This window comes from Azospirillum sp. VT-I1, assembly GCF_055698305.1.
Genome location: NZ_CP168806.1, coordinates 497,672 through 554,926, shown reverse-complemented (window position 1 = coordinate 554,926; position 57,255 = coordinate 497,672). Strand labels below are relative to the sequence as shown.

The following is a 57,255-nucleotide window of genomic DNA, read 5'->3' as shown; positions in this document are numbered from 1 at the left end:
GACCAAGGCCTGCGTCGGCCGGGCCAAGGCGGTGATCGTCAGCACCGGGCGGGACGACACCACCATCCTGGTGGTCCTAACGGTGCGCCACCTGTCCGCCGCCACCAAGATCGTCGCCAGCATCAAGCAGGAGGAGAACATCAAGCTCGCCAACCTCAGCGGCGCCGATCTGGTGGTGTCGCCGCCCAAGATCGGCGGCTATCTGATGGCCGACGCGGTGGAGACGCACCACGCCACCCCCTTCCTGTGCGACCTGATGTCGGCCGGCGGAAAGATGGTGCTGAGCGAGCGCCGGGCGGAACCGGACGAGGTCGGCCGGACCATGGCGGAGGTTACCGCCGGCATGGTCGTCCAGGTCCACAGCCACGGCCGCGACATCCCCTTCACCGAACGCAACCGCTACATCATCCAGCCGCAGGACACGCTGCTGATCATCAGCCCGCCCGCCGAGGGAAAGATCCCCTCTTCCGCTCAACCCCTGTAATGCCGGCCGAAGCGGTTGTTCAGGAAGGCGTCCAGCGGCACCTGTTCCTGGCGGATGAAGCCCGCCTGCGGGATGGAGCCCTCGCGCAGCAGGTCAAGCACGGCGCAGATGCCGGCGGCGGTGGTGACCTGGATGGCGCTCCAGGTGCGGCCGGCAATGGGCTTGCTGTAGATCTTCGTGGCGAAGGTCTCCTGCCGCAACTCGCCGTCCTGCATGCCGGTGGCGGTCGCCAGCACCAGAACCACGTCCTGCAGGGTCAGCGGCACCGCCGTCTCCAGCACGTCCTTCAGCAGGTGGCGCCGCTCGCCCAGCCGCAGGTCGCGGATCAGCAGGCGGACGATGTCGCGGTGGCCGGGATAGCGCACCGTCTTGTAGTCGAGGTTCCGCACCTTGCCGGCCAGCGTCTCGCACAGCGAGCCCAGCCCACCCGAGGTGTTGAACGCCTCGTAATCGACGCCGTCCAGCGCGAAGCGCTCGTCACCCTCCAGCGGCATCACCTCGTGCGGGCGGCCGTCGACGATGGCCTCGCACGGGTTGCAGTATTCGTTGATGAGCCCGTCGGTGCTCCAGGTCAGGTTGTACTTCAGGGCATTGGTCGGGTATTGCGGCAGGGCGCCGACGCGGAGATGCAGGTTGTGCAGCTCGTCGAAACGGCGGGCGAGGTCATGGCCGACGATGGAGATGAAGCCCGGCGCCAGACCGCATTGCGGGATCAGCGCGGTGTTGGCGGTCTCCGCCAGCATCTTGACCTTGCGGGTGGCGGCGACATCCTCGGTCAGGTCGAGGTAATGGGCGCCGGCCGCGACGGCGGCGGTGGCGATGGCCGGGGTCAGGGTGAAGGGACAGGCGCTCAGCACCGCATGCTGGCCTTCCATGGCAGCGCGCAGAGAGGCGGGATCCTCCACATCGACGCGCATCACCCGCAGCCCGGAATGCTCGGCGCGGTACAGCAGCGCCTCGTCCCGGTCGCCGACGGTGACGGCGAAATCGTCGGTCTCGGACAGCAGCGTGCCGATCATCGACCCGATCTTGCCCGCACCCAGAACCAGAACCTTCATCCTTGCCATCTCTCCCGCTCCTCTGTTCGGCCATGTGTGTCTTGGCGATTGGCTCGCACACAAAAGGTGTCGGCGGACGCGGCCGGGCAGAACCGGGCAATGCGCCGGTCAGGCTCGAGTTTTCCGGCGGAATGACGGAAACGCCGTTGAAATGACGGATGCGCTTTATCGCTCGCGCCGCATCGGCACCGGCGCTAAGGTCGCAGCCGGTTTCCCCAAATCCGGCCCGCACCCATGACCACGCGCCAACTGACCGCCCCGCACGCCGTCCTGCTGGAGGAGCCGCAACAGGGCGTCCCACAGACCAGCGAGATGATCCGCGGCGAGCGCTTCCGCATCCTGGAGGAGCGGGGCGGCTGGCTGCGGGTGGAGAATGGCTTCGACGGCCATGTCGGCTGGCTGCCGCCGGGCACGGCGCATCGGGAGCCGGTCGCCCCCACCCACCGCGTGCGGGCATTCCGCGCCGACCTGCACCCCGGACCGACGCACAAGGCGCCGCCGGCGGCAACGCTCAGCTTCGGGTCGCTGGTGACGCTGGACGGCCGGGCGGAGAACGGCTGGGTCGGCACCGACGAGGGGCTGTGGCTGTTCGCGGGCTGGCTGGAGCCGGTGGACGCCGCACCCGCGGCCGACCACATCGCCACCGCGCTGCGCTTTCTGGAGACGCCCTATGTCTGGGGCGGGCGCAGCAGCTTCGGCATCGACTGCTCCGGACTGGTGCTGACCGCCATGGCGGCGGCGGGAGTGGTGTCCCACCACAGCAGCGGCATGCAGCGCAAGGACGAGCGGCTGGGCGCGTGGCTGTCCGAGGACGGTCGCGGCGTCGAGTATCAGCGCGGCGACATCGTCTTCTTCCCCGGCCATGTCGGCCTGATGGTGGACGGGACGAACCTGCTGCACGCCACCGTCTTCACCATGTCAGTCGTGATCGAACCCTTGAGCGAGGTTGCCAAGCGCGCGGAGATCAATGGAGTTCGCCGTCCCGGCTAAGGAGTCTGCTGTCCCGATCTGACGCGGGCGTAGCGCCTCCCCAACCAGCAGCAGGGTCGGCCCCTTGCCGGCGGCCACACCCTGCTCTGCCATCTCGCCGAGCGTCGTCCAGTAACGCCGCTCGTCGGGCCGGCAACCGTTCTCCACCGCCAGCACCGGCGTCGCGGCCGGCAGCCCGGCGCCGGTCAGCCCCTGGCCGACCGCGCGGGCCTGCTCCCGCCCCATATAGATCGCCAGCGTGCCCTGCGGATCGGCCAGCCGCGCCCAATCGGGCTCGAACCGCTCGCCCTCGCGGCCATGGGCGGTGACGAAGGTGACGGCGCGCGACACGCCGCGCTTGGTGAGTGACAGGCCGGTCGAGGCGGCGCAGCCCAGCGCCGCTGTGATCCCGGGGATGACGCGAACCGGAATGCCGAGGCTGTCGAGATGCTCGATCTCCTCGCCGGCCCGGCCGAACACCATCGGATCGCCGCCCTTCAGGCGGACGACGCGCTTGCCCCGCTGCGCATGGAAGGCGATCAGCGCGTTGATCTCCCCCTGCGGCAGCGAATGCCGGCCGGACCGCTTGCCGACGCAGATGCGCTCCGCCCCAGGGTGGGCGAGGTCGAGGATGCCGTCGCCGACCAGCGCGTCGTAGAGCACGACCTCGGCAGCGGCGAGCGCCTTGACCGCGGCGACGGTCAGCAGGTCGGGGTCGCCGGGGCCGGCGCCGACGAGCGTCACTTGCCCCCACCCTGACCCTCCCCCGCCCATATCCCCCTCTCCCCCCGGGGAGAGGGTTGGGGTGAGGGGGAAAACTTCTCCGAAAGACGAGCGAATACCGAGAATGGAGCGCGCACCCAATCCCAAAAGGCCCCGCCGCGCATCCCCCTCACCCCAACCCTCTCCCCGGGGGGAGAGGGAGAGTCTGGCCATCACGCCACTTCGCGCTGGTGAGCATGACGAAGCACCTCCTTGAGTTCTGGCACGCAGGAACCACAATTCGTGCCGGCCTTCAATGCCGCACCGATCTCCGCCACGCTGGTCAGCCGCCGGTCGCGGATGGCGCCGACCAGCCGGTTGATGCCGACGCTGAAGCAGGCGCAGACGATCCGCCCCTCATCCGCGGCAACACCCGGCGCCCGCCCGGCCAGCAGCCCGGCCCGCGCGCCGTCGTCCAGCCCATCGGCCTCCAGCAGGCCGGCGAGCCAACCGCGCGGCGGCAGACGCCCGTCGGCGGCGACGAACAGGCAGGCTTCCAGCCGCTCCCCATCCATCCAGGCCATCCGCAGGCCGCCGCGCGCGTTGTCGCGGAACTCCACCGCCGCCTCGGCGGGGTCGAGGCCGGGCAGCCACTCCGCCACCGCCGGGATCGCCCCCATGCCGGCCATCTCCACCAGATGCCCGCCGGCCACCGCGCGGCGCGCCCAATAGCCGCCATGGGCCGGCTCCACAGCCCGGCGGGTCAGCAGGAAGGCGGTCCAGTCCGGCCGCCAGGGCTGCACGGTCGCCGGCATCCGCTTCAGGTCCGGCTGGCCGGAGACGGGGTCCACCGCCTCGTCGTCGATCAGCCGGCCGATGACGCAGGCGCCGCTGAAGCGGTCGGTCCAATGCATCGGCAGGAAGATTGTGCCTTCGCTTTGGGCATCGGTGACGCGCACCCGCACCAATGCCTCCCCGGCGACGGTGGTGATGCGGGCGAGGCCACCGTCGGTTAGCCCGCGCGCCGCCGCATCGGCCGGGTTGATGTCCAGCCGCGGCTCCGGCGCATGGGCCGACAGCCGCGCCGACAGGCCGGTGCGGGTCATGGTGTGCCATTGGTCACGCAGCCGCCCCGTGTTCAGCAGCAGCGCCCCGTCCGCCACCGCGCGCGGCAGCGGACTCATTGTCACCGCCAGCATCCGGGCGCGCCCGTCCGCGGTGAAGAAGCGACCATCGCCGAACAGCCGCTTCTGCGGCTCGCTCCCCGCCCGCCAGGGCCAGGGGAAGGGCGCCAGCGCGTCATAGCCGGCATCGTCCAGACCGCTCAGTGCCCCGATGTCGAAGGCCCGCGTCCCGCCATTCTCGAACGCCGACAGCGCCGCATGCTCGCGGAACACCGCGGCGGCGCTCTCGTACGGGAATGCCTCGGCGAAGCCCATCCGCCGCGCGACCTGGGTCATGATCCACCAGTCGGCCCGCGCCTCCCCCGCGCCGGCCAGGAAGGCGCGCTGCCGCGAGATTGTGCGGTCGGAGTTGGTGACGGTGCCGTCCTTCTCGCTCCAGCCCTTGGCCGGCAGGCGGATATGGGCGAAGCGGCCTGTGTCGGTGTCGCGGATGCAGTCGGAGACCACCACCGTCCCGCACTTCGCCAGCGCCCGGCGAACCCGCCCGGCGTCGGGCATGCTGACCGCCGGATTGGTCGCCATGATCCACACCGCCTTGACGGCCCCGGCCTCGATGGCCCGGAACAGGTCCACCGCCTTCAGCCCCGGCTTGTCGGCCATGCGCGGCGCGGACCAGAAGCGGCCGACCCGCTCCACCTCCTCCGCCGTGAAGCCCATATGGGCGGCCAGCTGATTGGCCAGCCCACCGACCTCGCGCCCGCCCATGGCGTTCGGCTGCCCGGTGACGGAGAAGGGACCGCAGCCCGGCCGGCCGATGCGCCCGGTCAGGAAATGGACATTCAGGATGGCGTTGACGGTGTCGCTGCCCTGGGACGACTGGTTGACGCCTTGTGAATAGACGGTCACCACCCGCCCGGTCGCTGCGAATTCGCCATAGAAGGCGGCGACCTCCGCCTCCTCCAATCCGCAGCGTCGGGCCACCGTAGCGATGTCCGGCGCGTCGGCGCGGGCGGCTGCCAGCGCCTCCTCCACCCCCTCGGCATGGGCGGCGACGAAGCCGGCTTCGCGATGGCCGTTGCCGTCCAGATAGGCCAGCAGCCCGTTGAACAGCAGCGCGTCGGTGCCGGCCTTCAGCGCCAGATGGCGGTCGGCGGCATCGACGCAGTCGGTCCGCCGCGGATCGACCACGACGATGCGCGTGCCGCGCTCCGCCCGCGCCGCCAGCAGCCGCTGGTGCAAAACCGGGTGGCACCAGGCGAGATTCGACCCCACCAGTACCACCAGATCGGCGCACTCGAAATCCTCGTAGCTCCCCGGCACCGCGTCGGCACCCAGGCCCCGCTTGTGCCCGACCACCGACGACGCCATGCACAGCCGCGAGTTGGTGTCGATGTTCGCCGAGCCGATGAAGCCCTTCATCAGTTTGTTGGCGACATAGTAATCCTCGGTCAGCAGCTGGCCGGAGACATAGAAGGCGACCGAGTCCGGCCCATGCTTGGCAATGGTGTCGGAAAAGCGCCGGGCCACCTCGTCCAGCGCCTCGTCCCACGACACGCGCCGGTCATCGATCTCCGGATGAAGCAGCCGCCCCTCCGGCACCAGCGTGTCGGCCAGCGCCGATCCCTTGGAGCAGAGCCGGCCCCGGTTCGCCGGATGGTCGGCATCGCCGCGCACGCTGACGGCGCCATCGGCCGAAACGCGCGCGATCACCCCGCACCCGACCCCGCAATAGGGACAGGTGGTCTTCACCTCCCGTTGTCCGCCGGAGGCAAGCTCCGCTCCGTCAAACATGGCCGCAGGCCTTGCGGCAGCCGCCGCGCGACAGCTTGGCCTCGCCCAGCGCGATGGCGACGCTGCGCCCGTCCACCCGCACCGGAACATGGCCGGTGCTGCCCTCGTCCGGGGCGACGGCCTCGCCGGTCGCCAGTTCGATCACCCAGCTGTGCAGCGGGCAGGTAACGCGGCGGCCGTGGACGATGCCCTGGGACAGCGGCCCCTTCTTGTGCGGGCAGGCATCCTCCAACGCGAAGACCTCGTCGGCCGCCGTGCGGAACAGGGCGATGTCGCCGTCGGGGGTGCGGACGACGCGCGAGCCCAGCACGGGAATGTCGTCGATGCTGCCGACCTGGGTCCAGATGGTTTCCATAACGATGCTGTCCATGATCGGTTACCCCACTTCGGCGAGCAGATTGAATTCGTGACGGTCCACGCCCTTGGCGGCACGCTCCGCCCACGGGTCGTCCTGCGAGAAGGTCTGCGAGAACAGGAAGCGCGCGTGCAGCGCCCGCCGCCGTTCCGGATCCTCGACCAGCGCCGCCTTGATGTGGTCGAGCCCGACCCGCTCCACCCAGGGTGCCGTGCGCTCCAGATAGCGGGCCTCCTCGCGGTACAGCTGCATGAAGGCGCCGGTGTATTCCAGCACCTCCTCCTCGGTGCCGACGCGGACCAGCAGGTCGCAGGCCCGGACATGCAGGCCGCCGTTGCCGCCGACATGCAGCTCATAGCCGCTGTCGATGCACACCACGCCCAGATCCTTGATCGTCGCCTCGGCGCAGTTGCGCGGGCAGCCGGACACCGCCAACTTGACCTTGTGCGGTGTCCAGGTGCCCCAGGTCATCCGTTCCAGCTTCACGCCCAGGCCGGTCGAGTCCTGCGTGCCGAAGCGGCACCATTCCGAGCCGACGCAGGTCTTCACCGTGCGCAGCCCCTTGGCATAGGCATGGCCGGACACCATGCCGGCGGCGTTGAGGTCGGCCCAGACCGCCGGCAGATCCTCCTTCTTCACGCCGAACAGGTCGATGCGCTGGCCGCCGGTGACCTTCACGGTCGGGATGGCGAACTTGTCCACCACGTCGGCGATGGCGCGCAGTTCCGCAGCACTGGTCAACCCGCCCCACATGCGCGGCACGACCGAATAGGTGCCGTCCTTCTGGATGTTGGCGTGGGCGCGCTCGTTGATGTAGCGCGACTGGTAGTCGTCCCGGTACTCGCCCGGCCACGCGCACAGCAGGTAATAGTTCAGCGCCGGCCGGCAGGAGGCGCAGCCGTCGGGCGTCGCCCATTCCATCGCCTGGAACACCTCGGCCATGGTCTTCAGCCCGCGCTCGACGATTGCCGTCCGCACCGCGTCATGGGTGTGGTGGGTGCATTTGCACATCGGCTTGACCTTCGGCGCCGCGGTGAAGCCGTCGCCCAGCGTCACCGCCAGCAGCCGTTCCACCGTGCCGGAGCAGCCGCCGCAGGAGGCCGACGCCTTGGTGTGCGCCTTCACCTCGTCCAGGCTGGTCAGGCCCTTCTCGGTAATCGCCTTGACGATGGTGCCCTTGCAGACGCCGTTGCAGCCGCAGATTTCGGCGCTGTCGGGCAAGGCGGCGATGGCGGCGTTGGGGGCACCGGCATCGGCGCCGCCGAACCCCTGCCCGAAGATCATGGTGTCGCGTTCGGCCGAGACGTCGGCGCCGTCCTTCAGCAGCGAGAAGTACCAGGCGCCGTCCTTGGTGTCGCCATACAGCACGGCACCCAGCAGCTTGCCGTCCTTCAGCACCAGCCGCTTGTAGACGCCGCGCGCCGCATCGCGGAACACGATGTCCTCGGTCCCCGCCCCGCCGGAGAAATCGCCGGCGGAGAACACGTCGACGCCGGTGACCTTCAGCTTGGTCGAAGTGACGGAGCCGGTGTAGGCCGCACCCTCCCCGCCCGCGAGGTCGTGGGCCAGCACTTTCGCCATCTCGAACAGCGGGGCGACGAGGCCCCAGGTGACGCCGCGATGCTCGACGCACTCGCCGACCGCGTAGATCGACGGGTCGCTGGTGCGCATCTGGTCGTCCACCCGGATGCCGCGCCCGCACTCCAGCCCGGCCGCCTTGCCCAGCGCCATGTTGGGGCGGATGCCCACCGCCATGACGACGATGTCGGCCGGCAGCTCGCGCCCGTCCTTCAGCCGGACAGCGCTGACCCAGTCGTTGCCCACAATCTCCGCCGTGTCGGCGCCGGTCAGCACCTCGATGCCGCGGCGCTCCAGCTCACGCTGCAGCAGCATGCCGGCCGACGGGTCGAGCTGGCGTTCCATCAGCGTCGGCATCAGGTGGACGACGGTGACCTCCATCCCCTTGACGCGCAGGCCGTTGGCGGCCTCCAGACCCAGCAGTCCGCCGCCGATCACCACGGCGCGGCCGCCCTTCGCCGCCGCCGCCAGCATGGCATCGACGTCGGCCAGATCGCGGAAGCCGATGACGCCCGGCAGGGTCGATCCCGGCACCGGGATGATGAAGGGCATGGAGCCGGTGGCGATCAGCAGCCTGTCATAAGGAACGACGCGGCCGGACTGCGAGACCACCGTCTTGGCCTCGCGGTCGATGCCCTCCACCGGTTCGCCGGTCAGCAGGGTAATGCCGTTGGCGTCGTACCATTCGCGGCTGTTCAGCACGATCTGGTCGAAGGTCTTCTCCCCCGCCAGCACCGGCGACAGCATGATGCGGTTGTAGTTCGGATGCGGCTCGGCCCCGAAGACGGTGATGTCGAAACGGCCGGGCGCCTTGGCCAGCAGTTCCTCCACCGTCTTCATGCCGGCCATGCCGTTGCCGACCACCACCAGCCGTTCCCTGGCCGGTCCGGCGTTGCGCAGTTCGGCCTCGTTGGGTTCGACGGCATCGGATTCGACGGCGGGCCCGTTGTTCGATGAGAGATGCATGTCCATGGCGCGTCTGCCTCGTCTATCGTGTCCGGCCTGCCGCAAGGTCAGGCGCGGGGCCAAAAGAAAGGCGTCCGAACGGGCCTGCGCCCCTGCCCCGCGACCGGATCGCGAAGGCGGGCACACACCTGTTCGGACGCCGTTGTCCGGGCGGTTCGTCGTCGAACCAGAGCCAAGTCCGCGCGTCGTCGCGTGGGATCGGCCGATGTCGCGGGCACCGGCGACGTTGCCGGCGCCCGCTGCTGTCTGGCCAATCCCTTCGCAATCCGCGTGCCAGTCCCGTCGCAAACGGACGGGTCCGGGAAAACTCCAGGGATTCCGCGGGGTCCTGCCTGATTGAGTACCCAATACCTAGGTGCCTATTTTTGGACCATCCTTAGGTATTGCACAAAGCATGACCAGCGAGGCTTGTGTGCGCCGCAAAAATCAGCAGACGGCGCAGGAAGCCCGCCGGGCGCCTCATACCTTCCGCCGGGTCATAGCCAATGGAATCAAGCGCTCCGGCCCATTTTTCGGCAAAACCCATCCTTTGGCATGAGGCTTGCGAAGGAGACGGCCAGAGACGCGCCAACGACGGTGCGTGCATCCCAAGCGTCCAATGATGGGCCAGCCCCGGCAGTGTTGCCGACCCCGGTATCGACGGGCCTTAGACAAGGCTTTTCCGGTCGATCCCGCTGGACGCTTTCGACGGCCTTAATGCCCGAAAAACAGCCAGTCCGGGATTTGCCCAGAAAATCGACGCCCCAGAAAGTCGATACCGGTGTCGCACCACCCGACCGCTGGTCCGGATTTCAGAGATGGAGCAACCGACGTGGCCCAGACCTCCCGCACCACCCTCCGCCACCTTCTCGCATCCGCCGCCGCCGTCATCGCCCTGACGGCAAGCGTCTCCGCCGTTGCCGCCCCGCTCGACGTGGAGAAGGACCAGCTGAAGCTGGGCTTCATCAAGCTGACCGACATGGCGCCGCTCGCCATCGCCGCCGAAAAGGGTTTCTTCGAGGATGAAGGGCTGTCGGTGACGCTGGAGCCGCAGGCGAACTGGAAGGTTCTGCTCGACCGCGTCATCTCGGGCGAACTGGACGGCGCCCACATGCTGGCCGGCCAGCCGCTGGGTGCGACCATCGGCTTTGGCACCAAGGCGCACATCGTCACCGCCTTCTCGATGGACCTGAACGGCAACGGCATCACGCTGTCGAACGAGGTCTGGCAGAAGATGAAGGCCAACGTGCCGAAGGGTGCGGACGGCAAGCCGGTCCACCCGATCAAGGCCGACGCGCTGAAGCCGGTGATCGCCCAGTACAAGGCGGAGGGCAAGCCCTTCAACATGGGCATGGTCTTCCCGGTCTCGACCCACAATTACGAGCTGCGCTATTGGCTGGCGTCGGGCGGGATCAACCCCGGTTTCTACAGCCCGACCGACGTGTCGGGCCAGATCGGCGCCGACGCGTTGCTGTCGGTCACCCCGCCGCCGCAGATGCCGGCGACGCTGGAGGCCGGCACCATCTATGGCTACAGCGTCGGCGAGCCATGGAACCAGCAGGCGGTGATGAAGGGCATCGGCGTGCCGGTCATCACCGACACCGAGATCTGGAAGAACAACCCCGAGAAGGTCTTCGGCGTCACCGACGAGTGGGCCAAGAAGAACCCCAAGACCCATCTGGCCGTCGTCAAGGCGCTGATCCGCGCCGCCCAGTGGCTGGACGAGAACGAGAACGCCAACCGGGCCGAAGCGGTGAAGATCCTGGCAAAGCCGGAATATGTCGGCGCCGACGCCAAGGTCATCGCCAATTCGATGACCGGTACCTTCGAGTATGAGAAGGGCGACAAGCGCGACGTTCCCGACTTCAACGTCTTCTTCCGCTACAACGCGACCTACCCCTTCTATTCCGACGCCGTCTGGTACCTGACCCAGATGCGCCGCTGGGGCCAGATCGCCGAGGCCAAGCCCGACAGCTGGTACGACGAGACCGCGCGCAAGGTTTACAAGCCCGACGTCTATCTCCAGGCCGCCAAGCTGCTGGTCGAGGAAGGCAAGGTCAAGGAGGCCGACTTCCCGTGGAAGAGCGACGGCTACAAGCCGGTCGACAACAGCTTCATCGACGGCATCCCGTATGACGGCCGCAAGCCGAACGACTACCTCGCCAAGCAGCCCATCGGCCTGAAGGGCGACCAGAAGGTCGAGGGCGGTCAGGTGGTGGGGGGCTGAGCAGTATTGCCCCCTCCCTAACCCTCCCCCGCCCTCGGCGGTGGAGGGGACTGCCGCCGCCCTCCCGAAAGGCACCCTCTCCCGCCAAAGGCGGGGAGGGTTGGGGAGGGGGCCACACCTAGGCATCGCCCCACGCCCGCCGACAGCTCAGGACACCCCGCCATGACCAGCCTGACCGAAAGCACCGCCTCCGACCTCGCCCGCGCGCAGCGCAAGGCCCGCCGCGCCCATGCCCTCAACCGCGTCGCCGCCGCCCTGACCACAATCGGCCTCGGCTGGCTGGCGCCGCTGCTGCGGCTGGCATCCGGCGAGAATCCGCGCCAGCAGGGCGTGGAGCTGTGGCGCCAGATGGGCATCCCGCTGACCGCCATCCTGCTGTTCCTCGCCGCCTGGGGCTGGGCCGCCCCGCAGGTGCAGACCAGCCTGGGCGCCATCCCCGGCCCGGCCCAGGTGTGGGAGCAGGCGACGAACCTCTATGCCGACCACAAGGCCGAACGCGCCAAGGAAGCCGCCTTCTACGAGCGGCAGGCCAAGCGCAATGCCGAGATCCTGGCGAAGGACCCGAAGGCGGAGGTGAAGACCCGCCCCCACGCCGGCAAGCCGACCTACATCGACCAGATCTTCACCAGCCTGAAGACGGTCTTCACCGGCTTCCTGCTGGGCGCCCTGGTGGCGGTGCCGCTGGGGGTGGCGAGCGGCCTGTCGCCGACCGTCAACGCCGCGATCAACCCGCTGATCCAGATCTTCAAGCCGGTGTCGCCGCTGGCCTGGCTGCCGCTGGTCACCATGGTGGTCAGCGCCACCGTGTCGGGCAGCGACCCGCTGTTCGAGAAGTCCTTCCTCACCTCCGCCATCACCGTCACGCTGTGCTCGCTGTGGCCGACGCTGATCAACACGGCGGTCGGCGTGTCCTCCATCGACCGCGACCTGATGAATGTCGGCAAGGTGCTCCAGCTCTCTGGCTTCACCATGGTGCGCCGCCTCGTGCTGCCGTCGGCCCTGCCCTACATCTTCACCGGCCTGCGGCTGTCGCTGGGCGTGGGCTGGATGGTGCTGATCGCGGCGGAGATGCTGGCCCAGAACCCCGGCCTCGGCAAATTCGTCTGGGACGAGTTCCAGAACGGCTCCTCCAGCTCGCTCGCCAAGATCATGGTGGCGGTCTTCACCATCGGCCTGATCGGCTTCCTGCTCGACCGCGTGATGCTGGCGCTGCAGTCCGCCGTCAGCCACAGCCCCGCCCGCTAAGCCCTTCCGAGACGGAGACGACGACCATGGCGATCCTGGACCTGAAGGGCGTATCCAAGTCCTATGGCGGCACCACAGTGCTGCGCGACATCGACCTGTCGATCGAAGAGGGCGAGTTCGTCGCCATCGTCGGCTTCTCCGGCTCCGGCAAGTCGACGCTCATCAACCTGATCGCCGGGCTGGCGATGCCGGACGCCGGCGAGGTGCTCTACCGCGGCAAGCCGGTCACCGGACCCGGCCCGGAGCGCGGGCTGGTCTTCCAGTCCTATTCGCTGATGCCCTGGCTCAGCGTGAAGGAGAATGTCGCGCTGGCGGTGGACGCCGTCCACAAGGACAAGGGCGGCACCGAACGCGGCGTGCTGACCCGCCGGGCGGTGGAGACGGTGGGCCTGGGCCACGCCACCGACCGCCGGCCGAAGGAGCTGTCGGGCGGCATGCGCCAGCGCGTCGGCTTCGCCCGCGCGCTCGCCATGAGCCCGGAGATGCTGCTGCTGGACGAGCCGCTGTCGGCGCTCGACGCCCTGACCCGCGCCAAGCTGCAGGACGAGATCGAGGCGATCTGGCGCAAGGACCGCAAGACCGTCATCCTCATCACCAACGATGTGGACGAGGCGATCCTGCTGGCCGACCGCATCATCCCGCTGACCCCAGGCCCCAACGCCACGCTGGGCCCCGCCTTCACCGTCGATCTGCCGCGCCCGCGCGACCGCACCGCCGTCAACCATGACGAGGACTTCAAGCGCCTGCGCGCCGAGGTCACCGCCTACCTGATGGAGGTCGGTGTCGCCCGCGGCACCGGCGGCGATGACGAGCTTGTCCTGCCCGACGTGAAGCCGATCACCGCCGCCCCGCCTCCCAAGGCCTACATCGAGGCGATGGGCGGGCGCGGGATGGAGGACCGCTATCTGGAATTCACCCGCCTGACCAAGACCTTCGCCACGCCGAAGGGGCCGCTGACCGTGGTGGACGGCTTCGACCTGAAAATGCGCAAGGGGGAGTTCGTGTCGCTGATCGGCCATTCCGGCTGCGGCAAGTCCACCGTGCTGTCGATGGTGGCGGGCCTCGCCGACATCACCAGCGGCGGCATCATCCTGGACGGCAAGGAGGTGGACGGCGCCGGCCCAGACCGCGCCGTGGTGTTCCAGGCCCCCAGCCTGTTCCCCTGGCTGACGGCTTTCGAGAACGTCATGCTGGGCGTCGACCGCGTCTATCCCCACGCGAGCAAGGGAGAGCGCACCGACATCGCCCGCTATTACCTAGCCCGCGTGGGCTTGGGCGACAGCATGGACCGGAAGGCGTCGGAGCTGTCCAACGGCATGAAGCAGCGCGTCGGCATCGCCCGCGCCTTCGCCCTGTCGCCCAAGCTCCTGCTGCTGGACGAGCCCTTCGGCATGCTGGACAGCCTGACCCGCTGGGAGCTGCAGGAGGTGCTGATGGAGGTGTGGGCGCGCACCAAGGTCACGGCGGTCTGCGTCACCCACGACGTGGACGAGGCGCTGCTGCTGGCCGACCGGGTGGTGATGATGACCAACGGCCCGAATGCGAAGATCGGCCATGTCCTGACCGTCGACATCCCCCATCCCCGCACCCGTCAGGCCCTGCTGGAGCACCCGCGCTATTACGAGTATCGGGAGGAGCTGCTGAACTTCCTGGAAGGCGGCCACGCCGGCGCGCGGAAGAAGGCGGCGTGACCCGCTTCCGTCTTCCGGAATCCCACCGAATAGGCATTGGACAAGCTGGCCCCGCGGGGCCAGCTTGTTGTCTTTCGGGATGACGGACGAGGGATCGGAGATGAAGCGCGTGACCCTGCCGGACGGCACCGACGTTCCGGCTCTCGGCCAGGGCACCTGGATGATGGCGGAAGGGCGCGGCGACCGTGCCGCCGAGATCGCCGCCATCCGGGCCGGCATCGACCGCGGCATGACCCTGATCGACACCGCCGAGATGTATGGCGACGGCGCCTCGGAAGAGCTGGTGGGCGAGGCCGTCGCCGGCCGGCGCGACGGGTTGTTCATCGTCACCAAGGTTCTGCCCAGCAACGCGTCGCGCATCGGCACGGTGAAGGCCTGCGAGCGCAGCCTCAAGCGGCTGGGGATCGACCGCATCGACCTCTATCTGCTGCATTGGCGCGGCGGCGTGCCGCTGGAGGAGACGGTGGAGGCCTTCGAGCTGCTGCGCCAGTCCGGCAAGATCGCCCGCTGGGGCGTCTCCAACTTCGACGTGGACGACCTGGAGGAGTTGGGGGAGGTCGCCGACCTGCAGGGCTGCGCCGCCAATCAGGTGCTCTACAACCCCGAACACCGCGGCATCGAGTACGACCTGCTGCCGTTCCAGCACACCGCCCGCATGCCGGTGATGGCCTACTCCCCCATCGGCCAGGGCGGCCGCCTGCTGCGCTCCCCGGCATTGCTGGCGGTGGCGAAGCGCCACAACGCCACCCCGGCGCAGGTGGCGATTGCCTGGGCCTTGCGCCAGCAGGGCGTGATCGCCATTCCCAAGGCGGGAACGACGGCGCACGCCATCGAAAACGCCGAGGCCGTGAAGCTGACCCTGACCGGGGAAGATATCGCGGAGATCGACAAGGCCTTCCCGCCGCCCAAGCGAAAGCAGCCACTGGCGATGCTGTGAGGGAAGCCGACGGGAGGACGCCGGATTCCGCGACTGTCCGGCCCCCTACGCCAAGGCACGATCCGGACGTCACCGCAGCTTGAGGGTGACCATCTGGGAATCGGTGATCGAGGAAAGCTGTTCGCGCCGTTTCTGGCCGATCTGCTTGGCCTCGTTGATGGTGTTTTTCAATTTGCTCTGAAAGAGCTGTTTCATCACGTCGCCCGAAACATGTTTCAGGACTACCCCCGTAAGCTCCGACGCGCCGCCCGTATATTGGATCTTCCCCAGATTGACGCCCCCGTTTTCCGGCAAGTCGGCAGCGAGCCCGCCGTGAAGCTTCAGTCTTGCGAGCCTTGCCGCGGCGCCCGTCTTGGCCCGCGCATTGTCCGATTCGATGCGCAGCTTCTGCTCCAGCGGATCGACCTTAGCGAAGGTTTTGTTCCGTATGGCTTTGGAAAACTTCATTGTCTCTCTCCATGGGGTCTCCCGCTGTCGGCCAAACCGATAACCTGCGACAGCATGCTGGAGGCGAAACTGGCGAAATCGTCGTTCAGCACGCCTCTAACGTAGGACGCATCGCCGTTCCCGTCCAGAAGCAGCACCATGGCAGGCTGCGCCCGCCCATTGCCTCCTGACAGATATACAGGGATGGCAAGCTGCCACGTCATGTTGCTCCACAGCAGACGGCGGAGGCGACGATTAGCGTCTCCGTCCAGGCGATAGGTGAAAGGCGTGGCATCGAAGGTCGGCTTCCCGGTGCCAAAGACATATCCCGCCAGCGAGCCGTCGATTGGAACGGTCAAGGTCTCGTCGGAATGGTTGGAACGGTTATGGCCATGAAGATAGCGAAGGCTGCGGTGGGTGCCGGGTTCGGCCATGGCAAGACACACCCGAACCTCGCCCGCATTGCCGCCATGACCACCCGCTTTGAGCAGATCGACGACAATCTCATGCAGGTCGCGGCATGCCCGACGCAGCAGACGGGGGCGAGTATCCAATTCATAGATGACATTGGCCAAAGTCCATTGATAAGCCGCGCCAACCACCGTGGCCGCCTGATCCGCCTCAAGATCGAAATCCAGGACCCTGACGACGGTCCTTATCGGCAGGGCATACAGGCCGGCCGCCGCCCTCTTGTTCAGAACGGCTGCTCCGAAGAGGGCGGCCCGCGTCGCCGCGGCAAGGTTTTGGAACGGCTTCAGAAAGGCCATCGGACCGCCAGTCTTCCGGCGCTCGTTCTCGACGATTTCGATAGCGATGGTATGGGCGTCGGGATCGAGGGCGCGCTCCTCGTCGAACGTCCAGGCCGGCAGGTTGCTGACCAGCCCGCCATCGTAATAGGAGACGCCGGCAATGATCTTGGGACTGAAGATGACCGGAATGGCGATGGACGCGGCAACCGCATCGGCGACCGCCACCTGCGGCGTGTGCTCCTGCGAAAACAGCGTCAGTTCGCCGCTCTCCAGGTTGGTGGCGACGATCTTCAGCGGTCGGGGCAGATCCTTGAAACAGACCCGGCCTTCAGACCCGACGCTGCCGATCTTCCGGCGCAGCGCACGATTCATGTTAATGGTGAAGGTGTCCGTCGAGCACAACCCGGCGCATAACCAACGAAAAGCGAGGACCGCGACCGCCATCACCGCCAGCATGAACAGCGGTACGCCGAACGCCGGTGTAACGCCCCAGGTCTCCCGATCCAAATGCCACCCCACCCAGGCCGACAGCAGGATGAAAAAGCTCCCCAGCCCGGCGAGCAGCAGTTTCCAATGGTCCAGGCACCAGCGGAATCCGCGGATTATGCTCCAGGCGTCGCCGAAAAGTTCGGTGGCGCGGCCGAGGTGCAGATCCTGCAGGATCGTATGGGAGCCATCCAGCGCGAACAGCTCCTCCGCACGATAGCCGGCGGCAACGAGCGCCGCCAGTATGGCGCCGGCCGACGTGCCCGCCACGCCCAGTATGTGCGGTTCCAACTCTTCGATGGCATGCAAGGCACCGACATGCACCAGCCCCTTCGCCCCACCACCCTCGAAAACCAGAATGGCACGCTTGGACCGCATCTTCTTCGCAGCCAACACAGATCTCCCAACTTAACAGCCCGGCTCCAATCGGCTCAACGCTTCGACTTGTGTACCGCGTTTCCGAATTTCGGCCCACGTGAAAAGATGAGTTGGCCGCTGCTTTCTCTCCTTCCGGTTGCTTACGCCATACCGGTCGAGATGTGGGGCTAAAATGGCGAAGGCCGCCAACCCGTTCCGGTTGGCGGCCTTCAGAATGGTGGTCCCGACTGGGATTGAACCAGTGACCCCTACGATGTCAACGTAGTGCTCTCCCGCTGAGCTACGAGACCACGGGAACCCTGTAAACTGTCGCTCCAGTAATGGAGCGGGCGAAGGGATTCGAACCCTCGACCCCAACCTTGGCAAGGTTGTGCTCTACCCCTGAGCTACGCCCGCAAAGTGGCGCGAGTGACGGGACTTGAACCCGCGGCCTCCGGCGTGACAGGCCGGCGCTCTAACCAACTGAGCTACACCCGCGCTGAGGAGCGGCGCCTTTTACAAGACATCACCCCGATAGACAAGACCTAAACTCTACCCAAACCTTCAGAAGTGGTGGAGCCAAGGAGGATCGAACTCCTGACCTCTACAATGCCATTGTAGCGCTCTCCCAGCTGAGCTATGGCCCCACTATACTTCTGCTACCCTTCACCAACACTTAGAGTGTTGGTGCGCTTGGAGGGAGTCGAACCCCCACGGCCTTTCAGCCACTAGGACCTGAACCTAGCGCGTCTACCAGTTCCGCCACAAGCGCTTTCCCCGCACCGCGTTGGGCGCCGCGGGGAGCGCCTATGTAGCGGGATGGCCCGCGGCCCGCAAGCACAGAATTCACTCTCCGCGAAAATTTTTCCCAAGCCCCTTCCGGCCGGCCCACACGGCAAGGCCGAGCCCGATCGCGGCACCCGCGGCGACCCCGGCGGCGATGCGCAGCGTGGTGCGGTTCACGTCCCCGAACACCGTCGCGCCGCGAAGGATGATCTTCGCCATCGGCTCCGGCCGGTCGGGATCGAGCAGCCGTTCGTCGACCAGCGCCACCTCCGCCTCCGACAGCGGTTCCGGCTCCAGCGGGCGGAGCGACCGGCCGGACGGGCGCATCAGCCGGTCCACGGTGGCGACCAGCGACCCGGTCTCCTCCTCCGTCCGCTCCACCTCCTCCACCGCCACGCCCAGATGCTCCGCCATCAGCCGCGTTCGGACGGAGCGGATGGCGCGGCAATTCTCCGACTCCTCCTGCCCGCCGGGCGGGCATTCGATGGCGAGGTCGCATTCGGTGTCCAGCCCCTGGGACCGGTTGTTGATGTTGGACGACCCCACCCGCAGGAACCGGTCGTCCACCACCAGCACCTTGGCATGGACATAGATGCCCTGCCCGCCCTCGGTCACCGGGGCCAGGATGCGGAAGCGTCCGTTCGGATCGGCCTCGCGCACGCGTTGGACCAGCAACGAGCGGGCGCTGCCCATCGCCTCCTCCTCCACCCAGCCGGGGGTGCGTTCCGGGTTGACGACCACCACCTCCGGCCCGTCCGGCTCCGACAGACAGGCGGCGATGGCGGCGACGATCCGTTGCGAGGCGAAATACTGGCTTTCCAGATAGATGAACCGCCGGGCCGCGGCGATGGCGGCCAGATACAGCGCCTCAATCTCGCGCACGCCGGGCTTGCTCCCCTCTTCGGCCCTTACGGTATCGGCCATCGGGTCGGTGCGGGCGATGGCGACGGGGATGTCGCGGAAGTCGGGCTCCAGATCCTCCGGCCAATGGGCTTCGGTCGGCGGCGGCGGCAGCAGCACGTCGCCGGTGGCCCGGCGCCAGCGCTCCCGCGCCAGCTCGCCCAGCGCCCGCGCCGCCTCACCATCGACGGCTGTGGTTACGTCGTGGAAGGGGCCGTAGGGCTCGCCGCCGGGCCGCACGCGGCGGGGATCGTCGTCGCGGTGCTCGGGGGTGTCCCAGCGGTCGGTCGTCATGTCGATGCCGCCGCAGAAGGCCAGCGCGTCGTCGATGATGGCGATCTTCTGGTGGTGGCAGGCGCCGGGCGGATGGGCGGAGTCCAGGCGGAAGCGCAGGCGCCGGCTGCTCAGCCAGTCGAGCAGGACCAGCGGGGTCCGGCCGCGGAACGGCATCTTCAGGACCGCCAGATCCCATTTCAGCACATTGATGGTCAGCTCCGGCCGCACCCGGACGATCCAGGACAGGAAATCGCCCAACTCGTTCGGCACGTCCGGCATCGGATCGTCGGGTTCCAGCTTGATCCGGGTGTCGAAATCCCAGCCGATCAGCATCACCGTGTGGCGGGCGTTGAGGATGGCCTCCTTGATCCGGGCGAAATAGGCGGCGGCGTCGATGATGACCGCCATCCGGTCCGCCTTTGCCACGCGCCAGCAGGTCCGTCCGGGGACCAGGATCGCGCCGGCCTCGGAGTCCGGCCGGCCTGCAGCTGGACAGCCGGACTCTGGGCTGGCGGCACCCGGCGTTGCAGCCATGTCGATCTTCCCTTCCATCGTAGGTGCGGCAGCGGTCCCGCTGCCGTGCCTTCGATGAACCCGCGAGCCCGGCGGACGGTTCCCCGCCGCCGCTCAGCCCGTCCGGAAGCGCAGCTGCATACGGTGCTCATAACGCTGGCCGGGGTCCAGCCGCGCCGAGGGGAAATGGCCGATGTTGGGGCTGCCGGGAAATCGCTGGCTCTCCAGCGCCAGCCCGGCGAAGCGGCAATAAGGCCGCCCGCCCTTCCCCACGACCTTCTCGCTTAGGTACCCGCCGGTATAGACCTGCAGCCCCGGCTGGTCGGTCGCCAGCTCCATCCGCCGGCCCGATGCCGGATGCTCCAGCACCGCCACCGGGCGCAGCTCCCCCGCCGGCCCCTCCAGGCACCAATTGTGGTCGAAGCCGAAGCCGCCGACCGCGTCCAGCGCCTCGCCCAGCCCCAGCCCGCCGCGCAGGTCGAAGGGGGTGCCGTCCACCGGCCGCACCTCTCCCGTCGGGATCAGGTCGGCGCCGACCGGCGTGGTGAAGCCGCCGCGCACCGTCAGCCGGTGGTCGCGCAGGTCGCCCGACGCATGCCCCCCAAGGTTCCAATAGCTGTGATGGACGAGGTTGACGATGGTCGGCCGGTCGGTCGCCGCCGTCATGGTGATGTCCAGCACCCCGTCGTCGGTCAGCCGGTAGCGCGCGGTCGCCGTCAGCGTGCCGGGATAGCCCTGGTCGCCGTCGGGCGACACCAGCGTGAAGGTGACGGCATTGTCCGCCTCCTCCACCTCGGCGTCCCAGATCCGCCGGTCGAAGCCGTCCGGCCCGCCATGCAGCTGGTTCGGCGGCTCGTTGACGGCCAGTTCATGGCGCACGCCGTCCAGCGTAAAGGCCGCCCCGCCGATGCGGTTGCCGTAGCGGCCGCAGGTGGCACCGAAATAGGCGTCGCTCGCCAGATAGTCGGCCACCCGGTCGAAGCCCAGCACCACGTCGGCCTGCACTCCGTCGCGGCCGGGCACCATCATCCGCACCAGCCGGGCGCCATGGGCGATCACCGTCGCCTCCAGCCCGCCGGCGGACAGGGTGAAGCCCTCCACCGGACGGCCATCTACGGTGTCGAACAGGAAGCTCTCGATGGGCATCACGCCTCCGCCGGTTCGCCGCCGCGGCCGGCCCAGACCGTCAGCAGCCCCTTCTGCAACAGGATGAAGACGAACAGCAGAACACCGATGGCGATCTTGGTCCACCAGCTGCTGAGCGTGCCGTCGAAGGTGATGTAGGTCTGGATCAGCCCCTGGATCAGCACGCCGACGAAGGTGCCGACGACATAGCCGTAGCCGCCGGTCAGCTGCGTCCCGCCGATCACCACCGCGGTGATGGTGTCCAGCTCCACCCCCGTCGCCGCCAGCGAATAGCCGGCGCCGGTGTAGAGCGAGAAGACGATCCCCGCCAGCCCGGCCAGCAGGCCCGACAGCCCATAGACCGCCACCGTCGTCCGCCCCACCGGCACGCCCATCAGCTCCGCCGACTGCCGGTTGCCGCCCAGCGCATAGAGGTTGGCGCCGAAGCGCGTCCAGTGCGCCAGCACCACGGCCGCGACCACCACCCCCAGCATCAGCAGTGCCGGCAGGCTCAGCTTCAGACCGAAGTCGAAGCGCAGCGCCATGTCGTTCAGCTCGCCGTAGAGCGGGTGGTTGATCGGGATCGAATCGGTGGTCAGGACGAAGCCCAGGCCGCGGGCGATGAACATGCCGGCCAGCGTGACGATGAAGGGCGGCATCTGGAAGACATGGATCACCCCGCCCATCGCCGCCCCGAAGCCGCCGGCGGCGATCAGCGCCACGGCGAAGGCAGGCATGGGGTGCCAACCGCCATGCTCGATCAGCACGGCCAGCAGCACGGTGGTGAAGCCGATCACCGCGCCGACCGACAGGTCGATCCCGCCGGACAGGATGACGAAGGTCATGCCGACCGCGGTGATGCCGAGAAAGGCATTGTCGGTCAAAAGGTTGCCCACCACCCGCCAGGAGGCGAAATTGGGGAACTGCGCCGCGCAGATCAGGAAGCCGACCACCAGCACGGCGGTGGTGACGATCAGCGGAAGGAAGCGCTGGAGTGCACCGGTCATGGCTTTGCCCCTCCGCTGGTCGGCGCCACCGGCGGCTTGACCGCCCCGATCGGCCGTGCCCCCTTGGGCCGCGGCAGGAACAGGGTCAAGGTCGGCGATTGCAGCAGCAGGACGACCATCAAGACGCCCGCCTTGACGATCAGGTTGAATTCCGGCTTGAAGCCGCTCAGCAGGATGCCGGTGTTCATCGCCTGGATGATCAGCGCCCCCACCACCGACAGCACCAGCCCGAAGCGCCCGCCCAGCAGCGAGGTGCCGCCAACCACCACCGCCAGGATGGCGTCCAGCTCCAGCCACAGCCCGGCATTGTTGGCGTCGGCGCCGCGGATGTCGGCGGTGACGATCAGCCCGGCCACCGCTGCGCACAGCCCGCACCAGACATAGACGGCGACCAGCACCACCGGCGTGTTGACGCCGGCCCCGGCGCTGGACAGCCGGTTGACGCCGACCGCCTCGATCATCAGCCCCAGCGCGGTCGCCCGCACCAGCAGGGCCGTCACCGCCAGCGCCACGATGGTCAGCACCACCGGCATCGGCACGGTCAGGAAGGATCCGCTGCCGATGAAGGCCAGGGACGGGCTGGTGAAGGTGACGATCTGCCCCTCCGTCACCAGCTGGGCGATGCCGCGGCCGGCGACCATCAGGATCAGGGTGGCGATGATCGGCTGGATGCGCAGAACCGCCACCAGCAGCCCGTTCCACAGCCCGCACAGCAGGCCGGCGGCCAGCGACGCCGCCAGCACCGCCGGCAGTCCCCACCCCGCCCCGGTCATGGTGGCGGCGACCGCACCGGAAATCGCCATGACGGCGCCCACCGACAGGTCGACGCCGCGGGTGGCGATGACCATCGTCATGCCGATGGCGAGCAGCGCCACCGGGGCGCCGCGGTTCAGCACGTCGATCAGGCTGCCGAACAGCCGGCCGTCCTGCAGGCGGATCGCGAAGAAATCGGGAAACAGCAGCCAGTTGGCCAGCAGGACGGCGATCAGCGCGCCATATTGCGGCAGGTTGCGCGACGGACCGGGAGCGGACAGCGTCATTGCCGCACCTCGCCGATTCTAGATTCCGACGCGATGGCATTCGGCGTCTCCGACGCGATGGCGGCGACGATGCGCTCCACGCTGACCTCCTCCCCTCAGTTCCGCCACATGGCGGCGGTCGCGCAGCACGACGACGCGGCGGCTGTAGGCGACGATCTCCTCCAGCTCCGACGACACCACCAGCAGCGCCATGCCGTCGGCGCACAGCCGCTCGATCAGGCGGATGATCTCGGCATGGGCGCCGACGTCGATGCCGCGCGTCGGCTCGTCCAGGATCAGCAGCCGCGGCTCTGTCGCCAGCCAGCGCGCCAGCAGCGCCTTCTGCTGGTTGCCGCCGGACAGCAGCTGGATCGGGCGCTCGGCGTCCGGCGTGCGGATGTCGAGCAGGCGGATGAAGCGGTCGGCGATCTCCTCCTGCCGGCGGCGCGGGATCGGCTTCAGCCAGCCCTGCCGCGCCTGGAGCGCCAGGATGATGTTCTCGCGCACCGACAGCTCGCCGACGATGCCCTCCTTCTTGCGGTCCTCCGGACAGAAGCCGAAGCCGAGCCGCACGGCGTCGCGCGGCCCCTTCAGCCGCACGGTCTGCCCGTCCACCGTCGCCTCGCCCTGGTCGGCGCGGTCCATGCCGAAGACCAGCCGCACCGTCTCCGTCCGTCCCGATCCCAGCAGGCCCGCCAGCGCCACCACCTCGCCGGGGCGGATGTCGAGGTCGAAGGGCTCGACGCTGCGCGCCTTGCCGAATCCCTTGAAGCGGGCCAGCGGCGGGCGGGTGTCGATCTCCTCCGGGCCGAGGTCGATGCGGTGCGCCGCCGCCTCCAGCTCCCGCCCCAGCATCATGGCGACGAGGTCGAGGCGCGGCAGGTCGGCCGTCCGCCGCTCCCCCACCAGCCGGCCGTTGCGCAGCACGGTGATGCTGTCGCAGACCTCATAGACCTGATCGAGGAAATGGGTGACGAAGACGATGCCGATCCCGCGCGACCGCAGGGTGCGCATCACCTTGAACAGCACCGCCACCTCCTGCGCGTCCAGGCTGGCGGTCGGCTCGTCGAGGATCAGCACCTTGGCCGACATGTCCACCGCGCGGGCGATGGCGACAATCTGCTGCGTCGCCACCGAAAAGCGCCCGAGCGGCGCCGTCACGTCGATGGTCAGGCCGTAGGGCATCAGAATGGCCCGCGCCCGCCGCCGCATGGCGCCGCGGTCGACCAGCCCCCAGCGCATCGGCTGGCGCCCCAGGAACAGGTTCTCCGCCACCGACAGGTTGGGCAGCAGGTTCACCTCCTGATAGACGGTGCCGATGTGCAGGCGCTGCGCCTCCTCCACCCCGCGGGGCGCGATCTCCCGTCCCTCCAGCGCCACGGTGCCGCCGTCACGCTGGTAGACGCCGGTCAGCGTCTTGATGAGCGTCGATTTGCCGGCGCCGTTCTCGCCCAGCAGCGCATGGATCTCGCCATGGCGCAGGGTGAAATCGACGCCGTCCAGCGCCTGCACGCCGAGAAACGCCTTCGACAGCCCGCGGATCGCCAGCAGCGGCGCGGAGGGGGAGGAGCGGTGGACGCCGTCATGACGGACCTCGGCGGATGCGCGGAAAAACAACCAGGACGGCGAAGATGCCCTCTCCCGCCCCGGGAGAGGGAGGGGACCCACGAAGTGGGGAGGGTGAGGGGTGGAGCAAGAATCCCGAACCGCATGGTTCCTTGGATCACCCCTCACCCTTCCCACCGCTTCGCGGCGGGCCCTTCCCTCTCCCGGGACGGGAGAGGGACCCCTCCTGCGCCCCCAACCTCCGATCAATAAGCGTCCTTGCGGCGCTCATACTCGGCCTTGGCGGTCTCGGGCGTGAACAGGGCCGATTCCGTCTGGATCCACTTCGGCGGCGCCTTGCCGTCCTTCTTGAAGGCGATCAGCGCGTCATAGGCCGGACCCGCCATGTTCGGCGTCAGCTCCACCGTGGCGTTCGCCTCGCCCTCCGCCATCGCCTTGAAGATGTCGGGCACGCCGTCGATGGAGACGACCAGGATGTCCTTGCCCGGCTTCAGCCCGGCTTCCTTGATCGCCTGGATGGCGCCGACGGCCATGTCGTCGTTGTGGGCGTAGACCGCGCAGATGCCCTTGCCGCCATTCTCGGCCTTGATGAAGCTCTCCATCACCTCCTTGCCCTTGGCGCGGGTGAAGTCGCCGGACTGGGTGCGGACGATCTTCATCCCCGGATTCTTGGCGACGACCTCGTCGAAGCCCTTCTTGCGGTTGATGGCGGGCGAGGAGCCGACCGTGCCCTGCAGCTCGACCACGGCACACTTGCCGCCGGTCTGCTTGGCCAGCCATTCGCCGGCCACCCGGCCCTCATGCACGGTGTCGGAGGTGACGGCGGTCATGTAGAGGCTGGGGTCCTTGGTCTCGATCTGGCGGTCGAGCAGCACCACCGGGATCTTCGCCTCCTTGGCCTCCTTCAAAACCGAATCCCAGCCGGTCGCCACCACGGGCGCGATGAAGATCGCGTCCACGCCCTGGGCGACGAAGGAGCGCACGGCCTTGATTTGGTTCTCCTGCTTCTGCTGGGCGTCGGAGATCTTCAGGTCGATGCCGCGCTTTTCAGCCTCGGCCTTGGCCGTCTTGGTCTCCGCCGCGCGCCAGCCCGACTCCGACCCGATCTGCGAGAAGCCGACCACCAGCTTCTTGTCGGCGGCCTGCACCGCGCCAAGCCCGATGAAGAGCGCCGCGGCGGCGGTGGCGGCGGAAATCACCCATTTCCTGGACATCTGTTTCACTCCCTGAGGGTTTATTGCCGTGCTTGTCGGATGGGGGCGGGCGACGGGACGGGGTGCTGAAAGATCGTGATCGCGGCCCGGTCAAATTTGTTCGCAATGCCCACTTTAAGTACCCAAAACCATAACTGTCCAATACGATTCTCGACCGATGCGATGCTGAAAAGGATATGTCCGGTCGAAAGAACGGCCGGGCAGCGGAAGGCCGCCCGGCCGCAAGGTGACCCCGGTCCATAAGACACCGGGGCCGACGCACCCGAGGGAGAGCGCGCCGGGACGCAGCCGCCGCAATGGGATGGAGAGAATCACCGCGGCGGCGCGAAGCCGAAGGAAGGCCCGGACGTCAGCGGGCCCCGAGGTCAGAAGGCCCCGACATCAGAAGGCGAGGTTCGTCTGGACCAGGAACATGTCGCCCTTGTCGCTGTTGGCGGCGACGTCGGAGCTGAGCTTGAAGTGGTTGTACTCCGGCCCGATGCTGAAGCCGGGCGCGACGACATAGCGGGCGCCGACGGTGATCAGCTCGAACTTGGTCCGGCCGCGCACGGTCAGGTCGCCGGCGTCCTTTGCGTTCAGATAGCCGACGCCGAGCGTCGCCGGTCCGAAGGTGTATTGCGCGCCGGCCGTCCACACGTCCTGCTTCTCGCGGCTGACGATGCCGGCGGTGCCGGACCGGGCATAGCCGCTGTCGCCCGACCAGGCATAGCTGCCGCCGACCTTCAGCCCGCCATAGGCCACCGTCAGGCCGGCATGGGTGGAGGACAGATCGTCGAAGCGCGCCGCCGTCAGGCTGGAGTTCTTGGCCTTACCGCCCAGGTAGAACAGGCTGGCGTTGACCGCCACGCCGCCGAAGTTGTTGGTGTAGGTGCCGCCGACCTCGTAGACGTCACGATAGGCGCCGGCGCGGTTGGCCGACGGCAGCGCCAGCTTGGACCGGTTGACGTCGGTGTTGCTGCTGTCGGATGCCGGCTGGTAGGAGGCGCCGAGCTTGAAGCCGGCGATCTCCGGGGTCCAGTAGGTGGCGCGGGTGGCGCTGTTGCCGGAGATCAGCGCGCGGATGTTGCCGATGGTGACCGGGGCGTTGGCGGCGCTGTTGCCGAGCCAGGAGGGGAAGGAGCCGTCGACGCCGCCGGTGCCCCAATCGGACGGGGCGATGATGCCGCTGTCGTCGCTGGGGCCGTTCTCCACGCCCAGATGCAGGGTGCCGAACCCACCGTTGACGAAGATGAAGGCGCGGTCGTTGGTGGTGGTGCGGACGTTGCCGGTGCCGTTCTCCACCAGCAGGCGCAGGCGGGCGCCGTATTCCAGCCCGTTGTCGGCCTTGGCCTTGGGCGTCACCAGCAGGCGCAGGCGGTTGCGGAACTCGGTGGAGCGCTGGCCGGCGTCGCGGTCCTGGTCGATGTAGCCGGCTTCGAAATAGGCGTCGCCGCCAAGCACCACGTCGAACTTCGACTGGGCCGAGGCCGGGGCGACCCCCAGCGCGGAGACGAGCGAAAGGGTGGCTGCGCCAAGCAGCAGAGCTGATCTCACCATCTGCGTTTCCTCTTGATACGGTTTGTTTTTGCTTACAAAGCCAATGTCGGGAGCGGTCCTCCGGCGATGCGCGGGCGCACGCCGTGCCCGACCGTCGGGCCCGGCGCGCGGCCGGACCCGACGGCTTGTCCTGCGTCAGCGCTCCCCCTGACGCAGCCTTTGCGGGTTGCTGGTGTCGGTCAGTCCTCTCCGGCGGTCAATCCCGCCCAAGCGTTCCGTCGATCCGCCGCCACAGACCCAGCGGATTGCCGTCGCGCAAGCTCTCCGGCAGCAGGTCGGCGGGGATGTCCTGGTAGCAGACCGGGCGCAGGAAACGGCGGATCGCCAGCGTGCCGACCGAGGTGCTGCGGGCGTCGGAGGTCGCCGGGAAGGGGCCGCCATGCACCATGGCGTGGCAGACCTCCACCCCCGTCGGCCAGCCGTTCGCCAGGATGCGGCCGGCCTTGCGCTCCAGCGTCGGGATCAGCGCCGCCACCGCGGCCTTGTCCTCCGCTTCCATCTGCACCGTCGCGGTCAGCTGTCCTTCCAGCTTTTCGGCCACCGCCTTCATCGCCGCGACATCCCCGCAGCGGATCAGCAGGGAGGCGGCGCCGAACACCTCCTCCTGCAGCTCCGTGTCGGCGAGGAAGGCGTCCGCCGTGGTGGTGAAGAAGGCCGCCTGCGCCTGGTTCGGCCCGCTGCAGGCCATGCCGCGCGCCAGCGTGGTCACCTCGCCGCTGCCGGCCAGCTTGGCGACGCCGGCATCATAGGCGGCGTGGATGCCGGGCGTCAGCATGGTGGACGCAGCACTGCCGCCCAGCGCCTCCACCGCCGTCGCGACGAACCGGTCGAGATCCGGCCCCTCGACGCCCAGCAGGATGCCGGGATTGGTGCAGAACTGCCCCGCTCCCATGGTCAGCGAGGCGACGAAGCCCTTGCCCAGCGCATCGGCGCGCGAGGCCAGCGCCGCCGGCATCAGGAAGACCGGGTTGATGCTGCTCATCTCGGCATAGACCGGGATCGGCTCCGCCCGCCTGGACGCCACCTCCATCAGCGCCAGCCCGCCGCGACGGGAGCCGGTGAAGCCGACCGCCTTGATGCGCGGATCGGCGACCAGCGCCGTGCCGATCTCGTTGCCGGTGCCGAACAGCAGGGAGAACACCCCCTCCGGCAGCCCGCAGGAGGCGACCGCCGCCCGGATGGCCCGGCCGACCAGTTCCGAGGTGCCGGGATGGGCGCCATGGCCCTTCACCACCACTGGACAGCCGGCAGCGAAGGCCGAGGCGGTGTCGCCGCCGGCCACCGAGAAGGCGAGCGGGAAGTTCGACGCGCCGAACACCGCGACCGGCCCCAGCGGGATGTGGCGCTGGCGGATGTCGGGGCGGGGCAGCGGTGCGCGCGCCGGCATGGCCGGGTCGATGCGCGCCTCGATCCAGCTGCCTTCGCGCACGACTTGGGCGAACAGGCGAAGCTGACCAACGGTGCGTCCGCGCTCGCCCTCCAGCCGGGGGCGCGGCAGGCCGCTTTCCGCCATGGCGCGGACGATCAGGTCGTCGCCGATGTCGAGGATGTTCTGGGCGACGGCCTCCAGGAAGGCGGCGCGCTGCTCCGGGCCGGTCTCGCGGAAGGCGTCGAAGGCGGCCCAGGCGAGGGCGCAGGCGCGCTCCACCTCCGCCGCGCCGCCGCCGCCGAAGGCGGGCTCCAGCGCCTCGCCGGTGGCGGGGTCGACGGCGCGGAACTCGCCCTCGCCGCCGCGGTGGGCGCTGGCGCCGATCAGCATCTCGCCGGTGATGGTCATGTGGGTCTCCTTGTTGGGAGGGGGTCGGCTGGCGATGCCCCCACCCCGACCCTCCCCGCTCTCAGCGGACCTACGGTCCGCCTGCCGCGTCAGCACAAAGCGAAGCTTTGTGCGAGAGCTGGGCGGGAGGGGGTAAGTGCTTATGCGGAAAAGCGGCGGCAGTCCCTCCCCGCCCAGCGGGGGAGGGTTAGGGTGGGGGGTCTAGCGCCCCCAGCGCAGCACCAGCGGATCGAGCCGCCGCGCCGCGTCCAGCAACCCGTCGCGGCTCATCGGATGCGGGCTGGCCATCGGGTGACGCATCGCGTCGGATTTGATGACACCGCCCTCCTTCATCAGGATCTTCGCGGTGGCGATGCCGCACTGGCGGTTCTCGTGGTTGATCAGCGGCAGCCAGCGCCCATAGGCCGCCACCGCCGCCTCGCGGTCTCCCGCCAGATACGGATCGATGATCTGCCGGATGCCGTCGGGATAGCCGCCGCCGGTCATCGCCCCCGTCGCCCCGGCGTCGAGGTCGGCCAGCAGGGTGATCGCCTCCTCGCCGTCCCAAGGGCCTTCGATGGCGTCGCCGCCCAGCTCGATCAGCGTGCGCAGCTTGGCCGCCGCCTGCGGCACCTCGATCTTGAAGTAGGAGACCTGCGCGATCTCCCGCGCCATCCGCGCCAGCAGGGGTGCCGACAGCGGGGTGCCGCTGACCGGCGCGTCCTGGATCATGATCGGGATGTCGATGGCGTCCGACACCCGCTGGAAGAACTCGACGATGCCGGCCTCCGGCACGCGGATGGTGGCGCCGTGGTAGGGCGGCATCACCATCACCATCGCGGCGCCGAGATCCTGGGCGCGTCGGCTGCGCTCGGCACAGGCACGGGTGCTGAAATGGGTGGTGGTGACGATCACCGGCACCCGCCCGGCGACATGGGCCAGCATCGTCTCCATCAGCACCGTGCGCTCGTCGTCGGTCAGCACGAACTGTTCGGAGAAGTTGGCGAGGATGCACAGGCCGGTGGAGCCGGCGTCGATCATGAAGTCGACGCAGCGCTTCTGGCCGTCGAGGTCCAGCTCTCCCGATTCGGTGAAGATGGTGGGGACGACTGGGAAGACGCCGCGGTACGGGCGGGCGCTGGTCGGCATGGCGGTGGAATCCTTCATCGAAATATCTTCGAGGCTCAGCGCGGCGGGGAACCGAACCGTCCGGGCGGCAGGCCGCGGACGTCGGGGTCGCACTCGAACAGCGCCCCGGCCAGCGGCTCCTCGGGCCGGCCGTGCGCCGCGGTGGTGATGAACAGCCGGTCGAGATTCGGACCGGCGAAGACGCAGGAGGTGACGCGGGAGACCGGCAGCGCGATGGCGCGGTCCAGCGTGCCGTCAGGGCGGAAGCGGCTGACGCGGCCGCCGTCCCAGTGGGCGACCCACAGGCACCCCTCGGCATCGCAGGTCATGCCGTCGGGATAACCGTCGGCCTCGCCGAAGCGGATGTGGACGCGCTTGCCGGACAGACTGCCGTCGGCGCCGACGTCGAAGGCATGGATCGTCCGCGCCGCGCTGTCGGTGTGGTAGATCGTCCGCCCGTCAGGCGACAGCGCCGGCCCGTTGGCGACGGTGTAGCCCTCGTCAACCTTCGTGACGGCTCCGTCGGGATCGATGCGGTAGAAGCTGCCGGCCGGCGCCTCCTCCGCATCGTCCATGCTGCCGACCCACAGCCGGCCCCTGGCGTCGGCCTTGCCGTCGTTCAGCCGGTTGCCCGGCCGGTCCGGCTCGATCCACGCCAGCTCTTCGGCGATGACCGCTTGACCAGGCTCCAGCAGCAGGCGGACCACGCGGCGGGAACGCAGGCCGGCGATGAAGCCGTTGCCATCGGCGCTCTCCACCAGCCAACAGGCGGCGTCGTCAAGCTCCCACACCGCCTGCGCCCCGTCGGCCAAGCCGTGGCGCAGGATGCGGGATCCGCGGATGTCGACGAAGTAGACGGCATCCTGCCGCGGAGACCAGAGCGGCCCCTCCCCCAGCAGCGCCCGGGCCTGCCAGACGCAACGCGCTTCCTGCGCCATGCCGCTACACTCCCCCTCGCACCCGGTGGCTGCCCGTTTCAGCATGTGCGTCGGCAGCCATTTCAAAATTTGTTGACGACCCGAACGATAAGGGGCCTCTTGATAATCGTCCAATACGAAGATGGGCGTTTGCGATACCAAATGTCGTATCCCGGCATCCCATAGCCCGGTGACGGCGCCCGACCGGAGGCAACCACCCGTGACCCCCCAGCGCTTCCCCCCGAACTGGTTCCAGAAGGCCCGGCTGAAGCTGCGCCATCTCCAGCTGTTCGCGGCGCTCGACGAACACCGCAACCTGCACCGGGCCGCCGCCAGCCTGAACATGTCGCAGCCGGCGGCCTCCAAGCTGCTGGGCGACCTGGAGGAAACCCTGGGGATCGAGCTGTTCGACCGCCACGGCCGCGGGATCGAGCCGAACTGGTACGGCAGCCTCATGATCCGCCACGCCCGGATGATCCTCAGCGAACTGCAGGAGACGGGGGAGGAGCTGAACGCGCTGCTGGCCGGGCACAGCGGCCGGGTGTCGGTCGGCACGGTGATGGCCCCGGCGGTGGAACTGGTGGTGCCGGTCATCAGCAGCCTGACCCGCGAGCATCCCGGCCTGAAGATCGCCGTGGCGGTGGAGACCAGCGACGTGCTGGCCGAACGGGTGCATCAGGGGGTGATGGATTTCGCCATCGGCCGGCTGCCCGGCCATCTCGACCCCACCGCCTTCGAATACCAGGAGATCAGCAGCGAGGAGCTGTGCTTCGTCTGCCGCGCCGGCAACCCGCTAATGCAACTCAGCCGCCCGCTGACCGCCGCCGACCTGTCGGACGCCACCTGGATCCTGCAGCCCGTCGGCACGCTGCTGCGCGACCGGGTGGAGGCGCTGTTCCGCGCCGAGGGCGCCCGGCTGCCGCACAAGGTGATCGAAAGCGCGTCGCCGGTCATCTCGATGGCGATGGTGGCGGAGACCGACTCCATTACCGTCTTCGCCCGCGCGCTCGCCCAGGTGTTCACGCCCGGCGGCGGTTACGCCATCATGCCCTTCCACAAGCATTTCAGCGTGGAACCCTACGGCATCTTCTGGCTGAAGGACCGGCCGCTGTCCCCCGGCGCCCGCACCGTTCTGTCGGCGGTGCGTGCGGCGTCGGAACGCAAGATGCGCCAACTGGCGGAACCGCCCGCCGATATCGAAATGCATATCGGTTTGCTGAATAATCGTATTTGACAGTTATGGGAAAACGGAGGATTGCTAGGGACACAAACCATCGCGCCCCATGCCGTCCGCGATACCGAACGTGGGGACTGCGAAGCGCGTGCCGTATAAACGGGGAGGATTCCGGTCCATGTCGTCTCCTAAGCGTTCTTCCGTCACCTCGAAGCTCGCCGGCCTCGCCGTCGGCCTGCTGATCGCCACCGGTGCCGCCGCCCCGGCGATGGCGCAGGGCAAGCCGACCGTCGGCATCGCCATGCCGACCAAGTCGTCGGCGCGCTGGATCGACGACGGCAACAACATGGTCAAGTATTTCCAGGAAAAGGGATACAAGACCGACCTGCAATATGCCGAGGACGACATCCCCAACCAGCTCGCCCAGATCGAGAACATGGTCACCAAGAACAACAAGGTTCTGGTGATCGCCGCCATCGACGGGACGACGCTGACCGACGTTCTGCAGAAGGCGGCGGAACAGGGCGTGAAGGTCATCGCCTACGACCGCCTGATCCGCGGGTCCGCCAACGTCGACTACTATGCCACCTTCGACAATTTCCAGGTCGGCGTGCTGCAGGCCGCCTACATCGAAAAGGCCCTCGGCCTGAAGGAGGGCAAGGGCCCCTTCAACATCGAGCTGTTCGGCGGCTCTCCCGACGACAACAACGCCTATTTCTTCTACAACGGCGCCATGTCGGTGCTGCAGCCCTACATCGACAGCGGCAAGCTGAAGGTCGGCAGCGGCCAGGTCGGCATGGACAAGGTGTCGACCCTGCGCTGGGACGGCGCGGTCGCCCAGTCCCGCATGGACAATCTGCTGAGCGCCTATTACGGCAACAAGAAGCTGGACGCCGTGCTGTCGCCCTATGACGGCATCAGCATCGGCATCATCTCCTCGCTGAAGGGCGTCGGCTACGGCACCCCGCAGCAGCCGATGCCGGTCGTCACCGGCCAGGACGCCGAGATCCCGTCGGTCAAGTCCATCCTGGCGGGCGAGCAGCGCTCCACCGTCTTCAAGGACACCCGCGAACTGGCGAAGGTGACGGTGGGCATGGTCGACGACCTGCTGGCCGGGCGCACCCCGCAGGTCAACGACACCAAGACCTACGACAACGGCAAGAAGGTCGTCCCCTCCTATCTGCTGAAGCCGGTCAGCGTCGACGCCACGAACTGGAAGCAGGTCCTGGTCGACGGCGGCTACTACAAGGAATCGCAGATCAAGTGAGTGAACGGCGCCGGAGCGGATGCCCTCGGGCGTTCCGTTCCGGCGCTCCGCCGGACCATGCAGGCGGGCGATCGGGGGTTTTCCATGGACAGCATTCTTGAGATGCGCGGCATCACCAAGACGTTTCCGGGCGTCAAGGCGCTCGACGACGTCAACCTCTCGGTCCGCGAGGGGGAGATCCACGCGCTGATCGGCGAGAACGGCGCCGGCAAATCGACGCTGATGAAGGTGCTGAGCGGCGTCTACCCGCACGGGACCTATGACGGCGAGATCCGCTTCCGCGGCCAGCCCGTCGCCTTCCGCGGCATCGCCGACAGCGAGAAGCTGGGCATCATCATCATCCACCAGGAACTGGCGCTGGTCCCGCTGCTGTCGATCACCGAGAACCTGTTCCTCGGCAACGAGCAGGCGAAACGTGGTGTCATCGACTGGGTCGCCGCCACCGCCCGCGCCCGTGACCTGCTGCGCATGGTCGGGCTGACGGATTCGCCGGAGACCCTCATCACCGACATCGGCGTCGGCAAGCAGCAGCTGGTGGAGATCGCCAAGGCCCTGTCCAAGCAGGTCAAGCTGCTGATCCTGGACGAGCCGACGGCCAGCCTGAACGAAAGCGACAGCGACGCCCTGCTGGCCCTGCTGCTGCGCTTCAAGGAACAGGGCATCTCCTCCATCCTGATCTCGCACAAGCTGAACGAGATCGCCAAGGTCGCCGACCGCGTCACCATCCTGCGCGACGGCACCACGGTGGAGACGCTGGACTGCCACGACGGCCCGATCAGCCAGGATCGCATCATCAAGGGCATGGTCGGCCGCGACCTTGCCGACCGCTATCCGCGCCGCGCCAGCAACCCCGGCGACATCCTGTTCGAAGTGAAGGGCTGGAGCGCCGACCACCCCATCCATCCCGGCCGCCGCGTGGTGAAGGACGTCGACCTGCATGTCCGCCGGGGCGAGGTGGTGGGCATCGCCGGCCTGATGGGCGCCGGCCGCACCGAATTCGCCATGAGCCTGTTCGGCCGCAGCTATGGCCGCAACATCCGCGGGCAAGCCTTCCTCGGCGGGCGCGAGATCGACGTGTCGACCATCGCCAAGGCGATGGGCAACGGCCTCGCCTATGCCACGGAGGACCGCAAGCATTACGGGCTCGTGCTGGACAACGACATCCGCCACAACGTGACGCTGGCCAACCTGGACGGCGTCGCCAAGCGCGGCGTCATCCACCATGAGCGCGAGATCGAGGTCGCCAACGACTTCCGCCGCCGCCTGCGCATCCGCTGTTCGGACGTGTTCCAGCAGACGGTCAACCTGTCCGGCGGCAACCAGCAGAAGGTCGTGCTCAGCAAATGGCTGTTCGCCGACCCGCAGGTGCTGATCCTGGACGAGCCGACGCGCGGCATCGACGTCGGCGCCAAATATGAAATCTACACCATCGTCAACCAGCTGGTGGCCGAAGGCCGCGGCGTCATCCTGATCTCGTCGGAACTGCCGGAGCTGCTGGGCGTCGCCGACCGCATCTATGTGATGAACGAAGGCGCGCTGGTCGCCGAGATGCCGGCGGCCGAGGCCAGCCAGGAAAAGATCATGCACGCCATCATGTCGTCAGCCTCGAAGTCCACGGCAGCGCGCGCCGCCGTCGCCGCTGCCGCCCGGGAGTCCCTGCAATGAGCGCCGAACTGAACCTTCCGGCCGCCCCGCCGCGCCAGGCCTCCATGGCCAAGTTCCTGAAGAGCCACATGCGCGATTACGGCATGCTGATCTCGCTGCTGGCGATCGTGGCCTTCTTCCAGTTCATGACCGACGGCACGCTTCTGCAGCCGCTGAACCTGACCAACCTCGTCCTGCAGAACAGCTACATCGTCATCATGGCGCTGGGCATGCTGCTGGTGATCGTCGCCGGGCACATCGACCTGTCGGTGGGCTCCATCGTCGGCTTCATCGGCGCGCTGGCCGCCATCCTGATGGTGCAGTTCCAGCTGCATTTCATCCCCACCGCCATCCTCTGCCTGCTGGCCGGGGCCGCCATCGGCGCGGCACAAGGGTACTGGGTCGCCTATTTCCGCATCCCGTCCTTCATCGTGACGCTGGCCGGCATGCTGGTCTTCCGCGGCCTCAGCCTCGCCCTGCTCGCCGGCCAGTCGGTCGGCCCCTTCCCGGTGGAGTTCCAGCGCCTCAGCTCCGGCTTCATCCCGGACGTCTTCGGGACGGCCGGCTTCCACACCACCACGCTTCTGCTGTGCCTGGTGACGCCGGCGGTCATCATCGGCCTCAGCGTCGCCGCCCGCATCCGCCGCCAGCGCTTCGCCATCGAACAGGAGCCGCTGCCGCTGTTCCTGCTGAAGAGCGCCGGGCTGTTCGCGGCGGTCGCCTACATCGGCATGCTGCTGGCCTCCTACAAAGGGCTGCCGAACGTCCTCATCATCATGGCGCTGCTGATCGGCCTCTACGCCTTCGTCACCCGCGACACCACCATCGGCCGGCGCGTCTACGCGCTGGGCGGCAACGAGAAGGCCGCCAAGCTGTCGGGCATCGACACCCGCCGCCTGTCCTTCTACACCTTCGTCAACATGGGCGTGCTGGCCGCACTCGCCGGCCTGATCTTCGCCGCCCGCCTGAACACCGCCACGCCGAAGGCCGGCGTGTCCTTCGAGCTGGACGTGATCGCGGCCTGCTTCATCGGCGGCGCCTCGGCCTCCGGCGGTGTCGGCCGGGTGACCGGTGCGGTGATCGGCGCCTTCATCATGGGCGTGATGAACAACGGCATGTCGATCCTCGGCATCGGCATCGACTGGCAACAGGTCATCAAGGGTCTGGTGCTGCTCGCCGCCGTCTGCTTCGACGTCTACAACAAGGGCAAGGCCTGAGGCCTGCCGCCCCGACCGGACAACCGCCATGACGCTCCCCACCCTCGGCCTCGTCGGTCTGGGAAAGATCGCCCGCGACCAGCACATCCCGGCCATTGCCGCCACCGGCCTGTTCGAATTGGCCGCCGTGGTCAGCCCGGACGGCGCCACCGCGGACGGCGTGCCGACCTTCCGCTCCCAGGCTTCGATGCTGGCGGCCCTGCCCGGCCTCGACGCCGTGGCGCTCTGCACCCCGCCCGCCGTCCGCCACGGCCTGACGGTGGAGGCTCTGCGCGCCGGCTGCCATGTGCTGATCGAGAAGCCGCCCGCCGCCACCCTGTCGGAGCTTCACGATCTGGTGGCGGAGGCGGACTCCGCCCGCCGCACCCTGTTCACCGCCTGGCATTCGCAGTTCAATCCGGCGGTGGAGGAAACCCGCCGCCGCCTCACCGACGCCAACATCCGCAGCGTCGCCATCACCTGGAAGGAGGATGTCCGGCGCTGGCATCCGGGCCAGGACTGGATCTTCGCGGCCGGCGGCTTCGGCGTGTTCGATCCCGGCATCAACGCCCTGTCGATCCTGACCGATATCCTGCCGGCCCCGGTCTTCGTCCGCGCCGCCGACCTGCATGTCCCGGCCAACCGCGACACGCCGATCGCCGCAACGCTGGAGATGTCGGCCGCCCCCGGCTCCCGCATCGGCCGCGTCACCGCCGACTTCGACTTCCTCCAGCAGGGCGAGCAGACCTGGTCCATCGTGATCGAGACCGAGGACGGACGCCTCGACCTCACCCATGGCGGCACCCGCCTGACGGTGGACGGCGCGCATGTGCTGGCCGAGCCCGACACCGAATACCAGCGCATCTATCGCCATTTCCACCGGTTGATAGGCAAGGGGGCGAGCGACGTCGATGCCCGCCCGCTGTCGCTGGTCGCCGACGCCTGCATGGTCGGGCGCTGGCACCGCACCGACGCCTTCGACTGGTAAACGCCACCGCCGCGACGCACCCCCAACTCCGGCGCCGCCGATCCGGCCCGCGCCCCAACCTGAAACCGGTGTCGATATGACCGATACGAAGCCCCCTTCCCCCCAATTCCTCCGATACAGGGCGTCGGCTGCGGTCGCGCGCGTGGTTCGACAACCCCGCCAACCCCGACATGACCGCGCTCTACCTGGAGCGCTACCTGAATTTCGGCCTGACGCGGGAGGAACTGCAGTCCGGCGCCCCGATCATCGGCATCGCCCAGACCGGATCCGACCTCAGCCCCTGCAACCGCCACCATCTGGTGCTGGCCGAACGGCTGCGCGAGGGCATCCGCACCGCCGGCGGCATCGCCATCGAGTTCCCGGTCCACCCGATCCAGGAGACCGGCAAGCGCCCGACCGCCTCCATCGACCGCAACCTCGCCTATCTCGGCCTCGTCGAGGTGCTGCACGGCTATCCGCTGGACGGCGTGGTGCTGACCATCGGCTGCGACAAGACCACCCCGGCCTGCCTTATGGCCGCCGCTACCGTCAACATCCCGGCCATCGCCCTGTCGGTCGGCCCGATGCTGAACGGCTGGTTCCGCGGCGAGCGCACCGGTTCCGGCACCATCGTGTGGAAGGCCCGCCAGATGATGGCCGCCGGCGAGATCGACTATCAGGGCTTCATCGAGTTGGTGGCGTCTTCCGCCCCCTCGACCGGCTACTGCAACACGATGGGCACCGCCTCCACCATGAATTCTCTGGCGGAGGTGCTGGGCATGCAGCTTCCGGGCTCCGCCGCCATTCCCGCTCCCTACCGCGAGCGCCAGCAGGCCGCCTATGAGACCGGCAAGCGCATCGTCGAGATGGTGCGCCAGGACATCAAGCCGTCCGACATCCTGACCCGCGACGCCTTCCTCAACGCCATCGTGGTCAACTCCGCCATCGGCGGTTCGACCAACGCGCCGATCCACATCAACGCCATCGCCAAGCACATCGGCGTGCCGCTGACGGTGGACGATTGGCAGACCCACGGGCTGGGCGTGCCGCTGCTGGTCAACCTGCAGCCGGCCGGCGAATATCTGGGCGAGGACTTCCACCGCGCCGGCGGCGTGCCGGCGGTGGTGTCGCAGCTGATGCGCCAGGGCCTGATCCGCGAGGACGCGCCCAACGTCAACGGCCGGACCATCGGCGAGAACTGCCGCAACACCGAGATCCTCGATACCCGCGTCATCCACCCGATCGACGACCCGCTGAAGATCAACGCCGGTTTCGTCGTGCTGCGCGGCAATCTGTTCAACGCCGCCATCATGAAGACCAGCGTGATCTCCGACGAGTTCCGCGAGCGCTACCTGTCCAATCCCAGCGATCCGGAGGCGTTCGAGGGCAAGGTCGTCGTCTTCGACGGGCCGGAGGACTACCATCACCGCATCGACGACCCTGACCTGGGCATCGACGCCTACACCATCCTGGTCATCCGCGGCGCCGGCCCCATCGGCTATCCGGGTGCTGCGGAGGTGGTGAACATGCGTCCGCCCGCGAACCTGATCAAGCAGGGCGTCCATTCCCTGCCCTGCATCGGCGACGGGCGGCAGTCCGGCACCTCGGGGTCGCCGTCCATCCTCAACGCCTCGCCGGAGGCGGCGGCCGGCGGCAACCTCGGCCTTCTGCGCACCGGCGACCGGGTTCGGATCGACCTGCGCCGCGGCAGCGCCGACATCCTGATCTCCGAAGCAGAGCTTGCCGACCGCAAGGCATCCCTGGAAGCCGCTGGCGGCTACCCCGCCCCGCCGTCGCAGACGCCGTGGCAGGAAATCCAGCGCGGCATCGTCGACCAGCTGGACGAGGGCATGGTCCTGAAGCCGGCGGTCAAGTACCAGCGCGTCGCGCAGACGATGGGGATCCCGCGCGACAACCATTGACCGCCGCAATGCCGGGGTGCCCGCGGCAGCGTCGCGGGCTTCCGGTTTCCGCGCCGGTCATCGGCCGGGGTGGCCAGCAGCCCCCCGGCCAGCATCCGGAACGCCTCGACCGCCTTGGCCAGCACCTCCTGCGGCCGGTCGCTGGCCGCGACCCAGAGCGCGGCATTCAGCGCCGCACCGTTCAGAAGCCGGGCGGCCGCTTCGGCATCCACCGGCTTGACGATGCCTTGCGCGATCAGCCCCGTCACCGTGTCCAGGGTCGCCTGGAGGCAACTGTTCTGGCTCGGCCATTGCGACGGATCGCCCAGGACCGCCGGTCCGTCGAGCAGCACGATGCGCTGGACCTCGGGCTCCAGCGCCATCTCGATATAGGCGACACCCTCCGCCAGCAGCCCTTCCCAGCCGTCGCCCGCCCGGCTGCCGATCGCGCGCGCGCGGGTCGCCATCTCGCCGTCGATCTGGTCGACCACCGCCTGCAGAAGGCCCCGTTTGTCGCCGAAATTGTGGTAGAGCGCCCCGCGCGTCAGACCCGCCTCCGCCGTCAGTTCATCCATCGACGCGGCCGCATAGCCCTTCTCCGCAAAGGCCTTGCGCGCGGACCCGATCAGCTTGGCGCGGGTCTCCTCCATCATCTCGGCGCGTTTCTTTCCGGCCACGGTCTTTTCTCCTGACATACGTATCGTATGTGAGTTGACATACGGAGCGTATGTGTGCTGTCATTCACATACGAGGCGTATATCAAACCATGCCTCGATTGTGAAGCCCGACGCAGGGCGTGGCGGCTCGGCCCGAGATCGCCCGCCCATCAGCAAGAAGGAAGACTCCAATGGCTCGACGCGAGGCCATCGTTCCGGCAAGCCGGCACGCGCTCTATGAGAATCACCGCTACTCGGCGGCAATCCGCTCGGGCGACCTGCTGTTCGTTTCGGGGCAGGTCGGCAGCCGCGCGGACGGTTCGCCGGAACCCGATTTCGAGAAGCAGGTGCAGCTGGCTTTCGAAAACCTCATGAACGTCCTCAAGACCGCCGGCTGCACGCTCGACGATGTCGTGGACGTCACCACCTTCCACACCGACCCGGCCAACCAGATCGAGACCGTCATGGCCGTGCGCAACAAGGTCATCGGCGATCCGCCCTATCCCAACTGGACGGCGGTGGGAGTGACCTGGCTGGCCGGCTTCGATTTCGAGATCAAGGTCATCGCCCGTATTCCCGAAGCCGCCTGATCGGTCGACGGCCCGGTTCGGCCCTTGTCCGCTTCCGGGCCTCGCTTCCCGCCCGCGCATCCCAGCAATGCCCCACCATTTCGTGTGACTTTTTACGCGCGCCCTTGACGTCAGCCTCCCTTTGCCCACATAAGCCCTCACGAAACATTCGCACCCCAGCCGTCCGACGGCCGCCGCACGGCGCCTCCGGCCGGGTCCCTCCCACACCGAGATCCGCATCGACGAGCGATGCACGCCCGTCCGGCAGCGTCGAATGCCGGCTTATGTGAGACGTACGACAGAGGCATGACGTTTGATTCAAGGCGGCGCCGGATGGCGCCGAACAACCGCGCACGCAACCAGCGTCCGCGTGATGACTTCGACGGCTCCCGCCCGACGGCCAACACGGTCCATGGCGGCGGCCCCACCGGCCCGGTTCCGGGCAAGGACGAGATCCTGTTCCTTCCGCTGGGCGGCTGTTCCCGCATCGGCATGAACATGGCGCTCTACGGTCATGCCGGCAAATGGCTGATCGTGGACGCTGGCGTCGCCTTCGTCGGCGACGAATTGCCCGGCATCGACAGCCTGATGGCCGATCCGACCTTCATCGAGGAGCGGATGCAGGACGTCGTCGGGCTGGTGGTGACCCACGCGCACGAGGACCATATCGGCGCGATCCACCATCTGTGGCCGCGCCTGCGCTGCCCGATCTATGCCAGCCCCTTCGCCTCGCACATCATCCGCGACCGGCTGAAGGAAAAGGGCGCCCACCGGGCCGCCAAGGTGCAGACCTTCGACATCGGCGACACGCTGACCATCGGTCCCTTCCGGATCGAGACCATCGCCGTCACCCATTCGATCCCCGAACCGATGTCGCTGGCGATCCGCACGGCGGCCGGCACGGTGCTGCACACCGGCGACTGGAAGTTCGATCCCGATCCGCTGATCGGCCGGACCACCGACGTCGCCGCGCTGAAGCGCCTGGGCGACGAGGGGCTGCTCGCCATGATGTGCGACAGCACCAACGCCGACGTCCCCGGCTCCACCGGATCGGAAGCCGACGCCCGCGCCGGCCTGATCGGCGCCTTCGCCAACCGGTCGGGCGCCATCGCGGTGACCGGCTTCGCCTCCAACGTCGCCCGCATGACCGCGGTGGCGGAAGCGGCGGCGGCGGTCGGGCGCAAGGTGGTTCTGGTCGGCCGCTCCATGCTGCGCATGGAAAAGGCGGCACAAGCCTGCGGCTATCTCGACCATGTGCCGGACTTCATGGATGTCCGCGAGGCGTCCTGGACCCCGCGCGAGAATCTGGTGTTCCTGTGCACCGGCAGCCAGGGCGAGGAACGGGCGGCACTCAGCCGTCTGGCCCGCAACGAGCACCGCGACCTGTGGCTGGAAGAGGGCGACACCGTCATCTTCTCCGCCCGCGCCATCCCCGGCAACGAGGAGGCGCTGGCCGAAATCCACGAGCATCTGCGCGGCATGGGTGTCGAGATCGTCACCCCGGCCGATGCGCCGGTCCATGTCTCCGGCCACCCGAAGCGCGACGACCTTGCCCGCATGTACGGGCTGGTCCGCCCGCGCTTCGCCGTTCCGGTCCACGGCACCATCGAGCATATGGAAGCCCATGCCCGCCTCGCCCGCGCCTGCGGCGTCGAGCGCGCCCTGGTGCCGGAGGATGGCGACATCCTGCGCATCGCCAAGGAAGGCACCCGCGTGATCGGCCGCATCGAGCCCAAGCGCCTCGCCAACACCGGCCGGGAGCTGATTCCCTGGGTTCCGCCGGTGGCGGTGGACGCGGAGGATGAGCGCGTCGCGGCCTGACCTCCTGACCGGACCGGAAAAGAACGCCCCGCATCACCCGATGCGGGGCGTTTTTCGTTTCTGCACGAATGAAAGTGGGTGGGAGTGGCTTGCGCATTGCATACTCCGGTGCGTCTTCTGTCCCACGGAGTGAAAGTTCGATGTCGTTGCTCTCCTGCTGCCGCAGCGCCGCCCTGTCGGCCCTGCTCCTGTTCGGGCTGAACGGGTCCCTCCAGGCCGCGGAGCCGGTCAAGGTCAAGGTGTTCGTCGGGTCGATGTTCGAGATCGGCAAGAACACCGGCGACCGGGCGGGCGAGTTCCAGCACTGGTACGAGCGCTATTGGCAGACCGCCGAGCCGATTACGGTGAAGGGCGCGCTGAACCCGGTCTACTGCAACGCCGACGGCGTGTGCGGGTCGGTGCTGGGCATGGGCAAGGTCAGTTCCTCGGCCTCGATGCAGGCAATCCTGCTGAACCCGCAGCTCGACCTGTCGCAGGCTTATTTCCTGGTCACCGGCGTGGCCGGCACCCCGCCGTCGCGCGGCACCATCGGCGAGGTGAACTGGGCGACCTGGCTGGTCGATTACGATCTGGGCCACCGCTGGGCGCCGGAGGAAGGCAAGCCCGGCGAGCCGACCTTCATGCCGCGCAAGGGCTATGAGGCGGTGCGCCTGTTCCAGATGAACCCGGCGCTGGTCGGCTGGGCGATGCGGCTGACCGCCGACACGCCGCTGAAGGACAGCGAGTCCGCCCGTGCCTACCGCAAGCGCTATCCGCAGGAGGCGGCGCAGCGTGCACCCTTCGTGGGCACCGGCACCCACATGACCGGCGACACCTTCTTCCACGGTCCCGGCATGTCGGAGCAGGCGCAATACATCGCCAAGCTCTATGGCGCCGACGATTACGTCATCACCGAGATGGAAGCGGCGGCGATCACGCTGGTCATCAAGCGGCTTCAGGGCTCCGACCGGGTGATGAGCCTGCGCGGCGCCGTCAATTTCGACCAGGGCAACCCGAACGAGACCACCCTGCAGCATCTCGACCCCAAGCCGGGCGAGACCGCTGGCGGCTTCGCCGAGACGGTGGAGAATGTGGAGCTGGTCGGCTCCCGCATGGTCGACCATATCGTCGGCCACTGGGACCAGTGGAAGGACGGCGTCCCGGCCCTGCCGGCCAAGTAAGGACGGACATACAAAGAGAGAAGTCCCTGCCCGGCCTGCGCCGGGCGGGGGCTCAATCCTCCGCGAGATTCTCGTAGAGCTGCTGCAGGGTCGCGTTCAGCTTGCCGATCTGCGATTCCGACAGCCCTTCGAAGCTGCGGGCGAACAGCTTTCCCGTCGCGTCCTGGATGCGCTCCACCAGCGCGTGGCCGGCCGGTGTCATCGTCACCTCGGTGACCCGGCCGTCCTCGGCGTTGGTGCCGGTTTCGACCAGCCCTTCCGCCTTCATGCGGTAGACGATGCGGGTCATCGTCGACAGCTTGACGATGGCGTGGGTGGAGATCTCCGAAATGCTGGAGGTGCCGTGCGTCTTCAGGATGAACAGCACCCGCCAGGTCGGGATGTCGGTGCCGATCCGCTTCAGCGCCGTTTCCATCTTCTGCGTATAGATGCCCTGGACGCGGGCAAGCCAGTAGAAGGGGAATTCCTCGACCTGGAATTCGGGGTCCGACGGGATGTAGCGGCGCAGCTTCTTGGTGATGGCCATGATGCCCAGTGTCTGTCCAGCGTTTGGCCAGCGTTTGGCGAGGCCGGGGCCTTCTTTTACCAACCGCCGGTTCGGTTGCCAAACGCCTTGCGGTGCCGAAGCACTGCCCCCTCGCCGGCCCTCCCCGCTCTCGCGGGAGAGGGAGTTGAGCGCAGGAACGACGGTAGTCCCCGCTCCCGCGAAAGCGGGGAGGGTTAGGGAGGGGGCAAAGGATACCGCCACGGCATACGCCGGCCCCCTCACCAGCCCGGCCCGCGTTCCGCCCGCATCTTGCGCACCATGGCGTCGAAGAACTTCACGGCAAAGCCGCTGTCGCGGATCAGCATGGCGGTCAGGTCGCTGCATTTCTGCCGGACCTCGGTCGACAGCTCGACGTCCTCGCCGCGCATGCTGTCGGCCAGCGTCTGGATCTCGGCGGCGCGCTGCACCGTCCACAGCAGGAAGAAGGTCTTGGCGATGCTGGACTCACCAACCGCGATGCCGTGGTTGCGCAGCACCAGGATGTGCTTGTCGCCCAGGCTCTCCAGCATGCGCGGCTTCTCGTCGGCGAACAGCGTGATGCCCTCGAAGGCATGGTAGCCGACGCGGCCGTAGAGCTGGGCGCCGTAGAAGTCGTTGTGCGAGAAGGCCTGCTTCTTCTGCACGATGGCCGACACCTCGGTGGTGTGGGTGTGGATCACGCAATGGATGTCGGCGCGCGCCTCGTGGATGGCGCTGTGCAGGGCGAAGCCGGCGGGGTTGGCGTCGTAGGGCGACGGCTCCAGCTTCTCGCCGTCCAGCCCGACCTTCAGCAGGTTGGCCGGCGTCACCTCGGTGTAGTTCAGCCCGAAGGGGTTCACCAGATAATGGTGCGCCGGCCCCGGCAGGCGGGCGGAGATGTGGTTGAAGATCGTCTCCGTCCAGCCCATGAAATCGACCAGATGGTAGCAGTCGGCCAGCTGGCAGCGCAGCGCCCACTCCTCTTCGCCGATGTGATCGGGCCTCACGACGCTGTTGTGGCCGAGCTTCGGGGCAATGGAGCTAGCGATGGCGGTCGCGGTCGTCATGGTTTGCGGTCCCCTTCGGATGGAGGTTTTACAGGCCCGCGGCGGCGCGCAGCGCGCTGTCGCTCTTGAAGCGGGCGAGGATGGCGATGTTGCGGGTCAGCGGCATGGACAGCCCCTGCAGTTCGGCCAGTTCGATGACGGCCTCGCAGATGGCGGACAGTTCCAGCGGCAGCCCCTTCTCGAAATCCTGGAGCATGGAGGTCTTCACCGGCCCCATCCCGGCGCCCATCGCCAGCAGGGACGCCGGGTCCAGCTCGATCCGCGCGCCATAGGCGGCGGCGGTCAGCAGCGCTTCCGACAGCATCTGGCGGGCGATCTGCGACAGCGACGGGTCGCCGTAGATGTCCTGCAGCGTCGCCCCCGACACCACCGACAGCGGGTTGGAGGAGAGGTTGGCGATTACCTTGGTCCACAAGGGGTCGCGCACCCGCCCGCTCGCCTGGGTGTGGATGCCGCAGGCGGTCAGCATGGCGGCGGTGCGGGCGAGGCGCTCGCTGGGGCGGTGGTCGATCTCGCCCAGGATCAGCTTCAGCGGGTTGAAGCTGCGGGCGACGCCGGGGGCCATCCGCTCCGCGGTGATGTAGGCGATGGCGCCGATCACGCGGTCGAGCGGCACCAGTTCCTTCAGCGCCCCGTCGGGATCGACGGCGCGGACGGCGCGGCCCTGGTGGCGCCCGCCCTCCCCCTCGAAATACCACCAGGGAATGCCGTTCACCACCGGGACGACCAGGGTGTCCGGCCCGATCATCGGCCGGGCGGCGCGCACCAGCGGCAGCAAATCCTGCGCCTTGGCGCAGAGGAACAGCAGGTCCGGCTGCCCCAGTTCCTCTGCGGGCCCGGCCGCCACCCGCACATGATGTTCGCCCTCGCGGTCCGTCAGGTGCAGCCCGTCCTGGCGGATGACCTCCAGCGTCGCACCGCGGGCCAGCACGCCGACGCGGTGGCCGGCCCGGGCGATGCGCACCGCCAGCGTGGTGCCGATGGCCCCCGCCCCGGCGATCCCGACATGCCAGCGCCCCTCTTTTGAACCCTCTCGCCAGTCCGGCTCCGTCATGAGGCGAGCATCTCCTGATGCTTGCCGGCCATGCCGAGATAGGCCGCCACCACGCGCGGGTCGTGCGCCAGCTGCGACGCCGGTCCCTCCATGGCGATGCGCCCCAGCTCCAGCACATAGGCATAGTCGGCAACGCGCAACGCAGCCCGCGCATTCTGCTCGATCAGCAGGATCGACACGCCCTTGCTGCGCAGTTCCGAGATGATGCGGAAGACCTCGCGCACGATCAGCGGCGCCAGCCCCAGCGACGGCTCGTCCAGCATCAGCAGCTTCGGCCCGCCCATCAGGGCACGGGCCAGCGCCAGCATCTGCCGCTCGCCGCCCGACAGCGTCGCCGCCATCTGGCCGCGCCGCTCCTTCAGCCGGGGGAACAGGAGGTAGAGTTCCTCCATCGCCGCATCCTGCTCGCGCTTCGACCGCGAATGGAAGCGGAAGCCGCCGAGCCGCAGATTGTCCTCCACGCTCATGGTGGCGAACAGCGCGCGTTTTTCCGGAACCAGGCTCATGCCGCGCGCGACCATGTCCTGGATGGCCGGCGACTGCCCGTCATGGCCGAGGAAGCTGACCCGGCCGCGCGACGGCAGCACGCCCATGATGGCGGACAGAAGCGTCGTCTTGCCGGCGCCGTTGGGGCCGATCACGGTGACGATCTGCCCCTCGCCCACCCGCAGGCTGGCGTTGCTCAGCGCCTCGATCTTGCCGTAGGAGACGCAGAGGTCGGTGACCTCCAGCAGCGGCGCGCTCATTCGACACCTCCCAGATAGGCTTCGAGGACGGCCGGGTTGGTCTGGATGGTCTCGGGCGGCCCTTCGGCGATGCGCTCGCCGAACTCCATGACATAGACGCGGTCGACCAGCCCCATGACGAAGTCCATGTCATGCTCGACCAGCAGGATCGCCATCCCCTCCGACCGCAGCTTGACCAGCAGTTCGGCCAGCGCCTGCTTCTCAAGGAAGCGCAGGCCGGCGGCCGGCTCGTCGAGCAGCAGCAGGCAGGGGTCGGCGCACAGCGCGCGGGCGATCTCCAGGATGCGCTGCTGGCCGAGCGCCAGGCTGCCCGCCTCGACATGCAGATATTGGCCGAGGCCGACGCGGATCAGCTGGCGCCGCGCCTCGTCGAGCAGCCGCGCCTCCTCCGCCCGGTCCAGCCGCAATGCCGCGGCCGCAACGCCCTTGGAGCCGCGCAGATGGGCGCCGATGGCCACATTCTCCAGCACACTCATGGTGGGGAGCAGCTTGACGTGCTGGAAGCTGCGGCTGAGGCCGGCGCCGGCCATGGCGCGGGCGGTGCGGCCGTCGATGCGCTCGCCACGGAACAGGATCTCGCCGGAGGTCGGGTGGTCGACGCAGGAGAGCTGGTTGAACAGCGTGCTCTTGCCGGCGCCGTTGGGACCGATCACCGCCAGGATCTCGCCGGCCCGCACGGTGAAGCTGATGTCGCGGTTGGCGACCAGCCCGCCGAAGCGGCGCGTCACCCCCTTGGCCTCCAGCACCACCTCGCCCTTGGCCGGCATCGGCCGGCGCGGCAGCGGTTCGGCGGTCGGCAGCTCCACACCCTCCACCCCACCCGGCGCCCGGCGGCGGCGCTCGAAAGCCTTGGCGATCCAGCCGGCGATGCCGCCGGGAAGACGCTGCATCAGAAGAACGATCAGCAGGCCGAAGACGATGGATTCGAAGTTGCCGGTGCGGCCCAGCAGGTGCGGCAGCAAATCCTGCAGCCATTGCTTGGCGAAGGTGACGCCGGCGGCACCGATCACCGCACCCCAGACCTGCCCGACCCCGCCGATCAGCGCCATGAACAGGAAGTCGATGCCGGCCTGCAGGCTGAAGGGCGCCGGGCTGACGAAGCGCTGGGTGTAGGCGTAGAGCCAGCCGGCCAGCCCGGCATAGAGCGCCGCGACCAGGAAGGCCGTCATCTTGGCGCGGAAGCTGTCGACGCCCATCGATTCCGACATGCGCTGTCCGCCGCGCAGCGCGCGGATGGCGCGGCCGACGCGGGAGTCCAGCAGGTTCAGCGTCGCCACCACCGCCAGCAGCAGGATCGCCCAGATCAGGTAGAACAGCGTCTCAGCATTGTCGAAGGCGATGCCGAACAGGCTCAGCGCCGGGATGCCCGACAGGCCGGTATGGCCGCCGAGGAACTCCAGATTGCCGAACAGATAGAACAGCGACAGCCCCCAGGCGATGGTGCCGAGCGGCAGGTAATGCCCGGACAGCCTCAGCGTCACCGCCCCCAGCACCGTCGCGATGGCGAGCGTCAGCAGCAGCCCCACCGCCAGCCCGGCCAGCGGCGACCCCGCCATCCAGGCGAGCGGCCCCGGCAGGTCGGCGGCCGACACGGTGGCGAGATAGGCGGTGGCATAGGCGCTGACGCCGATGAAGGCCGCCTGTCCGAAGCTGGTCATCCCGGCGACGCCGGTCAGCAGGACGAGGCCCAGCGTCGCCAGCGCGAAGATGCCGATGTTGTTGGCCAGCGTGACCTGATAGGTCGGCAGGACCAGCGGGGCGGCCGCCAGCAGCGGCAGAAGGGCCAGCAGGATCCAGCCGGACGGCGACAGCCTGGGCATCGAAACGGTTGGCCTCGCAGCGGGAGTTTTCGACAGCACGCCGGGCTTCATTCCTCGTCCTCCGCGCCATGGTGGGAGAGGGAGCGCCAGACCAGCACCGGAAGGATCAGCGTGAAGACGATCACCTCCTTGTAGCTGCTGGCCCAGAAGGTGGAGAAGGATTCGGCCTGCCCGATCAGCAGGGCGCCGAGTGCGGCGACCGGGTAGCTCGCCAGACCGCCGATGATGGCGCCGACGAAGCCCTTCAGGCTGATGATGAAGCCGCTGTCGTAATAGATCGTGGTGATGGGCGCGATCAGGATGCCGGACAGGCTGCCGATCAGCGCCGCCAGCGCGAAGCTGGCCTTGCCCGCCAGCTCCGGCGAGATGCCGACCAGCTCGGCCCCCAGCCGGTTGACCGCGGCGGCGCGCAGCGCCTTGCCGTACAGGCTGCGCTCGAAGAACAGGTACAGCCCCAGGATCAGGGCCAGCGACACCGCCACCACCCAGATGGTCTGGCTGTTCAGCATCACCATGCCGAGCCTGAGGCCGCCGTCTGAGAAGGGCTCCGTCCGCGCGCCCTCCGGGCCGAACATCAGCAGCCCGACGCCGACCAGCACGACATGCACGGCGATGGAGACGATCAGCAGCACCAGCGGGTGCGCCGCGGCGATCGGCTGGTAGAAGACGCGGTAGAGCGCCAGCCCCAGCGGCACGATCAGGGCCATGGTCACAAGCGCCTGCAACGCGACGCCGGCACCGGCCAGCGGCACCAGCGTGGTCAGCGCGGTCAGCCCCGCGGCATAGGCGACGCCCAGCGCCGGCCCGCGCCGCACCGCGATGCGGCCGTCGCGCCGCCATGCGGCATGGCTGTCCATGACCAGGGCGGCGGCGGCCAGCGCCAGCAGCAGCCAGCCCAGCCGGACCGGGGTTCCGCCCTGCATCGCCGCCATGGTCAGGGCGGCAAAGGCGACGAATTCGCCCTGCGGAATCAGAAGGATTCGGGTCACCGTGAAGACCAGCAGGATCGACAGCGCCAACAGCGCATAGATGGCGCCGTTGGTGATCCCGTCCTGGCCCAGCAGCATGACGATCTGGAGGTTCATGACCGGTATCCCTTCGCTCCGGCGGCGGCCCGGAAAATGGATTCTGGGTCGCCGCCGCCGGATCACTTCACGAGGTCATTTCACGGGCAGTGCGTCACACGGCTCACTTCACCAGCGTCCATTTGCCGCCGGACACGGTGATCAGCTCGCGGCCGCGCTCGTCGAAGCCGCTGTGGTCGGCGGCGGTCAGGTTGTAGACGCCCTGGGTCGCCGGCAGCTCCTTCACCTGTTCCAGCGCGTCGCGCAGCGCAGTGCGGAAGGCGGCCGATCCCGGCTCCCCGCCCTTCAGGGCGACGGGGATGGCGCGCTCCAGCAGCAGGCCGGCGTCATAGACGTTGGCGCCGAAGGTGGCGGGCTTGGAGCCGTTCTGCTTCTCGTAGGCGGCGACATAGTCGGCGGCGATCTTCTTCGACGGATGGCTGTCCGACACCTGGTCCAGCACCAGCATCAGGCTGGCGGCCAGGATCGTGCCCTCCACCTTCTTGCCGCCGAGCTTCAGGAAGTCGGGCAGCGCCGCACCGTGGGTCTGATAGACCTTGCCGCGAAAGCCCTGGTCGAACAGCGTCGTCTGCGGCAGGACGGAGGAGCTTCCCGGGGCGGCGATCAGCACCGCGTCGGGCGAAGCCGACAGGATCTTCAGCCCCTGCGCCGTCAGCGAGGTGTCCTGCCGCTGGAAGCGCTCGCTCGCCAGCAGCTTGATGCCGCGCTTGGCCGCACCCTCGCCGAACACCTTCAGCCAGTTGTCGCCATAGGGATCGGCGGTGCCGATGAAGCCGACCGACTTGATGCCGGCCTTCGCCATGTGCTCCAGCAGCGCCTCGGCGATCAGGTCGTCATTCTGGGTGGTCTTGAACACCCATTTCTTCTGCTCGGTCATCGGCAGCACCACGGCGGCGGTGCCGACCGGGGCCAGCATCGGCACGCCGGCCTCGGCCGCGAACTGGATCACGCCCATGGCGTTGGGCGAGCCGGACGGGCCGATGATGGCGTCCACCTTCTCCTCGGTGATCAGCTTCTTGAAGGCGGCGACGGTGGCCGTCGGGTCGCTGCCGTCATCGAGCGTGATGTACTGCACCGTCTGGCCGCCGACGCTGGTCGGCAGCAGAGGCACGCTGTTCTTCTGCGGAATGCCGACCAGCGCGATGGGGCCGGTCGAGGAGGTCACCACGCCGACCTTCACCTGCGCGTCGGCCGGCAGGGCGGCGCCCACCGCGAACGCCCCGAACAGCAGCGAGACCGCCAGCTTCTTTGCAATCACCACACCCTCCATTTCGTGTTGCCGCCATTTCGTGTTGCCGTCTGTCCCGGTCCGATCAGCCTTCCGCCGCCGGACCCGCGGGCCGGTGCGGCCGGGCCCCCGAAGAAGCCCTCTGCCGCCCAACCTCTTGTTCTGTCGAAAGGAACAAAGCAAAGAGCGCGCCAATGAAAGCGGCGGCGCCGCCGCGCCAATTACCCAATACTGAGACAATAGAAGACACGAACAGTCAGTAAGCGTCCGACCGGCATGAGCACCGGAAGGAAACGGAAAACACCGATGCTTCCGCATCACACCGGGTACAATTGCCCGGCAGTCCTGTTCTTTGGGATTTTGATGGACGGCGACACCACGCCCCGCCGGTGAAGTCCTGTGGCGGTCATGCCCGGCGCCGGTCGTCCCTGCCGCCCATTAAGCCAGACTTCCGTGAATCCGCAATCGAATTTTCAAGAAAAACTGCCCATTTTTTGGCACTCCATTGCATGCTTTGCAGGCGAAATCCCACCAAGTGCGCCGATCAGGTACTTTGGAATGAGCGCTTATCCGGAAAGTACGGACATCGGGAAAATCCCTTCATTGCCAGCATGATAGAAGAAACGCTCCCACTGCTCCCCTGCGCTTCCGCGCGCCTGAAGACATCAAGGCACTGCTCGGATTTTGTGCTTCACCGGCAAAAATTATTTTTCCAAAGTCAATTGACTATTCACGTTTCTCGCCGTTAGGCTTCGGTCATCCCATCCACCCCGAACGGCTCCGATCCCGGCGGCGAAAGACAAGCCCGGTATCGTGAGAGTCCTTGGGGAGTCCGGTTCGACCGGGGAAGGCATTGCCCATGACCATCTTCGTTCAAACGCTCGACCTTATCGGGAGCGCCGCCGACCGCGCTGCGGCCCCGACGGTCGCCATCAAGGACAGCATCGACATCGCCGGCCTGCCGACGCGGGCCGGCAGCCGGGCGCTGGACGCTGCCCCGCCGGCCGTGGAAAACGCCGAAATCGTGGGCAATCTGCTCGCCGCCGGCTGGCGGATCACCGGCAAGACCACGATGCACGAACTGGCCTTCGGCACCACCGGCATCAACCGCTGGGCCGGCACCGCGCCGAACCCGGAATTCCCCGACTTCGTGCCCGGCGGCTCGTCCAGCGGCTCGGCCGCCGCCGTCGCCGCCGGGATGGTGGATGCGGCGGTCGGTACCGACACCGGCGGTTCCGTGCGCATTCCCGCCGCCTGCTGCGGCGTCTTCGGGCTGAAGCCGACCTTCGGACGGGTCAGCCGCCGCGGCGCGATGCCGGCCCGGACCACGCTGGACTGCGTCGGCCCCTTCGCCGCCGACATGAAGCGTCTGGTCGCCTGCATGGCGGCCATCGACCCGACCTTCGGCCCGCTGCCGGCCGTGGACGGCGTTGCCATCGGCCTGCTGGAGACGGACGCCGACGACGGCATCGCCGCCGCCGTGCGCACGGCGGTCGAAGCTTCCGGCCTGCCGGTGGAACCCGTCGTCCTGACCGGCATGCGCGCCGCCTTCGAGGCCGGATTGTCGGTCATCAATGTCGAAACCTGGGCCGCCTGCGCCGCCCTGGTGGAGACCGGGCTGGTCGGCCAGGACGTGGCGTTCCGCCTGCGCAACGCCGCCCGCACCACGGCGGAGGATCTGGCCCGCGCCGAAGCGGTGCGCGCCGCCTTCACCGCGGAGGTCGATGCGCTTCTGGCGCGGGTTGCGGTCATCGCGCTGCCGACCATGGCCGGCCCGCCGCCGCTGGTGGCGGATGCCGGCGACACCAGCCGGCTGGTCCGCATGACCACGCTGGTCCGCCCCTTCAACCTGTCCGGCCACCCGGCCATCGCCGTCCCGCTCGCCCCCGTCGGCGGCGCCCCCGCCAGCCTGCAGCTGGTCGCCGCCAAGGGCGCCGACGAGCTGCTGTGCGCGGTGGCGGCCCACATCGCCGAGCGATTGCCCGGTCCGGCCTGAGCCGCTTCAGCCTTTCAATCCCCGATGCCATGGACGGAGCCGCTCTCCGAATGCGGACGCGCGCCTTCCCTCCATCACCCGCTATGGAGATCCCCATGTTGGTGACTCTGCCCGCGCAGAAACAGGACGGCGGCCGGAGCTTCGACGATGCTCTGCTTGCGGAGCTTCTGACCGAGATCCGCGGCCGACGCGCCGAATTCGAACAGCAGCAGTTCATCTCCCAGGACATCGTCGAGCGCTACCGCGCGCTCGGCGTCTACCGCGCCCTGGTCGCCCGCCGCTTCGGCGGCGACGAACGCTCCCCCGCCGAATTCTGCCGGCTGGTGGAGCGCATCGCCGAGGCCGACGGCTCGGCCGGCTGGGTCGCCAGCTTCGGCATCGGGGCGGTCTATCTGTCGGCGCTGCCGCTCGACACGCTGCGCAGCCTCTACGCCCGCGGCCCCGACCTCGTCTTCGCCGGCGGCATCTTCCCGCCGCAGCCGGCGGTCTTCGTCGATGGCGGCCTGAAGGTGAAGGGCCGCTGGAGCTGGGCCAGCGGCTGCATGGGCGCCGACATCGTCGGCGTCGGCATCGCGCCGAAGAACAGCGACGGCACCGGCGGCCTGCCGCGCATGGCGGTGATGCCGCGCAGCGCGGTCACCATCGAGCGCAACTGGGATGTCGTCGGGCTGCTCGGCACCGGCAGCCACGACCTCGTGGTCGAGGACGTGGTGGTGCCGGAGGAATGGACCTTCGTGCGCGGCGGCAAGTCGGCGCTGGACGAACCGCTCTATCGCTATCCCACGCTTGCCTTCGCAGCGCAGGTCCTGTCCGTCGTCTCGCTCGGCATCGCCCGCGCCGCCCTGGACGAGCTGCGCTCCATGGGGTCCCGCGCGTCGGTCACCGGCGCGCCGAAGCTGGGGGAGCGCGTCGCCTCGCAGCTGGAGACCGCGAAGCTGGAGGCCGAGCTGCGTGCCGCCCGCTCCTGGTTCTATGGCGCCATCGACGAGGTGTGGCAATGCCTGCTGGTCGGCGACGATCCGGCGCCGGATCAGGTCAGCATGCTGCGCCTGTCGGCCACCCACGCCACCCGTACCGCCGCCGAGGTGACCCGCCGGGCGCAGATGCTGACCGGCATGGCCGGCGTCTATGAGCGCTGCCCGATCGCGCGGCAGGTCCGCGACGTCCAGATGATCACCCAGCACGCCTTCCTCGGCGACGTCACCTACCAGAATGCCGGGGCCATGCTGTTCGGCCTGTCCCCCCTGCCCGGCTATCTCTGACCCCCATCCCCGGAGACCTTCCATGAGCGACAAGAAGCCCCTGCGCGTCCTGTTCTGCATCGGCGTCAACCAGAACTTCTTCGACGCGACGGCGGAGGAGGCCAAGCAGGTCTGGGGCGCCTTCTCCACCATGATGCGCGGCATCGGCGAACTGCCGGGCGTGACGGTGCTGGGCAATCTGGACGATGACCAGATCATGGTCGGCCCGTCCACCAACTGGCCCTGGACCACCTATGTGCTGGCCGACGTGCCGGACATCGAGACGGTGACCGCCGCCTGCAACCTGTTCCGCGTCACGCCCGTGGGCGACGGCACCTTCAAGCTGTGGAAATACTGCCGCGTCGAGGCCCGCGTCGGCCGCGAGCTGGTGATCCCGCAATGACCGCTGCCCTCCCCGCCGAGATCGCGGAGTTGCGGGCGCGCCTCGCCCGCTTCGAGGCGGAGGCCGCCGTCCGCGCCTGCATGGTCCGCTACATGGCGCTGTGCGACGCGCTGACCCCGGCGACGCCGCTGGACGAGCTTGCCGGCCTGTTCACGCGCGACGCGGTGTGGGAGGGCATCGGCGAGAAATACGCCAAGACCTTCGGCCGGATCGCCGGCCGCGCGGCCCTGCGGGAGATGTTCGCCAAATACATGGTCGAACCCTCCCACTTCGCGCTGAACGTCCATTTCCTGACCTCGGAGCTGATCCGGACCACTGGTCTGGAATCGGCGGAGGGAAGCTGGATCATGCTGCAGACCTCGACCTTCGCCGCCGGCGGATCGCACCTGAACGCCGCCCGGCTGACGGTGGATTTCCGCCTGGAGGAGGGCGCCTGGCGCATGAGCCATTTCCGCACCGAGAACCTGTTCAGCCGCCCGGTCGACAGCTGGAACCGCCCCGACCCGGTTCCGGTCCCGGAGTGATCCCCTCTCTTCTCCGCTTCCATGACGGAAAGACCATAGCCATGGCTATCGATCTCAAAGCCCCGCCCACCCACTCTTCGGCAGCAAGCCGCGACCTTGCCGACCTCGTGCGCGACGACCGCGCCCACACCTCCCTCTACACCGACCCGGCGATCTTCGAGCAGGAGATGGACCGCATCTTCGCCAACTGCTGGGTCTGGGTCGCCCATGTCAGCGAGGTGAAGGAGGCCGGCGACTACAAGTCCACCTATGTCGGCCGCCAGCCGGTGGTGGTGGTGCGCGACCGCAAGCAGAAGATCCATGTCCTGCTGAACCGCTGCCGCCACCGCGCCGCCACGGTCTGCGAGGAGAAGAAGGGCCGGACCAACAGCTTCGTCTGCCCCTATCACGGCTGGAGCTATGGCCTGGACGGCAGTCTGCGCGGCGTGCCGCATCCGGAAAGCTACGGCCAGTGCCTGGACAAGGGCGAATATCCGCTGAAGAGCCTGCGGGTCGAGGAATATGCCGGCATGGTCTTCGCCAGCTTCCGCGAGGACATCGAGCCGCTGGCCGACTGGCTCGGCCCGGCGAAGAAGTGGATGGACCTGTTCATGAAGCAGGGCGGCGGCTACCCGATCAAGGTGGCCGGCGAGCATCGCTTCCGCTTCCCCGGCAACTGGAAGATCCAGCTGGAGAACACCACCGACGGCTATCACTTCCCGGTCGTCCACAAGTCCTTCCTGTCGTCGGTCGACGAACAGACCGAGCGCATGCTGGACTTCGTCAACGGCCCCGGCTTCGTCGAGGATCTCGGCAACGGCCACAGCGTCATGGTGATGATCCCCGAACTGGTGGACCTGGAGAAGGATCTCGACGCCCCCGTCCCCGCCCGCTTCGCGGAGCTGGCCGAGGAGCTGCGCCGGGAGGGCCATGACGAGGACAAGGTGCGCCGCATCGTCCGCGCCGTCGGCGGGTCGGGCTTCAACCTGAACCTGTTCCCCAACATCGCCTGTTCGATGGCCTTCTTCCGCGTGCTGCGCCCGGTGTCGGTGAACGAGACCGAGATCCACCACGCCGTCATCACCATGGACGGCGGCCCCGCCGCCGCCAACCGCGCGCGGCTGCGCCTGCACGAGCATTTCCAGGGCCCGATGGGCTTCGGCACGCCCGATGACTCGGAAGCCTGGGAACGGGTGCAGAAGGGCGCCCAGGCCGGCACCGACCTTTGGATCCTGCTGAACCGCGGCCTGCCCGGCGAACGCATCACCGAGGACGGCCGCGCCGGCGACGTCAGCGCCGAGACCGGCATGCGCGCCGCCTACCAGCAGTGGAAGAAGCTGATGACGGCGTGAGCGGGGCGGGGCGAATTGCCCCCACCCTAACCCTCCCCCGCTTCGCAGGGGAGGGAACTGCCGCCGCTTTGCCAATAAAGCGCTTAAACCCCCTCCCCCGCCCAGCGGGGGAGGGTCGGGGTGGGGGCATCACTGCCACCACTCCACCCCCGGAGACACACCCCATGAACACCCAACTCCTCACCGAGGTCAGCGCCTTCCTCTGGCAGGAGGCCGACATGCTCGACCACCGCGAGTATCAGGACTGGCTGGCGCAATGGACCGCCGACGGCCTCTACATCGTGCCGATCGACCCTGAGGCAACGGACCTCGCCGACCGGCTGAACTACGCCTATGACGACGCCGACATGCGGGCCAAGCGCGTCGCCCGCCTGACCGGCGGCGAATCCGTCTCGACCCAGCCGGCGTCGCGCACTGTGCGCTCGCTGTCGCGCTTCCGCATCCTGTCCGACGACGGCGCCGCGATCACCGTCCGCGCCGCCCAGCATCTGCGCGAGTTCCGCAAGGAGACGCTGCGCGACTACACCGCCGACGTCACCTACGAACTCGCCCGCACCGGCGAGGGCTTCCGGCTGAAGAGCAAGATCGTCCGGCTGGTCAACTCCACCGATGCGCTGCACAGCATCGGCTACATCCTCTGACAGGAGTCCACGGGATGGCACAGGTCGCACTCGTCACCGGCGCGGCCCAGGGGCTGGGCCGGGTCATCGCCGAACAGTTCCTCGCCGCCGGCTACCGCGTCGCCCTGACCGACGTCGCGGAAGACGCGGTGAATGATGCGGCAACCGCACTCGACCCGTCCGGCGAGGCGGTTCTGCCGCTGGTGCTCGACGTCACCCGCAAGGCGGATTTCGCCGCGGCGCTCGACGCCGTGCTGGCCCGCTGGGGGGCGCTGCATGTGGTGGTCAACAACGCCGCGATGACGCCGATGACCCCGGTGATGCAGATCACGCCGGAGGAATTCGACGCGGTGCTGACCGTCAACCTGCGCGGCACCTTCCTTGGCTGCCAAGTCTTCGGGGCCCATCTGGCG

At 68.3% G+C, this 57,255-nt stretch carries 46 protein-coding genes, 5 tRNA genes and 2 pseudogenes (2 of these 53 only partly in view); 23 read left to right on the top strand and 30 right to left on the bottom strand.

Features of this window, described 5'->3' with window-relative positions; genetic code table 11:
- Positions 1–484 carry the end of a potassium channel family protein gene (locus AB8P05_RS31030; RefSeq protein ID WP_472761805.1) on the top strand. It extends 608 nt beyond the left edge of the window, so the window shows 484 of its 1,092 coding nt (coding positions 609–1,092); its start codon lies off the left edge, out of view; its stop codon occupies positions 482–484.
- Here the strand turns inward: AB8P05_RS31030 and AB8P05_RS31025 are convergent.
- Positions 472–1,542, bottom strand: a complete 1,071-nt coding sequence (locus tag AB8P05_RS31025; protein WP_472761804.1) for a saccharopine dehydrogenase family protein — start codon at positions 1,540–1,542, stop codon at positions 472–474. The two genes, AB8P05_RS31030 and AB8P05_RS31025, sit on opposite strands and share 13 nt — an antisense overlap.
- Positions 1,543–1,776: 234 nt before the next feature.
- On the opposite strand from AB8P05_RS31025, the gene AB8P05_RS31020 reads away from it, so the two are divergent.
- Positions 1,777–2,532: a C40 family peptidase gene (locus tag AB8P05_RS31020; RefSeq protein ID WP_472761803.1), complete on the top strand. Its 756-nt coding sequence runs from the start codon at positions 1,777–1,779 to the stop codon at positions 2,530–2,532.
- Here the strand turns inward: AB8P05_RS31020 and cobA are convergent.
- The 4 genes from cobA to nirB all read right to left on the bottom strand — a co-directional run bounded on the left by cobA (position 2,461) and on the right by nirB (position 9,033).
- Positions 2,461–3,255, bottom strand: a complete 795-nt coding sequence (cobA, locus tag AB8P05_RS31015; RefSeq protein WP_472761802.1) for a uroporphyrinogen-III C-methyltransferase — start codon at positions 3,253–3,255, stop codon at positions 2,461–2,463. The genes AB8P05_RS31020 and cobA overlap by 72 nt on opposite strands.
- Before the next feature lie 191 nt (positions 3,256–3,446).
- Positions 3,447–6,128, bottom strand: a complete 2,682-nt coding sequence (locus AB8P05_RS31010) for a molybdopterin-dependent oxidoreductase (RefSeq protein WP_472761801.1) — start codon at positions 6,126–6,128, stop codon at positions 3,447–3,449.
- On the bottom strand, positions 6,121–6,498 hold the full coding sequence (nirD, locus tag AB8P05_RS31005) for a nitrite reductase small subunit NirD (RefSeq protein WP_472761800.1): 378 nt from the start codon (positions 6,496–6,498) through the stop codon (positions 6,121–6,123). Before nirD ends, AB8P05_RS31010 begins: the two co-directional genes overlap by 8 nt.
- A 6-nt stretch (positions 6,499–6,504) precedes the next feature.
- Complete coding sequence (gene nirB / locus AB8P05_RS31000) at positions 6,505–9,033, bottom strand: nitrite reductase large subunit NirB (protein WP_472761799.1); 2,529 nt, start codon at positions 9,031–9,033, stop codon at positions 6,505–6,507.
- A gap of 388 nt (positions 9,034–9,421) precedes the next feature.
- On the opposite strand from nirB, the gene AB8P05_RS30995 reads away from it, so the two are divergent.
- The 5 genes from AB8P05_RS30995 to AB8P05_RS30975 all read left to right on the top strand — a co-directional run bounded on the left by AB8P05_RS30995 (position 9,422) and on the right by AB8P05_RS30975 (position 15,106).
- Positions 9,422–9,565 carry a hypothetical protein gene (locus tag AB8P05_RS30995; RefSeq protein WP_472761798.1) on the top strand — a complete coding sequence of 48 codons (144 nt, stop codon included), beginning with the start codon at positions 9,422–9,424 and terminating at the stop codon, positions 9,563–9,565.
- Positions 9,566–9,838: 273 nt separating this feature from the next.
- The gene (locus AB8P05_RS30990; RefSeq protein WP_472761797.1) at positions 9,839–11,233 is read left to right on the top strand and encodes a CmpA/NrtA family ABC transporter substrate-binding protein; all 1,395 of its coding nucleotides are present in this window, start codon (positions 9,839–9,841) and stop codon (positions 11,231–11,233) included.
- Positions 11,234–11,395: 162 nt separating this feature from the next.
- The gene (locus AB8P05_RS30985; RefSeq protein ID WP_472761796.1) at positions 11,396–12,478 is read left to right on the top strand and encodes an ABC transporter permease; all 1,083 of its coding nucleotides are present in this window, start codon (positions 11,396–11,398) and stop codon (positions 12,476–12,478) included.
- 26 nt (positions 12,479–12,504) lie between these two features.
- Positions 12,505–14,169: an ABC transporter ATP-binding protein gene (locus tag AB8P05_RS30980; RefSeq protein ID WP_472761795.1), complete on the top strand. Its 1,665-nt coding sequence runs from the start codon at positions 12,505–12,507 to the stop codon at positions 14,167–14,169.
- Positions 14,170–14,269: 100 nt separating this feature from the next.
- Positions 14,270–15,106 (top strand): aldo/keto reductase, encoded by an 837-nt coding sequence (locus AB8P05_RS30975; RefSeq protein WP_472761794.1) that lies wholly within the window; start codon positions 14,270–14,272, stop codon positions 15,104–15,106.
- Between the two features lie 69 nt (positions 15,107–15,175).
- Here AB8P05_RS30975 and AB8P05_RS30970 read toward each other — a convergent pair whose 3' ends face one another.
- From AB8P05_RS30970 to AB8P05_RS30890, 17 genes and pseudogenes are all read right to left on the bottom strand, one after another.
- On the bottom strand, positions 15,176–15,553 hold the full coding sequence (locus AB8P05_RS30970; protein ID WP_472761793.1) for a hypothetical protein: 378 nt from the start codon (positions 15,551–15,553) through the stop codon (positions 15,176–15,178).
- On the bottom strand, positions 15,550–17,160 hold the full coding sequence (locus AB8P05_RS30965; protein WP_472761792.1) for a patatin-like phospholipase family protein: 1,611 nt from the start codon (positions 17,158–17,160) through the stop codon (positions 15,550–15,552). Before AB8P05_RS30965 ends, AB8P05_RS30970 begins: the two co-directional genes overlap by 4 nt.
- 200 nt (positions 17,161–17,360) lie before the next feature.
- Positions 17,361–17,435 (bottom strand) — tRNA-Val (locus AB8P05_RS30960).
- 31 nt (positions 17,436–17,466) lie between these two features.
- Positions 17,467–17,541 (bottom strand) — tRNA-Gly (locus tag AB8P05_RS30955).
- A gap of 4 nt (positions 17,542–17,545) precedes the next feature.
- Positions 17,546–17,622 (bottom strand) — tRNA-Asp (locus tag AB8P05_RS30950).
- A 73-nt stretch (positions 17,623–17,695) separates the two neighbouring features.
- A tRNA-Ala gene (locus AB8P05_RS30945) sits at positions 17,696–17,771 on the bottom strand.
- Between the two features lie 38 nt (positions 17,772–17,809).
- Positions 17,810–17,896, bottom strand: a tRNA-Leu gene (locus AB8P05_RS30940).
- Positions 17,897–17,970: 74 nt separating this feature from the next.
- Entirely contained in the window at positions 17,971–19,620 is a 1,650-nt protein-coding gene (locus AB8P05_RS30935) for a phospholipase D-like domain-containing protein (RefSeq protein WP_472761791.1), read from the bottom strand.
- A 93-nt stretch (positions 19,621–19,713) separates the two neighbouring features.
- Positions 19,714–20,745 carry an aldose epimerase family protein gene (locus tag AB8P05_RS30930; RefSeq protein ID WP_472761790.1) on the bottom strand — a complete coding sequence of 344 codons (1,032 nt, stop codon included), beginning with the start codon at positions 20,743–20,745 and terminating at the stop codon, positions 19,714–19,716.
- Positions 20,745–21,731, bottom strand: coding sequence for a galactofuranose ABC transporter, permease protein YjfF (gene yjfF / locus AB8P05_RS30925; protein WP_472761789.1), 987 nt, complete (start codon positions 21,729–21,731; stop codon positions 20,745–20,747). The genes AB8P05_RS30930 and yjfF overlap by 1 nt, the downstream gene beginning before the upstream one ends.
- Positions 21,728–22,771 (bottom strand): ABC transporter permease, encoded by a 1,044-nt coding sequence (locus tag AB8P05_RS30920; protein ID WP_472761788.1) that lies wholly within the window; start codon positions 22,769–22,771, stop codon positions 21,728–21,730. The genes yjfF and AB8P05_RS30920 overlap by 4 nt, the downstream gene beginning before the upstream one ends.
- Positions 22,768–24,301, bottom strand: a pseudogene (ytfR, locus tag AB8P05_RS30915) (galactofuranose ABC transporter, ATP-binding protein YtfR). Before ytfR ends, AB8P05_RS30920 begins: the two are co-directional and overlap by 4 nt.
- 260 nt (positions 24,302–24,561) lie before the next feature.
- Positions 24,562–25,530: a galactofuranose ABC transporter, galactofuranose-binding protein YtfQ gene (gene ytfQ, locus AB8P05_RS30910; RefSeq protein ID WP_472761787.1), complete on the bottom strand. Its 969-nt coding sequence runs from the start codon at positions 25,528–25,530 to the stop codon at positions 24,562–24,564.
- Between the two features lie 381 nt (positions 25,531–25,911).
- Positions 25,912–27,066 (bottom strand): porin, encoded by a 1,155-nt coding sequence (locus AB8P05_RS30905; RefSeq protein WP_472761786.1) that lies wholly within the window; start codon positions 27,064–27,066, stop codon positions 25,912–25,914.
- Between the two features lie 196 nt (positions 27,067–27,262).
- Complete coding sequence (locus AB8P05_RS30900) at positions 27,263–28,843, bottom strand: aldehyde dehydrogenase (NADP(+)) (protein WP_472761785.1); 1,581 nt, start codon at positions 28,841–28,843, stop codon at positions 27,263–27,265.
- A gap of 201 nt (positions 28,844–29,044) precedes the next feature.
- Complete coding sequence (locus tag AB8P05_RS30895; RefSeq protein WP_472762012.1) at positions 29,045–29,971, bottom strand: dihydrodipicolinate synthase family protein; 927 nt, start codon at positions 29,969–29,971, stop codon at positions 29,045–29,047.
- A 35-nt stretch (positions 29,972–30,006) separates the two neighbouring features.
- Positions 30,007–30,888 (bottom strand): SMP-30/gluconolactonase/LRE family protein, encoded by an 882-nt coding sequence (locus AB8P05_RS30890; protein ID WP_472761784.1) that lies wholly within the window; start codon positions 30,886–30,888, stop codon positions 30,007–30,009.
- A gap of 199 nt (positions 30,889–31,087) precedes the next feature.
- Here AB8P05_RS30890 and AB8P05_RS30885 point away from each other — a divergent pair, with 199 nt between their 5' ends.
- From AB8P05_RS30885 to AB8P05_RS30860, 6 genes are all read left to right on the top strand, one after another.
- Positions 31,088–32,101, top strand: coding sequence for a LysR family transcriptional regulator (locus AB8P05_RS30885; RefSeq protein WP_472761783.1), 1,014 nt, complete (start codon positions 31,088–31,090; stop codon positions 32,099–32,101).
- Positions 32,102–32,219: 118 nt separating this feature from the next.
- The gene (chvE, locus tag AB8P05_RS30880; protein ID WP_455175847.1) at positions 32,220–33,308 is read left to right on the top strand and encodes a multiple monosaccharide ABC transporter substrate-binding protein; all 1,089 of its coding nucleotides are present in this window, start codon (positions 32,220–32,222) and stop codon (positions 33,306–33,308) included.
- A gap of 84 nt (positions 33,309–33,392) precedes the next feature.
- A complete protein-coding gene (gene mmsA / locus AB8P05_RS30875; protein WP_472761782.1) occupies positions 33,393–34,973 on the top strand; it encodes a multiple monosaccharide ABC transporter ATP-binding protein in 1,581 nt (526 codons plus the stop codon).
- Positions 34,970–36,169 (top strand): multiple monosaccharide ABC transporter permease, encoded by a 1,200-nt coding sequence (mmsB, locus tag AB8P05_RS30870; RefSeq protein WP_455175845.1) that lies wholly within the window; start codon positions 34,970–34,972, stop codon positions 36,167–36,169. The genes mmsA and mmsB overlap by 4 nt, the downstream gene beginning before the upstream one ends.
- Before the next feature lie 28 nt (positions 36,170–36,197).
- A complete protein-coding gene (locus tag AB8P05_RS30865; protein WP_472761781.1) occupies positions 36,198–37,136 on the top strand; it encodes a Gfo/Idh/MocA family protein in 939 nt (312 codons plus the stop codon).
- Positions 37,137–37,306: 170 nt separating this feature from the next.
- A complete protein-coding gene (locus tag AB8P05_RS30860; RefSeq protein ID WP_472761780.1) occupies positions 37,307–39,037 on the top strand; it encodes an IlvD/Edd family dehydratase in 1,731 nt (576 codons plus the stop codon).
- A gap of 65 nt (positions 39,038–39,102) precedes the next feature.
- Here AB8P05_RS30860 and AB8P05_RS30855 read toward each other — a convergent pair.
- Positions 39,103–39,711: pseudogene (locus AB8P05_RS30855) on the bottom strand (TetR/AcrR family transcriptional regulator); the annotation flags it as partial.
- Between the two features lie 152 nt (positions 39,712–39,863).
- Here AB8P05_RS30855 and AB8P05_RS30850 point away from each other — a divergent pair.
- The 3 genes from AB8P05_RS30850 to AB8P05_RS30840 all read left to right on the top strand — a co-directional run bounded on the left by AB8P05_RS30850 (position 39,864) and on the right by AB8P05_RS30840 (position 43,222).
- The gene (locus AB8P05_RS30850; protein ID WP_455175841.1) at positions 39,864–40,262 is read left to right on the top strand and encodes a RidA family protein; all 399 of its coding nucleotides are present in this window, start codon (positions 39,864–39,866) and stop codon (positions 40,260–40,262) included.
- A 312-nt stretch (positions 40,263–40,574) separates the two neighbouring features.
- Positions 40,575–42,062, top strand: coding sequence for a ribonuclease J (locus AB8P05_RS30845; RefSeq protein WP_472761779.1), 1,488 nt, complete (start codon positions 40,575–40,577; stop codon positions 42,060–42,062).
- A gap of 140 nt (positions 42,063–42,202) precedes the next feature.
- On the top strand, positions 42,203–43,222 hold the full coding sequence (locus tag AB8P05_RS30840; RefSeq protein WP_472761778.1) for a purine-nucleoside phosphorylase: 1,020 nt from the start codon (positions 42,203–42,205) through the stop codon (positions 43,220–43,222).
- 52 nt (positions 43,223–43,274) lie between these two features.
- On the opposite strand, the gene AB8P05_RS30835 is transcribed toward AB8P05_RS30840, so the two are convergent.
- From AB8P05_RS30835 to AB8P05_RS30805, 7 genes are all read right to left on the bottom strand, one after another.
- On the bottom strand, positions 43,275–43,748 hold the full coding sequence (locus AB8P05_RS30835; protein ID WP_455175838.1) for a MarR family winged helix-turn-helix transcriptional regulator: 474 nt from the start codon (positions 43,746–43,748) through the stop codon (positions 43,275–43,277).
- A 239-nt stretch (positions 43,749–43,987) separates the two neighbouring features.
- On the bottom strand, positions 43,988–44,794 hold the full coding sequence (locus tag AB8P05_RS30830; protein ID WP_455175837.1) for a class II aldolase/adducin family protein: 807 nt from the start codon (positions 44,792–44,794) through the stop codon (positions 43,988–43,990).
- Between the two features lie 28 nt (positions 44,795–44,822).
- A complete protein-coding gene (locus tag AB8P05_RS30825) occupies positions 44,823–45,848 on the bottom strand; it encodes a ketopantoate reductase family protein (protein ID WP_472761777.1) in 1,026 nt (341 codons plus the stop codon).
- A complete protein-coding gene (locus tag AB8P05_RS30820) occupies positions 45,845–46,594 on the bottom strand; it encodes an ABC transporter ATP-binding protein (RefSeq protein ID WP_472761776.1) in 750 nt (249 codons plus the stop codon). Before AB8P05_RS30820 ends, AB8P05_RS30825 begins: the two co-directional genes overlap by 4 nt.
- Entirely contained in the window at positions 46,591–48,414 is a 1,824-nt protein-coding gene (locus tag AB8P05_RS30815) for a branched-chain amino acid ABC transporter ATP-binding protein/permease (RefSeq protein WP_472761775.1), read from the bottom strand. Before AB8P05_RS30815 ends, AB8P05_RS30820 begins: the two co-directional genes overlap by 4 nt.
- 47 nt (positions 48,415–48,461) lie before the next feature.
- Positions 48,462–49,499, bottom strand: a complete 1,038-nt coding sequence (locus AB8P05_RS30810; RefSeq protein WP_472761774.1) for a branched-chain amino acid ABC transporter permease — start codon at positions 49,497–49,499, stop codon at positions 48,462–48,464.
- 103 nt (positions 49,500–49,602) lie between these two features.
- Positions 49,603–50,757 carry an ABC transporter substrate-binding protein gene (locus tag AB8P05_RS30805; RefSeq protein WP_472761773.1) on the bottom strand — a complete coding sequence of 385 codons (1,155 nt, stop codon included), beginning with the start codon at positions 50,755–50,757 and terminating at the stop codon, positions 49,603–49,605.
- A gap of 829 nt (positions 50,758–51,586) precedes the next feature.
- On the opposite strand from AB8P05_RS30805, the gene AB8P05_RS30800 reads away from it, so the two are divergent.
- The 7 genes from AB8P05_RS30800 to AB8P05_RS30770 form a co-directional block, all read left to right on the top strand.
- Positions 51,587–52,723 carry an amidase gene (locus AB8P05_RS30800; protein WP_472761772.1) on the top strand — a complete coding sequence of 379 codons (1,137 nt, stop codon included), beginning with the start codon at positions 51,587–51,589 and terminating at the stop codon, positions 52,721–52,723.
- Positions 52,724–52,818: 95 nt separating this feature from the next.
- Positions 52,819–53,985 (top strand): acyl-CoA dehydrogenase family protein, encoded by a 1,167-nt coding sequence (locus AB8P05_RS30795; protein WP_472761771.1) that lies wholly within the window; start codon positions 52,819–52,821, stop codon positions 53,983–53,985.
- Between the two features lie 22 nt (positions 53,986–54,007).
- Entirely contained in the window at positions 54,008–54,367 is a 360-nt protein-coding gene (locus AB8P05_RS30790; RefSeq protein ID WP_109157388.1) for an IacB protein, read from the top strand.
- Positions 54,364–54,891 (top strand): nuclear transport factor 2 family protein, encoded by a 528-nt coding sequence (locus tag AB8P05_RS30785; RefSeq protein WP_472761770.1) that lies wholly within the window; start codon positions 54,364–54,366, stop codon positions 54,889–54,891. The genes AB8P05_RS30790 and AB8P05_RS30785 overlap by 4 nt, the downstream gene beginning before the upstream one ends.
- Positions 54,892–54,932: 41 nt before the next feature.
- A complete protein-coding gene (locus AB8P05_RS30780; protein ID WP_472761769.1) occupies positions 54,933–56,222 on the top strand; it encodes an aromatic ring-hydroxylating oxygenase subunit alpha in 1,290 nt (429 codons plus the stop codon).
- A 164-nt stretch (positions 56,223–56,386) separates the two neighbouring features.
- Positions 56,387–56,863 (top strand): aromatic-ring-hydroxylating dioxygenase subunit beta, encoded by a 477-nt coding sequence (locus tag AB8P05_RS30775; RefSeq protein WP_472761768.1) that lies wholly within the window; start codon positions 56,387–56,389, stop codon positions 56,861–56,863.
- A 14-nt stretch (positions 56,864–56,877) separates the two neighbouring features.
- A protein-coding gene (locus AB8P05_RS30770) for an SDR family NAD(P)-dependent oxidoreductase (RefSeq protein ID WP_472761767.1) crosses the window boundary here: on the top strand, positions 56,878–57,255 show its 5' portion. Its footprint extends 363 nt past the window's final position; 378 of the gene's 741 nt are visible here — the first part of the coding sequence; its start codon is at positions 56,878–56,880; its stop codon lies beyond the right edge, outside the window.

Excerpts from the sequence above, each read along its gene's own strand:
- AB8P05_RS30980 (WP_472761795.1), top strand. The coding sequence starts at position 12,505 with ATGGCGATCCTGGACCTGAAGGGCGTATCCAAGTCCTATGGCGGCACC.
- AB8P05_RS30825 (WP_472761777.1), bottom strand. The coding sequence starts at position 45,848 with ATGACGGAGCCGGACTGGCGAGAGGGTTCAAAAGAGGGGCGCTGGCAT.
- AB8P05_RS30840 (WP_472761778.1), top strand. The coding sequence starts at position 42,203 with ATGTCGTTGCTCTCCTGCTGCCGCAGCGCCGCCCTGTCGGCCCTGCTC.
- AB8P05_RS31025 (WP_472761804.1), bottom strand. The coding sequence starts at position 1,542 with ATGAAGGTTCTGGTTCTGGGTGCGGGCAAGATCGGGTCGATGATCGGC.
- AB8P05_RS31020 (WP_472761803.1), top strand. The coding sequence starts at position 1,777 with ATGACCACGCGCCAACTGACCGCCCCGCACGCCGTCCTGCTGGAGGAG.
- AB8P05_RS30775 (WP_472761768.1), top strand. The coding sequence starts at position 56,387 with ATGAACACCCAACTCCTCACCGAGGTCAGCGCCTTCCTCTGGCAGGAG.
- AB8P05_RS30995 (WP_472761798.1), top strand. The coding sequence starts at position 9,422 with ATGACCAGCGAGGCTTGTGTGCGCCGCAAAAATCAGCAGACGGCGCAG.
- AB8P05_RS30830 (WP_455175837.1), bottom strand. The coding sequence starts at position 44,794 with ATGACGACCGCGACCGCCATCGCTAGCTCCATTGCCCCGAAGCTCGGC.
- mmsA (WP_472761782.1), top strand. The coding sequence starts at position 33,393 with ATGGACAGCATTCTTGAGATGCGCGGCATCACCAAGACGTTTCCGGGC.
- ytfQ (WP_472761787.1), bottom strand. The coding sequence starts at position 25,530 with ATGTCCAGGAAATGGGTGATTTCCGCCGCCACCGCCGCCGCGGCGCTC.
- AB8P05_RS30780 (WP_472761769.1), top strand. The coding sequence starts at position 54,933 with ATGGCTATCGATCTCAAAGCCCCGCCCACCCACTCTTCGGCAGCAAGC.
- AB8P05_RS30905 (WP_472761786.1), bottom strand. The coding sequence starts at position 27,066 with ATGGTGAGATCAGCTCTGCTGCTTGGCGCAGCCACCCTTTCGCTCGTC.
- AB8P05_RS30790 (WP_109157388.1), top strand. The coding sequence starts at position 54,008 with ATGAGCGACAAGAAGCCCCTGCGCGTCCTGTTCTGCATCGGCGTCAAC.
- AB8P05_RS30890 (WP_472761784.1), bottom strand. The coding sequence starts at position 30,888 with ATGGCGCAGGAAGCGCGTTGCGTCTGGCAGGCCCGGGCGCTGCTGGGG.
- AB8P05_RS30935 (WP_472761791.1), bottom strand. The coding sequence starts at position 19,620 with ATGGCTGCAACGCCGGGTGCCGCCAGCCCAGAGTCCGGCTGTCCAGCT.
- AB8P05_RS30820 (WP_472761776.1), bottom strand. The coding sequence starts at position 46,594 with ATGAGCGCGCCGCTGCTGGAGGTCACCGACCTCTGCGTCTCCTACGGC.
- yjfF (WP_472761789.1), bottom strand. The coding sequence starts at position 21,731 with ATGACCGGTGCACTCCAGCGCTTCCTTCCGCTGATCGTCACCACCGCC.
- AB8P05_RS30895 (WP_472762012.1), bottom strand. The coding sequence starts at position 29,971 with ATGCCGACCAGCGCCCGCCCGTACCGCGGCGTCTTCCCAGTCGTCCCC.
- AB8P05_RS30815 (WP_472761775.1), bottom strand. The coding sequence starts at position 48,414 with ATGCCCAGGCTGTCGCCGTCCGGCTGGATCCTGCTGGCCCTTCTGCCG.
- AB8P05_RS30845 (WP_472761779.1), top strand. The coding sequence starts at position 40,575 with ATGGCGCCGAACAACCGCGCACGCAACCAGCGTCCGCGTGATGACTTC.
- nirD (WP_472761800.1), bottom strand. The coding sequence starts at position 6,498 with ATGGACAGCATCGTTATGGAAACCATCTGGACCCAGGTCGGCAGCATC.
- AB8P05_RS30865 (WP_472761781.1), top strand. The coding sequence starts at position 36,198 with ATGACGCTCCCCACCCTCGGCCTCGTCGGTCTGGGAAAGATCGCCCGC.
- AB8P05_RS30835 (WP_455175838.1), bottom strand. The coding sequence starts at position 43,748 with ATGGCCATCACCAAGAAGCTGCGCCGCTACATCCCGTCGGACCCCGAA.
- AB8P05_RS30985 (WP_472761796.1), top strand. The coding sequence starts at position 11,396 with ATGACCAGCCTGACCGAAAGCACCGCCTCCGACCTCGCCCGCGCGCAG.
- AB8P05_RS30810 (WP_472761774.1), bottom strand. The coding sequence starts at position 49,499 with ATGAACCTCCAGATCGTCATGCTGCTGGGCCAGGACGGGATCACCAAC.
- AB8P05_RS30900 (WP_472761785.1), bottom strand. The coding sequence starts at position 28,843 with ATGACCATCACCGGCGAGATGCTGATCGGCGCCAGCGCCCACCGCGGC.
- AB8P05_RS30920 (WP_472761788.1), bottom strand. The coding sequence starts at position 22,771 with ATGACGCTGTCCGCTCCCGGTCCGTCGCGCAACCTGCCGCAATATGGC.
- AB8P05_RS30785 (WP_472761770.1), top strand. The coding sequence starts at position 54,364 with ATGACCGCTGCCCTCCCCGCCGAGATCGCGGAGTTGCGGGCGCGCCTC.
- AB8P05_RS30795 (WP_472761771.1), top strand. The coding sequence starts at position 52,819 with ATGTTGGTGACTCTGCCCGCGCAGAAACAGGACGGCGGCCGGAGCTTC.
- AB8P05_RS30860 (WP_472761780.1), top strand. The coding sequence starts at position 37,307 with ATGACCGCGCTCTACCTGGAGCGCTACCTGAATTTCGGCCTGACGCGG.
- chvE (WP_455175847.1), top strand. The coding sequence starts at position 32,220 with ATGTCGTCTCCTAAGCGTTCTTCCGTCACCTCGAAGCTCGCCGGCCTC.
- AB8P05_RS30930 (WP_472761790.1), bottom strand. The coding sequence starts at position 20,745 with ATGCCCATCGAGAGCTTCCTGTTCGACACCGTAGATGGCCGTCCGGTG.
- AB8P05_RS30800 (WP_472761772.1), top strand. The coding sequence starts at position 51,587 with ATGACCATCTTCGTTCAAACGCTCGACCTTATCGGGAGCGCCGCCGAC.
- AB8P05_RS30975 (WP_472761794.1), top strand. The coding sequence starts at position 14,270 with ATGAAGCGCGTGACCCTGCCGGACGGCACCGACGTTCCGGCTCTCGGC.
- AB8P05_RS30850 (WP_455175841.1), top strand. The coding sequence starts at position 39,864 with ATGGCTCGACGCGAGGCCATCGTTCCGGCAAGCCGGCACGCGCTCTAT.
- AB8P05_RS31010 (WP_472761801.1), bottom strand. The coding sequence starts at position 6,128 with ATGTTTGACGGAGCGGAGCTTGCCTCCGGCGGACAACGGGAGGTGAAG.
- AB8P05_RS30970 (WP_472761793.1), bottom strand. The coding sequence starts at position 15,553 with ATGAAGTTTTCCAAAGCCATACGGAACAAAACCTTCGCTAAGGTCGAT.
- mmsB (WP_455175845.1), top strand. The coding sequence starts at position 34,970 with ATGAGCGCCGAACTGAACCTTCCGGCCGCCCCGCCGCGCCAGGCCTCC.
- nirB (WP_472761799.1), bottom strand. The coding sequence starts at position 9,033 with ATGGACATGCATCTCTCATCGAACAACGGGCCCGCCGTCGAATCCGAT.